The 56,112-nt window shown below is 68.5% G+C and carries 49 protein-coding genes, 2 tRNA genes and 2 pseudogenes (2 of these 53 running past the window's edge); 28 read left to right on the top strand and 25 right to left on the bottom strand.

The annotated features are described in order from the left end of the window. A protein-coding gene (paeA, locus tag BLR05_RS01985) for a polyamine export protein PaeA (protein WP_167361174.1) crosses the window boundary here: on the top strand, positions 1-1,277 show its 3' portion. It extends 55 nt beyond the left edge of the window; only the last 1,277 of its 1,332 coding nucleotides appear in the window; its start codon lies off the left edge, out of view; the stop codon is at positions 1,275-1,277. A gap of 19 nt (positions 1,278-1,296) precedes the next feature. Here paeA and BLR05_RS01980 read toward each other — a convergent pair whose 3' ends face one another. Both BLR05_RS01980 and BLR05_RS01975 read right to left on the bottom strand, forming a co-directional pair. After that, positions 1,297-1,977, bottom strand: coding sequence for a lytic transglycosylase domain-containing protein (locus tag BLR05_RS01980; protein ID WP_092832026.1), 681 nt, complete (start codon positions 1,975-1,977; stop codon positions 1,297-1,299). Beyond that, the gene (locus tag BLR05_RS01975) at positions 1,974-3,719 is read right to left on the bottom strand and encodes a proline--tRNA ligase (RefSeq protein ID WP_092832025.1); all 1,746 of its coding nucleotides are present in this window, start codon (positions 3,717-3,719) and stop codon (positions 1,974-1,976) included. The genes BLR05_RS01980 and BLR05_RS01975 overlap by 4 nt, the downstream gene beginning before the upstream one ends. Before the next feature lie 92 nt (positions 3,720-3,811). Between BLR05_RS01975 and BLR05_RS01970 the strand changes: the two genes are divergently transcribed. Then, positions 3,812-4,492: an RNA pyrophosphohydrolase gene (locus BLR05_RS01970; protein WP_092832024.1), complete on the top strand. Its 681-nt coding sequence runs from the start codon at positions 3,812-3,814 to the stop codon at positions 4,490-4,492. 61 nt (positions 4,493-4,553) lie between these two features. Here the strand turns inward: BLR05_RS01970 and proB are convergent, their stop codons facing one another. The 4 genes from proB to rplU all read right to left on the bottom strand — a co-directional run bounded on the left by proB (position 4,554) and on the right by rplU (position 7,558). Next, positions 4,554-5,693 (bottom strand): glutamate 5-kinase, encoded by a 1,140-nt coding sequence (proB, locus tag BLR05_RS01965; RefSeq protein WP_092832023.1) that lies wholly within the window; start codon positions 5,691-5,693, stop codon positions 4,554-4,556. Positions 5,694-5,775: 82 nt separating this feature from the next. After that, positions 5,776-6,849 (bottom strand): Obg family GTPase CgtA, encoded by a 1,074-nt coding sequence (gene cgtA, locus BLR05_RS01960; protein ID WP_092832022.1) that lies wholly within the window; start codon positions 6,847-6,849, stop codon positions 5,776-5,778. 127 nt (positions 6,850-6,976) lie between these two features. Beyond that, positions 6,977-7,234, bottom strand: a complete 258-nt coding sequence (rpmA, locus tag BLR05_RS01955) for a 50S ribosomal protein L27 (RefSeq protein WP_092832021.1) — start codon at positions 7,232-7,234, stop codon at positions 6,977-6,979. A 12-nt stretch (positions 7,235-7,246) separates the two neighbouring features. Beyond that, positions 7,247-7,558, bottom strand: a complete 312-nt coding sequence (gene rplU / locus BLR05_RS01950) for a 50S ribosomal protein L21 (RefSeq protein ID WP_092832020.1) — start codon at positions 7,556-7,558, stop codon at positions 7,247-7,249. Between the two features lie 185 nt (positions 7,559-7,743). On the opposite strand from rplU, the gene BLR05_RS01945 reads away from it, so the two are divergent. The 8 genes and pseudogenes from BLR05_RS01945 (at position 7,744) to BLR05_RS01910 (ending at position 14,729) form a co-directional block, all read left to right on the top strand. Further along, a complete protein-coding gene (locus BLR05_RS01945; protein ID WP_092832019.1) occupies positions 7,744-8,724 on the top strand; it encodes a polyprenyl synthetase family protein in 981 nt (326 codons plus the stop codon). A 28-nt stretch (positions 8,725-8,752) separates the two neighbouring features. After that, positions 8,753-8,829, top strand: a tRNA-Pro gene (locus tag BLR05_RS01940). Positions 8,830-9,131: 302 nt separating this feature from the next. Continuing rightward, a complete protein-coding gene (gene pilB / locus BLR05_RS01935) occupies positions 9,132-10,868 on the top strand; it encodes a type IV-A pilus assembly ATPase PilB (RefSeq protein WP_092832018.1) in 1,737 nt (578 codons plus the stop codon). Positions 10,869-10,899: 31 nt separating this feature from the next. Further along, complete coding sequence (locus tag BLR05_RS01930; protein ID WP_092832017.1) at positions 10,900-12,117, top strand: type II secretion system F family protein; 1,218 nt, start codon at positions 10,900-10,902, stop codon at positions 12,115-12,117. Next, on the top strand, positions 12,117-13,001 hold the full coding sequence (locus tag BLR05_RS01925; protein ID WP_092832016.1) for a prepilin peptidase: 885 nt from the start codon (positions 12,117-12,119) through the stop codon (positions 12,999-13,001). The genes BLR05_RS01930 and BLR05_RS01925 overlap by 1 nt, the downstream gene beginning before the upstream one ends. Next, positions 12,998-13,624, top strand: coding sequence for a dephospho-CoA kinase (gene coaE / locus BLR05_RS01920; protein WP_092832015.1), 627 nt, complete (start codon positions 12,998-13,000; stop codon positions 13,622-13,624). The genes BLR05_RS01925 and coaE overlap by 4 nt, the downstream gene beginning before the upstream one ends. 64 nt (positions 13,625-13,688) lie before the next feature. Continuing rightward, positions 13,689-14,445, top strand: a pseudogene (gene zapD, locus BLR05_RS01915) (cell division protein ZapD). A 26-nt stretch (positions 14,446-14,471) separates the two neighbouring features. Beyond that, entirely contained in the window at positions 14,472-14,729 is a 258-nt protein-coding gene (locus tag BLR05_RS01910) for a DNA gyrase inhibitor YacG (RefSeq protein ID WP_092832165.1), read from the top strand. A 70-nt stretch (positions 14,730-14,799) separates the two neighbouring features. On the opposite strand, the gene BLR05_RS01905 is transcribed toward BLR05_RS01910, so the two are convergent. The 5 genes from BLR05_RS01905 to BLR05_RS01885 all read right to left on the bottom strand — a co-directional run bounded on the left by BLR05_RS01905 (position 14,800) and on the right by BLR05_RS01885 (position 21,349). Further along, complete coding sequence (locus BLR05_RS01905) at positions 14,800-15,255, bottom strand: NUDIX domain-containing protein (protein WP_092832014.1); 456 nt, start codon at positions 15,253-15,255, stop codon at positions 14,800-14,802. Next, positions 15,248-16,120 (bottom strand): ATP-binding protein, encoded by an 873-nt coding sequence (locus tag BLR05_RS01900; RefSeq protein WP_092832013.1) that lies wholly within the window; start codon positions 16,118-16,120, stop codon positions 15,248-15,250. Before BLR05_RS01900 ends, BLR05_RS01905 begins: the two co-directional genes overlap by 8 nt. Positions 16,121-16,133: 13 nt before the next feature. Next, positions 16,134-17,363 carry a bifunctional glutamate N-acetyltransferase/amino-acid acetyltransferase ArgJ gene (gene argJ, locus BLR05_RS01895; protein WP_092832164.1) on the bottom strand — a complete coding sequence of 410 codons (1,230 nt, stop codon included), beginning with the start codon at positions 17,361-17,363 and terminating at the stop codon, positions 16,134-16,136. A 97-nt stretch (positions 17,364-17,460) separates the two neighbouring features. Next, complete coding sequence (secA, locus tag BLR05_RS01890; protein WP_092832012.1) at positions 17,461-20,229, bottom strand: preprotein translocase subunit SecA; 2,769 nt, start codon at positions 20,227-20,229, stop codon at positions 17,461-17,463. Positions 20,230-20,362: 133 nt separating this feature from the next. Beyond that, a complete protein-coding gene (locus tag BLR05_RS01885; protein ID WP_092832011.1) occupies positions 20,363-21,349 on the bottom strand; it encodes a M23 family metallopeptidase in 987 nt (328 codons plus the stop codon). A 6-nt stretch (positions 21,350-21,355) separates the two neighbouring features. On the opposite strand from BLR05_RS01885, the gene BLR05_RS01880 reads away from it, so the two are divergent. Beyond that, positions 21,356-21,655, top strand: coding sequence for a hypothetical protein (locus tag BLR05_RS01880; protein WP_092832010.1), 300 nt, complete (start codon positions 21,356-21,358; stop codon positions 21,653-21,655). 51 nt (positions 21,656-21,706) lie between these two features. Here the strand turns inward: BLR05_RS01880 and BLR05_RS01875 are convergent. From BLR05_RS01875 to petA, 6 genes are all read right to left on the bottom strand, one after another. Continuing rightward, a tRNA-Thr gene (locus tag BLR05_RS01875) sits at positions 21,707-21,782 on the bottom strand. Positions 21,783-21,853: 71 nt separating this feature from the next. Then, entirely contained in the window at positions 21,854-22,384 is a 531-nt protein-coding gene (locus tag BLR05_RS01870; RefSeq protein ID WP_208605970.1) for a ClpXP protease specificity-enhancing factor, read from the bottom strand. 68 nt (positions 22,385-22,452) lie between these two features. Next, entirely contained in the window at positions 22,453-23,064 is a 612-nt protein-coding gene (locus tag BLR05_RS01865) for a glutathione S-transferase N-terminal domain-containing protein (protein WP_011796735.1), read from the bottom strand. Between the two features lie 106 nt (positions 23,065-23,170). Next, the gene (locus BLR05_RS01860; protein ID WP_092832008.1) at positions 23,171-23,926 is read right to left on the bottom strand and encodes a cytochrome c1; all 756 of its coding nucleotides are present in this window, start codon (positions 23,924-23,926) and stop codon (positions 23,171-23,173) included. Between the two features lie 20 nt (positions 23,927-23,946). After that, complete coding sequence (locus tag BLR05_RS01855) at positions 23,947-25,365, bottom strand: cytochrome b (protein WP_092832007.1); 1,419 nt, start codon at positions 25,363-25,365, stop codon at positions 23,947-23,949. Between the two features lie 11 nt (positions 25,366-25,376). Then, on the bottom strand, positions 25,377-25,976 hold the full coding sequence (gene petA, locus BLR05_RS01850; RefSeq protein WP_092832006.1) for a ubiquinol-cytochrome c reductase iron-sulfur subunit: 600 nt from the start codon (positions 25,974-25,976) through the stop codon (positions 25,377-25,379). 135 nt (positions 25,977-26,111) lie between these two features. Between petA and mscL the strand changes: the two genes are divergently transcribed. Further along, entirely contained in the window at positions 26,112-26,543 is a 432-nt protein-coding gene (mscL, locus tag BLR05_RS01845) for a large conductance mechanosensitive channel protein MscL (protein ID WP_092832005.1), read from the top strand. On the opposite strand, the gene pdxA is transcribed toward mscL, so the two are convergent. From pdxA to BLR05_RS01830, 3 genes are read right to left on the bottom strand one after another with little or no spacing between them, the layout of a single operon-like run. Continuing rightward, the gene (gene pdxA, locus BLR05_RS01840) at positions 26,533-27,609 is read right to left on the bottom strand and encodes a 4-hydroxythreonine-4-phosphate dehydrogenase PdxA (RefSeq protein ID WP_092832163.1); all 1,077 of its coding nucleotides are present in this window, start codon (positions 27,607-27,609) and stop codon (positions 26,533-26,535) included. The two genes, mscL and pdxA, sit on opposite strands and share 11 nt — an antisense overlap. A 44-nt stretch (positions 27,610-27,653) precedes the next feature. Beyond that, a complete protein-coding gene (gene lolD / locus BLR05_RS01835) occupies positions 27,654-28,382 on the bottom strand; it encodes a lipoprotein-releasing ABC transporter ATP-binding protein LolD (RefSeq protein ID WP_092832004.1) in 729 nt (242 codons plus the stop codon). A gap of 1 nt (position 28,383) precedes the next feature. Beyond that, the gene (locus BLR05_RS01830) at positions 28,384-29,637 is read right to left on the bottom strand and encodes a lipoprotein-releasing ABC transporter permease subunit (RefSeq protein ID WP_092832003.1); all 1,254 of its coding nucleotides are present in this window, start codon (positions 29,635-29,637) and stop codon (positions 28,384-28,386) included. An 83-nt stretch (positions 29,638-29,720) separates the two neighbouring features. On the opposite strand from BLR05_RS01830, the gene BLR05_RS01825 reads away from it, so the two are divergent. The 7 genes from BLR05_RS01825 to BLR05_RS01795 all read left to right on the top strand — a co-directional run bounded on the left by BLR05_RS01825 (position 29,721) and on the right by BLR05_RS01795 (position 38,058). Further along, positions 29,721-30,677 (top strand): phosphoglycerate mutase, encoded by a 957-nt coding sequence (locus BLR05_RS01825; protein WP_092832002.1) that lies wholly within the window; start codon positions 29,721-29,723, stop codon positions 30,675-30,677. After that, positions 30,674-32,389 carry a single-stranded-DNA-specific exonuclease RecJ gene (recJ, locus tag BLR05_RS01820; RefSeq protein WP_092832001.1) on the top strand — a complete coding sequence of 572 codons (1,716 nt, stop codon included), beginning with the start codon at positions 30,674-30,676 and terminating at the stop codon, positions 32,387-32,389. Before BLR05_RS01825 ends, recJ begins: the two co-directional genes overlap by 4 nt. 471 nt (positions 32,390-32,860) lie before the next feature. After that, positions 32,861-33,919 carry a 2-ketoarginine methyltransferase gene (locus BLR05_RS01815; RefSeq protein WP_092832000.1) on the top strand — a complete coding sequence of 353 codons (1,059 nt, stop codon included), beginning with the start codon at positions 32,861-32,863 and terminating at the stop codon, positions 33,917-33,919. Next, positions 33,916-35,076 carry a beta-methylarginine biosynthesis bifunctional aminotransferase gene (locus BLR05_RS01810; RefSeq protein ID WP_353615655.1) on the top strand — a complete coding sequence of 387 codons (1,161 nt, stop codon included), beginning with the start codon at positions 33,916-33,918 and terminating at the stop codon, positions 35,074-35,076. The genes BLR05_RS01815 and BLR05_RS01810 overlap by 4 nt, the downstream gene beginning before the upstream one ends. A 213-nt stretch (positions 35,077-35,289) precedes the next feature. After that, a complete protein-coding gene (locus BLR05_RS01805) occupies positions 35,290-36,462 on the top strand; it encodes an MFS transporter (protein WP_092831999.1) in 1,173 nt (390 codons plus the stop codon). A gap of 88 nt (positions 36,463-36,550) precedes the next feature. Further along, on the top strand, positions 36,551-37,414 hold the full coding sequence (locus BLR05_RS01800; RefSeq protein ID WP_092831998.1) for a 3',5'-nucleoside bisphosphate phosphatase: 864 nt from the start codon (positions 36,551-36,553) through the stop codon (positions 37,412-37,414). A gap of 8 nt (positions 37,415-37,422) precedes the next feature. Beyond that, a complete protein-coding gene (locus tag BLR05_RS01795) occupies positions 37,423-38,058 on the top strand; it encodes an L-threonylcarbamoyladenylate synthase (RefSeq protein ID WP_092831997.1) in 636 nt (211 codons plus the stop codon). A gap of 8 nt (positions 38,059-38,066) precedes the next feature. Here the strand turns inward: BLR05_RS01795 and BLR05_RS01790 are convergent, their stop codons facing one another. After that, positions 38,067-39,269 (bottom strand): methyl-accepting chemotaxis protein, encoded by a 1,203-nt coding sequence (locus BLR05_RS01790; protein WP_092831996.1) that lies wholly within the window; start codon positions 39,267-39,269, stop codon positions 38,067-38,069. Positions 39,270-39,407: 138 nt separating this feature from the next. Between BLR05_RS01790 and BLR05_RS01785 the strand changes: the two genes are divergently transcribed. From BLR05_RS01785 to BLR05_RS26940, 5 genes and pseudogenes are all read left to right on the top strand, one after another. After that, positions 39,408-40,076 (top strand): site-2 protease family protein, encoded by a 669-nt coding sequence (locus tag BLR05_RS01785; RefSeq protein WP_092831995.1) that lies wholly within the window; start codon positions 39,408-39,410, stop codon positions 40,074-40,076. 92 nt (positions 40,077-40,168) lie between these two features. Next, positions 40,169-41,476, top strand: a complete 1,308-nt coding sequence (locus BLR05_RS01780) for a tryptophan--tRNA ligase (protein WP_092831994.1) — start codon at positions 40,169-40,171, stop codon at positions 41,474-41,476. A 416-nt stretch (positions 41,477-41,892) separates the two neighbouring features. After that, positions 41,893-42,717, top strand: coding sequence for a hypothetical protein (locus tag BLR05_RS01775; RefSeq protein ID WP_244160027.1), 825 nt, complete (start codon positions 41,893-41,895; stop codon positions 42,715-42,717). Positions 42,718-43,156: 439 nt separating this feature from the next. Then, positions 43,157-44,986, top strand: coding sequence for a methyl-accepting chemotaxis protein (locus tag BLR05_RS01770; protein ID WP_092831993.1), 1,830 nt, complete (start codon positions 43,157-43,159; stop codon positions 44,984-44,986). A gap of 174 nt (positions 44,987-45,160) precedes the next feature. Then, positions 45,161-45,355, top strand: a pseudogene (locus BLR05_RS26940) (CheW domain-containing protein); the annotation flags it as partial. A gap of 317 nt (positions 45,356-45,672) precedes the next feature. Here the strand turns inward: BLR05_RS26940 and BLR05_RS01760 are convergent. The 3 genes from BLR05_RS01760 to BLR05_RS01750 all read right to left on the bottom strand — a co-directional run bounded on the left by BLR05_RS01760 (position 45,673) and on the right by BLR05_RS01750 (position 49,599). Then, positions 45,673-46,404 (bottom strand): 4'-phosphopantetheinyl transferase family protein, encoded by a 732-nt coding sequence (locus BLR05_RS01760; protein ID WP_244160026.1) that lies wholly within the window; start codon positions 46,402-46,404, stop codon positions 45,673-45,675. Between the two features lie 75 nt (positions 46,405-46,479). Next, a complete protein-coding gene (locus BLR05_RS01755; RefSeq protein ID WP_092831991.1) occupies positions 46,480-47,838 on the bottom strand; it encodes a lysine N(6)-hydroxylase/L-ornithine N(5)-oxygenase family protein in 1,359 nt (452 codons plus the stop codon). Positions 47,839-47,904: 66 nt separating this feature from the next. Continuing rightward, positions 47,905-49,599 (bottom strand): cyclic peptide export ABC transporter, encoded by a 1,695-nt coding sequence (locus BLR05_RS01750; protein WP_092831990.1) that lies wholly within the window; start codon positions 49,597-49,599, stop codon positions 47,905-47,907. Between the two features lie 214 nt (positions 49,600-49,813). Between BLR05_RS01750 and fhuF the strand changes: the two genes are divergently transcribed. From fhuF to BLR05_RS01730, 4 genes are all read left to right on the top strand, one after another. Further along, positions 49,814-50,641 carry a siderophore-iron reductase FhuF gene (gene fhuF / locus BLR05_RS01745; RefSeq protein WP_092831989.1) on the top strand — a complete coding sequence of 276 codons (828 nt, stop codon included), beginning with the start codon at positions 49,814-49,816 and terminating at the stop codon, positions 50,639-50,641. An 83-nt stretch (positions 50,642-50,724) separates the two neighbouring features. Continuing rightward, positions 50,725-51,573 carry a formyltransferase family protein gene (locus BLR05_RS01740; protein WP_092831988.1) on the top strand — a complete coding sequence of 283 codons (849 nt, stop codon included), beginning with the start codon at positions 50,725-50,727 and terminating at the stop codon, positions 51,571-51,573. Between the two features lie 301 nt (positions 51,574-51,874). After that, a complete protein-coding gene (locus BLR05_RS01735) occupies positions 51,875-52,972 on the top strand; it encodes a GNAT family N-acetyltransferase (protein ID WP_208605967.1) in 1,098 nt (365 codons plus the stop codon). 111 nt (positions 52,973-53,083) lie between these two features. Continuing rightward, on the top strand, positions 53,084-55,285 hold the full coding sequence (locus tag BLR05_RS01730; protein ID WP_092831987.1) for a TonB-dependent siderophore receptor: 2,202 nt from the start codon (positions 53,084-53,086) through the stop codon (positions 55,283-55,285). A 92-nt stretch (positions 55,286-55,377) separates the two neighbouring features. On the opposite strand, the gene BLR05_RS01725 is transcribed toward BLR05_RS01730, so the two are convergent. Beyond that, positions 55,378-56,112, bottom strand: partial view of a non-ribosomal peptide synthetase gene (locus BLR05_RS01725; RefSeq protein WP_092831986.1) — the 3' end only. The gene runs 3,381 nt beyond the window's last position; only the last 735 of its 4,116 coding nucleotides appear in the window; its start codon lies beyond the right edge, outside the window; its stop codon occupies positions 55,378-55,380.

Raw genomic sequence — 56,112 nt, 5'->3', positions numbered from 1 at the left:
TCTTCTCCGTCGCCGAGATCTCCCTGGCCGCCTCGCGCAGGCTGCGCCTGCGCCAGCTCGCTGACGAGGGGGAAGCGCGCGCCGAGAGCGTCATGCGCATGCAGGAGCAGCCGGGCGACTACTTCACGGTGGTGCAGGTGGGCCAGAACGCCGTGGCCATCCTCGGCGGCATCGTCGGCGAAGGCGCGCTCAGCCCCCACTTCACCGCCCTGCTCCAGCTCTGGCTCGGCGACGCGCGTGCCGAAACCTTCGGCTTCCTGGCATCGTTCCTGACCATCACCTCGCTCTTCATCCTGTTCGCCGACCTGTTCCCCAAGCGCCTGGGCATGGTCAACTCCGAGCGCCTCGCCGTGGTCGTCGCGCGTCCCATGGCGATTCTCATGGCGGTGCTGCGGCCCGTCGTCTGGCTTTACAGCCGCTCCGCCGACCTGCTGTTCCGCGTGCTCGGCCTGTCGTCACTGCGCGACGACCGCATCACCTCCGACGACATCCTCGCCATGATGGAGGCCGGTACCCGGGCCGGCGTGCTGGCGGCCCGCGAGCAACAGGTGATCGAGAACGTGTTCGAACTCGATTCCCGCCCCGTGAGCAGCGCCATGTCGCCGCGCGACCGGATCGCCTTCTTCCTGCGCGACGATCCGGACCAGCTCATCCGCGCGCGCATCGCGGCGGAGCCCTTCTCCACCTACCCCGTGTGCGAGGGAGACATCGACCACGTCGTCGGCTACGTCGATGCCAAGGACCTGTTCCAGCGCGTGCTGAACAACCAGCCCATCTCCCTGAAGGACGAAGGCCTCGTGCACAAGGTGCTCATCGTGCCCGACCGCCTTTCGCTGGCCGAGGTGCTGGACCAGTTCCGCCAGGTGCACGAGGACTTCGCCGTGATCGTCAACGAGTACAGCCTCGTCGTGGGCGTGGTCACCTTGAACGACGTGATGAGCACGGTGATGGGCGACCTGATCGGGCCCGACGACGAAGAGCAGATCGTCCGGCGCGACGAGAACTCCTGGCTGATCGACGGCGTCACGCCCGTGGGCGACGTGCTGCGGGCCCTGCACCTCGACGAGCTGCCCCATGCGGGCGAATATGAAACCCTGGCGGGCTTCCTCATGGTGATGCTGCGCCGCGTGCCCCGCCGCACGGACAGCGTGAACTGGGGCGGCTACAAGTTCGAGGTGCTCGACGTGGACAGCTACCGCATCGATCAGATCATGGTCTCGCGCCTGCAGGAAGGCGGCGCCCATCCCGCGGGGCCCGGACCGGCACCGGCCGGCTAAATGCGGCGCATCGGCGCGCTCAGGCGGAGCGGATGCGGTCTTCGAACAGCCAGTTGCGCTGCGCCGCGAGCACCGCGTCCGGGTACGGCGAGCGTCCGCGGCTGCCGTTGTAGCGCCCGAGCGTCATGAACAGGTCGCCGCGCTCGCGGTCCAGGTAGTGGCGCAGAATCACGCAGCCGAACCGCAGGTTGGTCTGCATGTGGAACAGCTTGCTCGCGTCGCCGTCGCCGATGACCCGCGTCCAGAACGGCATCACCTGCATATAGCCGCGCGCCCCCACGGTGGAGACGGCGTACTTGCGGAATGCGCTCTCCACCTGCACCAGCCCCAGCACCAGCGATACATCGAGGCCCGCACGCTTGGATTCGTACCACACGGTCTGCAGGAAGTCGCGGCGCACTTCCCAGTCCGGCTTGCGGCGCCGCAGGCGGTCACTCATGGTGCCGAGCCAGCGCAGGTAGTGCAGGCGGGCTTCCGTGGTCGAGAAGTTCGGCTCGGGAGGCGCCTGGTTGGCGATCGCGGACGTGAGCGCGGTGCGCACCGAATCCATGAGCGGCTCTTCCAGCTGCCCGCCCGCATGGGCGGCCGCAGGCATGCCGAGCCACCCGGCCAGTCCTGAAGACGCACCGGCCAGCACGCACGCCCGCCGGGACAGGCCCCTGCCGGGCGTCCCGCCCCTCACCCCACCACCCCAGTTCATACCTTGATTCGATCCTTGATGAAGGCAAATATATCGGCCGACGCCACCTTGGTCGCCGCCGCGTCCCGGCGGTGCTGGTACTCGACCTGGCCTTCCTTGAGGCCCCGGTCGGACAGCACCACGCGGTGCGGCACGCCGATGAGTTCCCAGTCGGCGAACATCGCGCCCGGGCGCTCGCCGCGGTCGTCCAGGATCACGTCCACGCCGGCCGCGAGCAGGTCGGCATGCAGCTTCTCGGCCGCCGCGCGCACCTCGTCGCTGCGGTCCATGCCGATCGGGCACACCACCACGGTGAACGGCGCGATCGCGTCCGGCCAGATGATGCCACGCTCGTCGTGGTTCTGCTCGATGGCCGCCGCGGGCAGGCGGGTAATGCCGATGCCGTAGCAGCCCATCTCGAAGAAGGCCGGCTTGCCATCCTCGCCGAGGAAGGTCGCGTTCATGGCGCGGCTGTACTTGGTGCCCAGGTAGAACACGTGGCCCACCTCGATGCCGCGCTCGATCGCCAGCGTGCCCTTGCCGTCCGGGGAGGGATCGCCCGCCACCACGTTGCGCAGGTCGGCCACCAGGCTTGGCTCGGGCAGGTCGCGGCCCCAGTTCACGCCGGTCATGTGGAAATCCACCTCGTTGGCGCCGCAGATCCAGTCGGCCATGACCGCCACCTCGCGGTCCACCACGAGCTTCACGGGCTGGCGCAGGTTCAGCGGGCCCAGGTAGCCGGGCTTGCAGCCGAAATGGTCCTCGATCTCGCCCACGGTGGCGAAGCGGAAGCCGGCGTCCAGGCCGGGCACCTTGCCGACCTTGATCTCGTTCATGTCGTGGTCGCCGCGCAGCAGCAGCAGCCAGACCTGGCTGCGGACGATCTCGCCGGACTCGTTCGTTGCATCGGTGGCCAGTACCAGCGATTTCACGGTCGCCTGCAGCGGCACACCGAGCAATTGCGCGACGTCCGCGCAGGTGCTTTTGCCGGGCGTGGCGGTCTTGGCGAGCGCCTGCGACGCGGCGGGGCGCGCGCCCTGCGGGGCCAGCGCCTCGGCCTTCTCCATGTTCGCCGCGTAGTCGCTCTGCGGGCAATAGACGATGGCATCCTCGCCCGTGGCGGCGATCACCTGGAATTCCTCGCTCAGATCGCCGCCGATCGCGCCGCTGTCGGCGGCCACCGCACGGTAGGTCAGCCCGAAGCGGTCGAAGATGCGGCGGTAGGCCTGCGCCATCACCTGGTAGCTGGCCTTGGCCGCGGCCTGGTCGCGGTCGAAGGAATAGGCGTCCTTCATGATGAACTCGCGGCCGCGCATCAGCCCGAAGCGCGGGCGGCGCTCGTCGCGGAACTTGGTCTGGATCTGGTAGAGGTTCTTGGGCAGCTGCTTGTAGCTGCGCAACTCCTGGCGTGCGATGTCGGTGACCACTTCCTCGCTCGTCGGCTGCACGACGAAGTCACGGCCGTGGCGGTCCCGGATGCGCAGCAGCTCGGGCCCCATCTTGTCGAAACGGCCCGTTTCCTGCCAGAACTCCGCCGGCTGCACCACGGGCATCGTGACCTCGACGGCCCCGGCGCGGTTCATTTCCTCGCGCACGATGGCTTCCACCTTCCGGATCACGCGCAGTCCCATCGGCATGTAGTTGTAGATGCCGGCGCCCAGCTTCTTGATGAGCCCGGCGCGCGTCATGAGCTTGTGGCTCACCACCTCGGCGTCCGCCGGGGCTTCCTTGAGGGTGGAAACGAAAAATTGGGAAGCTTTCATTGCACGAGGGAATTCACCATCCGGGCCGGTACGCTTGCCGCGCACCCATGCCCGTGCATAATGGATACAGTTTTAAAAATTGGGGTTAGATTATGCTCGACCGGGACGGTTTTCGGCCCAACGTCGGCATCATCCTGCTCAACCAGAGGAACCAGGTGTTCTGGGGCAAGCGGATCCGCACCCACAGCTGGCAGTTCCCGCAAGGTGGCATTGATCGAGGGGAGACCCCCGAGCAGGCCATGTTTCGCGAACTGCACGAGGAGGTGGGGCTGCAGCCGTGCCACGTCCGCGTGGTGGCCCGCACACGGGACTGGTTGCGCTACGAGGTGCCAGACCGGTACATCCGCCGTGACGCACGCGGCCACTACAAGGGCCAGAAGCAGATCTGGTTCCTGCTCCAGCTGGTCGGCCACGACTGGGATCTGAACCTCCGGGCGACCAACCATCCCGAGTTTGATGCCTGGCGCTGGAACGACTACTGGGTTCCGCTGGACGTCGTCGTGGAGTTCAAGCGCGGCGTTTATGAAATGGCCCTGACCGAACTGGCACGCTTCCTGCCGCGCAATGACCAGCGCAACCGGTACCTGCGCAGCGGCATGCGCCAGCGCGAAGGCGCTCCGGAGGTCACGCTCAGCACCACGACGCAGTTGCGGACCACCTCCCTGCTGGTCCACCCGGGCATGGAACTGCCGCCAGGGGCCAGCTTCGACCCCGATCCCCGGACGGGGGACGGCGATCCGGGCATGCCCGGCGGCCACAAGCCGGCCGGCTGACACGGCCGCACAAAAAAGGACGCTCCCGGGAGCGCCCTTTTCTTTTGCCGATGGGGCCGGCTCAGCCGCCGGACAGCACGAGGTTGTCCCGGTGCACCATTTCCGGCTCGGCGCTGTAGCCCAGCAGCCGCTCGAACTCGGACGATGGCCTGCGGCAGAGCAGCCGCGCCTCGGCGCTGGCGTAGTTCGCGAGCCCCCGGGCGATCTCCGTGCCCGCCGCATCGCGCACGGCGATCACGTCGCCACGGGAAAACTCGCCCTCCACCGCGACCATGCCGATCGGCAGCAGGCTCTTGCCCTCCTGCCGCAGCTTGGCCGCTGCGCCCACGTCCACCGTCACGGCACCGCGCAACTGGAGGTGGTCGGCCATCCACTGCTTGCGGGCCTGCTTCTTGGCGGTCTGCGCCACCAGCAGGGTGCCGATGGCCTCGCCCTGCGTGAGCCGCAGCAGCACGTCCGGCTCGCGCCCCCAGGCGATCACCGTGGAAGCCCCCGAGCCGGCCGCGCGTTTGGCCGCGATGATCTTGGTGATCATGCCTCCGCGGCCGATGCTGGTGCCCACGCCGCCTGCCATCGCTTCCAGGGAAGGATCGCCGGCCGCCGCCTCGTGCACGAACTGCGCGTGCGGATCGCGCCGCGGATCCGCCGTGTAGAGGCCCTTCTGGTCCGTCAGGATGACCAGCGCATCGGCCTCCACGAGGTTCGCGACCAGGGCGCCCAGGGTGTCGTTGTCGCCGAACTTGATCTCGTCGGTGACCACCGTGTCGTTCTCGTTGATGACCGGCAGCACGCCGAGCCGCAGCAGCGTGAGCAGCGTGGAGCGCGCGTTCAGGTAGCGCTCGCGGTCCGCCAGATCGGCATGGGTCAGCAGCACCTGGGCGCTGCCCAGACCCTGTTCGCGCAGCTTGGTTTCATACATCTGCGCGAGCCCCATCTGGCCCACGGCGGCAGCGGCCTGGAGCTCATGGATCTCGTGCGGTCGCGTGGTCCAGCCCAGCCGCTTCATGCCTTCGGCGATCGCGCCGCTGGACACCATGATGACCTCGCACCGCGGGCCGCCGGACCCGTTCACCAGCGCGGCCATCTGCCGGCTCCATTCGGTGATGGCCGTCTCGTCCAGCCCCCGGCCCTCGTTCGTTACCAGGCTGGAACCCACCTTGATCACGATGCGGCGCGCATCTCGCAATATGCTCGAAACCATGTATCCCCGTCTTTTTTGTATCTAGCGCCGGCCGCGACGACGGCCTCCGCGCCGCCACCCATCGGGATGGCGGCCCTGTGCGTCACTCCGAAGCCGCGTCGTTCGCGAAGCGCGGATCGACCTCTTCCGGCACCTGCTCGGCCTGCTGCTGGGCGCGCACGTGCTGGTAGATCGCCTGGATCAGCGGCTCGCAGCCCTCGCGGGTGAGCGCCGAAATCTCGAACACCGGCCCCTTCCAGCGGAAGCGCTTCACGAAATCCTTGACGCGTGCAGCCCGCTCGTCGCCAGGCACCATGTCGAGCTTGTTGAGCACCAGCCACCGCGGCTTCTCATAGAGTTCGGCATCGTATTTGCGAAGCTCGCCCACGATCGCGGTGGCCTGTGCGACAGGATCCACCGCCTCGTCGAACGGCGCCAGATCGACGACGTGCAGCAGCAGCCGCGTGCGCTGCAGGTGGCGCAGGAACTGGTGTCCCAGGCCTGCGCCTTCCGACGCGCCCTCGATCAGCCCCGGGATGTCGGCCACGACGAAGCTCTGCTCGGGCCCGACGCGCACCACGCCCAGATTGGGATGCAGCGTGGTGAAGGGATAGTCGGCGATCTTGGGCCGCGCGTTGGAAACGGCGGCGATGAAAGTGGACTTGCCCGCGTTGGGCATGCCCAGCAGGCCCACGTCGGCCAGCACCTTGAGTTCCAGCTTGAGGTTGCGTCGCTCGCCCGGCCAGCCGGGCGTCTTCTGGCGCGGGGCACGGTTGATCGCGCTCTTGAAACGCATGTTGCCGAAACCGCCGTCGCCGCCCTTGGCGATGGTGATGGTTTCGCCGGGCTGGAGCAGCTCGAACAGCACCTCGCCGGTTTCCGCGTCGGAGATGATGGTGCCCACCGGCATCTTGAGGGTGATGTCTTCCCCTGCCGCACCGAACATGTCGGAGCCCATCCCGTGTTCGCCGCGCCTGGCCTCGTGCCGGCGGGAATAGCGGTAATCCACGAGCGTGTTCAGGCTCGGATCGGCCACGGCGAAGACATGCCCGCCGCGACCGCCATCCCCCCCGTTGGGTCCGCCGAATTCCTTGTACTTCTCGTGCCGGAACGATACACAGCCGTTGCCGCCATCTCCGGCGGCTACGTCAATAAAGGCTTCGTCGACGAACTTCATGAAGGGAGTTTACAAAAAACGGGGTTTCCGCCCCGGACGGGAGCCCCGCGGCCCGTGGCGCAAAGGCTCAAAAACGACGAAGCCCCGACAGGTCGGGGCTTCACTGCATCACCGGACTTTAAACCGCTCAGGCGGGCGTCACGCTGACGGTGTGCTTGGACATCGCACCCTTGGTGCCGAACGACACGTGGCCGTCCACCAGGGCGAACAGCGTGTGGTCCTTGCCCACGCCGACGTTCGTGCCGGGGTGGAACCTGGTGCCACGCTGGCGCACGATGATGGAACCGGCGCTGATCAGCTCACCGCCGAATGCCTTCACGCCGAGCATCTTGGGCTTGGAATCGCGCCCGTTTCGCGTAGAGCCGCCGCCTTTTTTCTGTGCCATGGTGTCTGCTCCTTAAGCGGCGATCGCGCCGATTTGCAGTTCGGTGAACTGCTGGCGATGGCCTTGGCGTTTCTGGTAGTGCTTGCGACGGCGCATCTTGAAGATGCGGACCTTGTCGTGCTTGCCGTGGGCCACGACCGTGACCGTGACCGTTGCGCCGGACACCAGGGGCGTGCCGACCTTGAGTTCAGCGCCGTTGCCGACTGCCAGAACCTGGTCGATCACGATTTCCTGGCCTACGTCCGCAGCAATCTGTTCTACTTTGATTTTTTCGCCGGAAGCAACGCGATACTGCTTGCCACCGGTTTTTATGACCGCGTACATGTAAACCTCTTGAGAAGTGATGATTCCGCAAAAACGCTTTTACGGAACCACGCACTGTAGCATGCAACGCCTTTTTTGTACATAGGCGCGGCCCGGAACCACGGCCGCAGGCGCCCGCCGGCGTCCTCCGCGCCCGGCATGGCCGTTCCTATAATGCTCCTTTCACCTCGCAGACCGCCCTCGCCTTGTCCGCCCAGCCCCCTACCTCGGCCATCCTCGCACTGATTGCAGACGACATGCATGAGGTGGACAGGGTCATCGGCCTCCGACTGCAGTCCTCCGTCCCCCTCATCGGCGAGATTGCCCGCTACATCATCTCCGCCGGCGGCAAGCGGCTGCGCCCGGCGCTGCTGCTGCTGATGTCCGGCGCGCTGGGCTACCAGGGGGCCCAGCGGTTCAACCTGGCGGCCGTGATCGAATTCATCCACACCGCCACGCTGCTGCACGACGACGTGGTGGACGAATCCACGATGCGGCGCGGGCGGCCCACCGCCAACGAGAATTTCGGCAACCCCGCGAGCGTGCTGGTCGGCGACTTCCTGCACTCGCGGGCCTTCCAGATGATGGTGGACGCGGACGACATGCGCGTCATGCAGATCCTTTCGGAGGCGACCAACATCATCGCGGAGGGCGAAGTCCAGCAGCTCATGAACACCCATGACGCGACGCTCGACGAACAAGGCTACCTGGAAGTCATCCGCTCCAAGACCGCCAAGCTGTTCGAGGCGAGCGCCCGCCTCGCGGCCGTGCTGGCCCGCGCGCGCGCGGAGGTCGAAGAGGCCTGCGCCGAATACGGCAAGGCCCTGGGCACGGCCTTCCAGGTGATCGACGACGTGCTGGACTACGACGGCAACAGCGCCGAGATGGGCAAGAACCTCGGCGACGACCTGCGCGAGGGCAAGGTCACCCTGCCCCTGATCATCGCGATGCAGCGCGGCGACGCGGCCCAGCGGCAGCTGGTCGAGACGGCCATCCAGCAGGGCTCGCTCGACGAACTGCCCGCCATCCTGTCCATCGTGAAGGCCACCGGCGCCCTGGAGGCCACGCGCACCGCCGCCGCCGCCCAGGCCCAGGAAGCCATTCGCGCACTATCCGCACTTCCTTCCAATAAGTACACCGAAGGTTTGCTACAATTGGCGTCTCAGCTATTAGACAGGCGCGTTTGAACAGGCGCAGCAGGTCTTCCAACACATACGGGGTGTAGCTTAGCCTGGTAGAGCGCTACGTTCGGGACGTAGAGGCCGGAGGTTCGAATCCTCTCACCCCGACCAGATTCACTGCAGCATCTGCAGCAGCAGGAATCCACGAAAGCCGCGGCAACGCGGCTTTGTCGTTTCTGCCAACTGGTGCGCCACCGCGCCGGTGACGCGAAAGCACGACACTCCCGGGATACTGCACCACAGAGCGCAAAAAACGTGAAGCGCCCATCGCCAGGGCATTTCCCTGCAAGCCATGCGCAGCGGTTGCGAAATACGCCGCAAGCCGCCCCGATTGTCGGGCACGCCATGCGCGGTCCTTCACGGCTGCGATGATAGGATGGTTCACTTTCCAACCTATCGACTCCTCTGGTTACATGGCTGACGCCGATTTTGCCCTCAAGGACGCTTCCAGTATCGCTCTGCCCGGTCTGGGGCGGGCGCTGATTTCGGCCGGGCAGCTGAGCCAGAAGGTGGCGGAGGACATCTACAGGAAGTCCCAGGCCAACCGCAGCAGCTTCATCGCGGAGCTGACCGGCTCGGGCTCGGTCTCCCCGATCAATCTCGCGCATACCGTGTCGTCGGTGTTCGGGGCGCCCCTGCTCGACATCGAGGCCATCGATCCGCTGCGCCTGCCGCGCGACGTGCTGGATCCGAAGATCTGCCTCGCCTACCGGGTCATCGTGCTGAGCAAGCGCAACAACCGGCTCATCGTCGCGACGGCGGACCCCACCGACCAGGAGGCTGCGGAGAAGATCAAGTTCACCACCCAGATGGGCGTGGACTGGATCATCGCCGAGTACGACAAGCTGGTGCGGCTGGTCGATGCGACCACCAAGTCCACGACCGAGACCATGGAAAGCATGGTGTCGGGGGGCGATTTCGAATTCGACGACCTGCCCGCTCAGGAGAGCACAGAAGCCCAGGACACGGCCGCGACGGAAGTCGAGGACGCGCCCATCGTCAAGTTCCTGCACAAGATGCTGCTGGACGCTTTCAACATGCGTGCGTCCGACCTGCACTTCGAGCCGTACGAGCACCAGTACCGGGTGCGCTTCCGGATCGACGGCGAGCTGCGCGAGATCGCGTCGCCGCCCATCGCGATCAAGGAGAAACTGGCCTCGCGCATCAAGGTGATCTCCCGTCTGGACATCTCGGAAAAGCGGGTGCCCCAGGACGGGCGAATGAAACTCAAGGTGGGACCGGACCGGGTGATCGACTTCCGCGTGAGCACGCTGCCCACGCTGTTCGGCGAGAAGATAGTGATCCGTATCCTCGACCCCAGCAGCGCCAAGCTGGGCATCGACGCGCTCGGCTACGAACCCGAGGAGAAGGAGCGCCTGCTCCATGCCATCGGCCGCCCCTACGGCATGATTCTGGTGACGGGGCCGACGGGCTCGGGCAAGACGGTGTCGCTCTACACCTGCCTGAACCTGCTGAACAAGCCGGGGGTCAACATCGCGACCGCGGAAGACCCGTCGGAAATCAACCTGCCCGGCGTCAACCAGGTCAACGTGAACGAAAAGGCGGGGCTGACCTTCGCCACGGCGCTCAAGTCGTTCCTGCGCCAGGATCCCGACATCATCATGGTGGGCGAAATCCGCGACCTGGAAACCGCGGACATCTCGATCAAGGCCGCCCAGACGGGCCACCTGGTGCTGTCCACGCTGCACACCAACGATGCCCCCACCACGCTGACGCGGATGCGGAACATGGGCATCGCGCCCTTCAACATCGCATCGAGCGTGATCCTGATCACGGCGCAGCGTCTCGCCAGGCGCCTGTGCCCTGCGTGCAAGGCGCCCGCCGACATCCCCCACGAGACGCTGCTCGAGGCGGGCTACAAGGAAGAGGACATCGACGGCACCTGGGTGACCTACCGCCCGGTAGGCTGCTCCGCCTGCAACAACGGCTACAAGGGCCGCGTCGGCATCTACCAGGTCATGCCGGTCTCCGAAGAGATCCAGCGCATCATCCTGCGCGACGGCAGCGCGCTGGAGATCGCGGAGCAGGCGAAGGCCGAGGGGGTGCGGTCGCTGCGCGAATCCGGGCTCCACAAGGCCCGGCTGGGCCTGACCTCGCTCGAAGAGGTGCTGGCCGTGACGAACGAATAACAACGCTGCAATCCATCTTCAAGAGGCCCGCATGGCAACCGCTGCATCGAGGGACATCAAGGACTTCGTCTTTGAATGGGAAGGCAAGGACCGCCACGGCAAGGTCGTGCGCGGCGAGGTCCGGGCCCTGGGCGAGAACCAGGTGCAGGCGACGCTGCGGCGGCAGGGGGTGCTGCCCACCAAGATCAGGAAGCGCCGCATGCGCGGCGGCAAGAAGATCAAGCCCAAGGACATCGCACTCTTCACGCGGCAGATGGCCACGATGATGAAGGCGGGGGTGCCCCTGCTGCAGTCCTTCGACATCGTGGGCCGCGGCAACACCAACGCCTCGGTCACCAAGCTGCTCAACGACATCCGCTCCGACGTGGAAACCGGCACCTCGCTGAATGCCGCATTCCGCAAGTACCCGATGTACTTCGACAGCCTGTACTGCAACCTGGTGGAAGCCGGTGAGGCGGCGGGTATCCTGGAAGCGCTGCTCGACCGGCTCGCGCTCTACATGGAGAAGACCGAAGCCATCAAGTCGAAGATCCGCTCGGCGCTGATGTACCCCTCGGCCGTGATCATCGTGGCCTTCGTCGTGGTCACCGTCATCATGATCTTCGTGATCCCCGCGTTCAAGGAGGTGTTCACCTCCTTCGGCGCGGACCTGCCGGCGCCCACCCTGTTCGTGATGGGGGTCAGCGAGATCTTCGTCAAGTGGTGGTGGCTGATCTTCGGCGTGCTGGGCGGCGGTGCCTATTTCTTCATGCAGGCGTGGCGGCGCAACGAGAAGATGCAGATGTTCATGGACCGGGTGCTGCTGCGCATTCCGGTCTTCGGCGCCCTGATCGACAAGTCCTGCGTGGCGCGCTGGACCCGTACCCTCTCCACGATGTTCGCCGCGGGCGTTCCGCTGGTCGAGGCGCTGGACTCGGTGGGCGGGGCCTCGGGCAACTCGGTCTATGCCATGGCGACCGAAAGGATCCAGCAGGAAGTCTCCACCGGCACCAGCCTGACGGCCGCGATGGGCAATGCGAACGTGTTCCCGTCCATGGTGATCCAGATGTGCGCGATCGGCGAGGAGTCGGGCTCGATCGATCACATGCTGGGCAAGGCGGCCGACTTCTACGAGGAGGAGGTCGATGAAATGGTCGCGGGGCTGTCGAGCCTCATGGAGCCCATCATCATCGTGTTCCTGGGCACCATCATCGGCGGCATCGTGGTGTCGATGTACCTGCCCATCTTCAAGCTGGGACAGGTGGTCTGATGGGGTTCGAACCCTGGCTGCAGGCCGCGTTGTTCGGCCTCGTCGGCCTGCTGATCGGCAGCTTCCTCAACGTCGTCATCCACCGCCTTCCGCGCATGATGGAGGCCGACTGGGCCGCCGAGTGCGAGGACTACCTGCGCTCGCAGCCGGGCGCCGCGGCGACCACGGCCGCGGCGAAGCCGGCGGCGGAGCCCTTCAACCTGATCACGCCGCGCTCGCGGTGCCCGGCCTGCGGGCATGCGGTGCGGTGGCACGAGAACATTCCGCTGCTGAGCTACCTCTGGCTGGGCGGCAAATGCTCGGCCTGCAAGACCCGCATCAGCCCGCGCTATCCGGCCGTCGAGCTCGCGACCGGGCTGCTGTTCTGGTTCTGCGCACGGCACTGGGGCGCGACGCCGACGGCGGCGGCCTGGTGCGCATTCTCCGCCGCGCTGGTCACGCTGGCCTGCATCGACTGGGACACCACCCTGCTGCCGGACGACATCACGCTGCCGCTGCTGTGGGGCGGGCTGCTGGCCTCGGCCTTCCAGTGGACCTCCGTGCCGCTCTTCGCATCGGTGGCCGGCGCCGCGGCGGGCTACCTGTCGCTCTGGGCGGTGTACTGGGCATTCAAGCTGGTCACGGGCAAGGAGGGCATGGGCTTCGGCGACTTCAAGCTGTTCGCGGCCCTGGGCGCCTGGTTCGGCTGGCAGGCCCTGGTGCCGATCATCCTGATGGCGTCGGTCATCGGGGCGCTGATCGGCATCGGCATGAAGTTCACCCGCGGGCTGCGCGAGGGCAACTACATTCCCTTCGGACCATTCCTCGCCGGAGCCGGGCTCGCCGCCATGCTGTTCGGCCCCGAGCGCATACTGCACGGCATCCTGGGATCCCTGGGCCTGTGACGGGCACGTCCCTCTCCCCTGCCCCGCTGCGGCTGGGCCTGACGGGCGGCATCGGCAGCGGCAAGACGACCGTCGGCCAGTGGCTGCAGGCATTCGGGGCCGCACTGGTGGATGCGGACCGGATCGCCCGTTCGGCGACGGCCGCCGGCGGCCTCGCCATTCCCGCCATCCGCAGCGCATTTGGCGACGGCATGATCGATGCGGACGGCGCCATGGACCGGGCCCGCATGCGGCAACTGGCCTTCCGGGATGCCGGAGCGCGGCAGCGGCTGGAGGCGATCGTCCATCCGCTGGTGGCCCAGGCCATCCATGCGGAGGCAGAGCAGGCCGCAGCCGGTGGCGCCCGGGTGGTGGTGTTCGACATCCCCCTGCTGGCCGAGTCACCGCGCTGGCCGCCGCAACTGGACCGCATCCTGGTGGTGGACTGTTCCGAGGCGACCCAGGTGGCGCGCGTGCAGGCCCGCAGCGGGCTGGCCGCGGACACCGTGCGGGCCATCATCGCGTCGCAGGCGCCGCGGGCCGCACGCCGCGCCGTCGCGGACATGGTGCTCCACAACGACCGAATACCTTTGGATACCCTGCGGGCGGAGGTCCGGCGAATCGCCAATGGCTTCGGGCTATGATGCGGGCGATATGGGACGCGCGATGCGGGCGGCGCCCGCCGTGCGCCCCCAGGAACCCTGCAGCGTGATTCTTTACGAATACCCCTTCAACGAGCGCCTCAGAACCTACCTGCGGCTGGAACAGCTCTTCCGGCGCCTGGGCGAGCTGATTCCCCGCCCGCACCCGCTGGACCACCATTTCGCGCTCGTGACCCTGTTCGAGATCATGGACGTGGCGGCCCGGGCCGACCTGAAGTCCGACGTGCTCAAGGACCTGGAAAAGCAGCGCCACCAGCTCGACAGCTACCGGGGGCAATCCCTCGATCTCGGAGGCCGTGCTCGACGGCGTCGTCGCCCAGCTCGACCACTGCTTCTCGACCCTGAACGCCCAGACCGGCAAGGCCGGCCAGCCCCTGACCGAGAACGAGTGGCTGATGAGCATCCGCAGCCGCGTGGGCATCCCCGGCGGCACCTGCGGCTTCGACCTGCCCGCCTATTACGCCTGGCAGCACCATTCGCCCGAAAAGCGCCAGCACGACCTCGAGGGCTGGGCGAATCATCTCGCGCCGCTGGCGGAGTCGCTCTACGTGCTGCTCAAGCTGCTGCGCGATTCGGGCATGCCGCAGAAGGTGGCGGCCGACCACGGGCAGTTCCAGCAGACCCTGCCACAGGGGCGCACCTTCCAACTGCTGCGGCTGCGGATCGACCCGGCATGGAACATGGTGCCGGAGATCAGCGGCAACCGGCTCATCGTGTCCGTGCGGCTCATGCGGCAGGATGCGGACGGCAAGCTGCAGCCCGTGCAGGAGGATGCAGCCTTCGAGCTCACGCTCTGCGCGTGACCGGCGGGCTGCACGAGAGTTTGACCATGACTTCGCGCCACGACAACGATTCCCGCCGGGCGGATGCGCCGCCTCCGGCCTCCCGCCAGCTCTGGGTGGACTGTCCTACCTGCGGCGGCAGAAGCCTGTATGCGCCCGAGAACCGGTTCCGCCCGTTCTGCAGCGAGCGCTGCCGGCAGATCGACCTGGGCGCCTGGGCCGCAGAGGATTTCCGCATGGCGGCCGATGCCCCGCCCGACGAGGACGCCTTCGGCGACCACCAGCAGCGTCCGCCGGAACACTGAAGGCCGCCCTGCCCGTGCCCCTGCCGATGTGATGGGGTGGCAGCACCGCACGCGCAGCGGTGTCTCGCGGCTATGCCTTGGGCAGCAGGTCCGGATCGAACGGCAGGCCGCGCTCCTCCGCCAGCCACTGCAGCACCGGGTAGGCGCCGGGCAGCACCGGCGATACGTGCAGCGGCCAATGCTGCCAGGCCATGGACTGGCCTTCGCGCATCTCGAACTCGCCCGTCCATGCATGCACCTTGCACCAGTGCAGCCGCACCAGCGCATGGGGATAGTCGTGCTCGGTCACTTTCCAGACGGACGCCGGGCCGATGGTGACGCCCAGTTCCTCGATGAGCTCGCGGCGCAGGGCCTGCTCGACGGTCTCGCCGGGTTCCAGCTTGCCGCCGGGAAATTCCCAGTAGCCCGCATAGGGCTTGCCGGCCGGCCGCGTGGACAGCAGCATGGCGCCGTCGGGACGGAAGAGGATGCCGACCGCCACCTCGGTGTGGGCGCGCTGGGCGCCGGATGCGGCGGGTTCAGCCATCGGCGCGCCCCGCGAAGTCCCGCGCGAACTGGTAGGCCACCCGGCCGCTGCGCGAGCCACGTTCCAGCGCCCAGACCAGCGCGGCAGGGCGGGCCGCCCCGATGGCCTCGGCCGGCACGCCGAGCGCGGACAGCCACTGCGCGACGATGGCGAGGTATTCGTCCTGGCTGAAGGGGTAGAAGCTCACCCAGAGGCCGAAGCGCTCGGACAGCGAGATCTTCTCTTCCACCACCTCGCCCGGATGCACCTCGCCGTCCGCCGTATGCGTGTAACTGAGGTTTTCCTTCATGTATTCCGGCAACAGGTGCCGGCGGTTGCTGGTCGCATAGACCAGCACGTTGGGTGCCGAGGCGGCCACGGAGCCGTCCAGGATGGACTTCAGCGCCTTGTAGCCGGATTCCCCCTCCTCGAAGCTCAGGTCATCGCAGTAGATGATGAATTTCTCGGGGCGGCCAGCCACCACCTCGACGATGTCGGGCAGGTCGATCAGGTCGGACTTGTCCACCTCGATGAGCCGCAGCCCCTGTCCGGAGTAAGTCTGCAGGCAGGCCTTGATGAGGGAGGACTTGCCGGTGCCGCGCGCGCCCGTGAGCAGCACGTTGTTGGCCGGGCGACCTTCGACGAACTGCCGGGTGTTGCGCTCGATCTTTTCTTTCTGCGCGTCGATTTCCTTCAGGTCTTCGAGCGCGATGCCCGCGACATGGCGCACGGGCTCCAGCGCGCCGTGCCCGCCGCCGCGGCGGCGGTAGCGCCAGGCCACGGAGGCGTTCCAGTCGGGTGCGGAAAGCGGCCGGGGCAGCACCGACTCGATGCGGTCGATGAGCTGCTCGGCGCGCTGCAGGAGGTGGTCGAAGCGATCGTTCATGGGATGAACAGGGTCAGGAGCGGTAGTCGGCGTTGATGGTCACGTAGTCGTGGCTCAGGTCGCAGGTCCAGACGGTGTCGGCCGCATCGCCGCGGCCCAGCCCCACGCGTACCGTGATCTCGCTCTGCTTCATCACGCGCTGGCCGTCCTCTTCGCGGTAGTCCGGATGGCGGCCGCCCTGCACGGCCACGTGCACGTCGTCCAGGTGGAGGTCGATGGCGGTCTGGTCCAGATCGTCGATGCCGGCGTAGCCGACGGCCGCCAGGATGCGGCCCAGGTTCGGATCGCTGGCGAAGAAGGCGGTCTTCACGAGCGGCGAATGGGCGATGGCGTAGGCGACCTTGCGGCACTCCTCGGCGGTGCGCCCGCCCTCCACGCGGATGGCGATGAACTTGGTGGCGCCCTCGCCGTCGCGCACGATGGCCTGGGCCAGCTTCTGGGCGACCTCGCGCAGCGCGGCGCGCAGGGCCTGGCCCTCGGCGCCGTCCAGCGAGGTGATGGCCGGGTTGCCCGCACGGTGCGTGGCCATCAGCACGAACGAATCGTTGGTGGAGGTGTCGCCGTCGATGGTGATGCGGTTGAACGACGCGTCGGCCAGTTCGCGTACCAGCGGCTGCACCAGTTCGGGGGCGATGCAGGCGTCGGTGGCAAGGAAGCCCAGCATGGTGGCCATGTTGGGGCGGATCATGCCCGCGCCCTTGGAGATGCCGGTCACCGTGATGGTGGCGCCGCCGATCTCCACCTGCGTGCTGAAGGCCTTGGGCAGCGTGTCGGTGGTCATGATGCCTTCCGCGGCGCGCGCCCAGTGCGCGGGCTGCGCATCGGCGATCGCGGCGGGCAGGCCCGCGACGATGCGGTCCACGGGCAGCGGCTCCATGATGACGCCGGTCGAGAATGGCAGCACCTGGGCGGCCTGCACGCCCAGCTGGCCGGCGAGCGCCTCGCAGGTGGCGCGGGCGCGCGACAGGCCGTCGGCACCGGTGCCGGCATTGGCATTGCCGGTGTTGACCACGATGGCGCGCACGGAGCCGCCCTGCGCGAGGTGCTCGCGGCAGACCTGGACCGGCGCGGCGCAGAAGCGGTTCTGCGTGAAGACGCCGGCCACGGTGGCGCCTTCGTCCAGCAGGAACACGGTCACGTCCTTGCGTCCCGCCTTGCGGACGCCGGCTTCGGTGACGCCGATGCGGACGCCGGCGACCGGGTGCAGGTCGGCGGCAACGGGAGCGGAAAGGTTCACGGGCATGCGGAATTCCTCGGAAAGCAGCAAAAAGGCGAAGGAAGATGTGGCAGGGGCCGCCTGTGGCGGCCCCTGCGGCGAGAGCGAAAGGGTCAGCGCGGCATCATGCCAGCTTGCCGTGGCACTGCTTGTACTTCTTGCCGCTGCCGCATGGGCAGGGGTCGTTGCGCCCCACGCGAAGGCCTTCGGGCAGCGGAAGGTCTTCCGCGCCCGACGCCAGCGTGCGGGGGTCGGGAAGGGTCTCGGGCTCTCCGGTCTCGGTGGGCGCCGTGTAGGTCACGTTGGCGATCTGCTCGGCACGGCTTTCCAGCGCCTCGGCGGCCTCGTCGAGCTCCGAGGGCGACTGCACCTGCACGGTCAGCAGGATGCGGGTGACCTCGTTCTTGACCTGGTCGATCAGCTGGCGGAACAGCTCGAACGCCTCGCGCTTGTATTCCTGCTTGGGCTGCTTCTGCGCATAGCCGCGCAGGTGGATGCCCTGGCGCAGGTAGTCGAGCGCGGAGAGGTGGTCGCGCCAGTTGGAGTCGAAGCTCTGCAGCAGCACCGCACGCTGGAACTGGTGGAAGTTCTCCGCGCCCACCATGTCCACCTTGGCCTGGAACGCGGCGTTGCCCGCGGCGAGGACCTTCTCGAGGATCTCGCCGTCGGTGATCGCCTGGGCGCTCTCGACCTCCTGCTGCAGCGGCAGCCGGATCTGCCATTCGTCGGCCAGGACCTTCTCCAGGCTGGCGAGGTCCCACTGCTCCTCCACGGATTCCTCGGGCACATACTGGCGCACGATGTCGGTCAGGCAGGATTCGCGCATGCCGGCGATCACGCCGGACAGGTCGGCCGCGTCGAGGATCTCGTTGCGCTGCTGGTAGATGACCTTGCGCTGGTCGTTGGCCACGTCGTCGTATTCGAGCAGCTGCTTGCGGACGTCGAAGTTGCGGGCCTCGACCTTGCGCTGCGCGGATTCGATGCTGCGCGTGACGATGCCGGCCTCGATGGCCTCGCCGTCGGGCATCTTGAGGCGCTCCATGATGGCCCGCACGCGGTCGCCCGCGAAGATGCGCATGAGCGAGTCGTCCAGGCTCAGGTAGAAGCGCGAGGAGCCGGGATCGCCCTGGCGGCCGGAGCGGCCGCGCAGCTGGTTGTCGATGCGGCGGGACTCGTGGCGCTCGGTGGCGATGATGCGCAATCCGCCCAGCGCCTTGACCTTCTCGTTGTCGGCGGCCCACTGCTCGCGCAGCGCGGCGATGCGGGCCTGCTTCGCGGCCTCGTCCAGGGACTCGTCGTCCTCGATGGCCGCGACTTCCTTCTCGATGTTGCCGCCCAGCACGATGTCGGTGCCGCGGCCGGCCATGTTGGTGGCGATGGTGATCATGCCGGCGCGGCCGGCCTGGGCCACGATGTCGGCCTCGCGGGCGTGCTGCTTGGCGTTGAGCACTTGGTGGGGCAGGCCGGCCTTGTTCAGCAGGTCGTCGATGATCTCCGAGTTCTCGATGGACGTGGTGCCCACCAGCACGGGCTGGCCGCGCTCGTGGCACTCGCGGATGTCCTGGATGGCGGCGTCGTACTTCTCGCGCGTGGTCTTGTACACCCGGTCGAGCTGGTCGTCGCGCTTGCTGGGGCGGTTGGGCGGGATCACTACGGTTTCCAGGCCGTAGATCTCCTGGAACTCGTAGGCCTCGGTGTCGGCCGTGCCGGTCATGCCCGAGAGCTTGTTGTAGAGGCGGAAGTAGTTCTGGAAGGTGATGGAGGCCAGCGTCTGGTTCTCGGCCTGGATCTCCACGCCTTCCTTGGCTTCCACGGCCTGGTGCAGGCCCTCGCTCCAGCGGCGGCCGGACATGAGGCGGCCCGTGAACTCGTCCACGATGACGATCTCGCCGTTCTGCACGACGTAGTGCTGGTCGCGGTGGTAGAGGTGGTTGGCCCGCAGCGCCGCATACAGGTGGTGCATGAGCGTGATGTTGGACGGGTCGTAGAGCGACGCGCCTTCGGGGATCAGGCCCTGCGCGGCCAGCACGCGCTCGGCCGTCTCGTGGCCCTGCTCGGTGAGAAACACCTGGTGGGACTTCTCGTCGATGGTGAAGTCGCCCGGCTTGGTCACGCCCTCACCGGTGCGCGGATCGGCCTCGCCCTCCTGGCGCACCAGCAGCGGCACGACCTTGTTCATGGCGATGTACATCGCCGTGTGGTCTTCCGCCTGGCCGCTGATGATCAGCGGGGTGCGCGCCTCGTCGATGAGGATGGAGTCCACCTCGTCCACGATGGCGAAGTTGAGGGCGCGCTGCACGCGGTCGTGCGCCTCGTACACCATGTTGTCGCGCAGGTAGTCGAAGCCGTACTCGTTGTTCGTGCCGTAGGTGATGTCGGCGGCGTAGGCGGCCTGCTTCTCCTCGCGCGGCATCTGGGGCAGGTTGATGCCCACGGCGAGGCCGAGGAAGTTGTAGAGGCGGCCCATCCAGCGCGCATCGCGGCTGGCGAGATAGTCGTTCACGGTCACCACGTGCACGCCCTTGCCGCCGAGCGCGTTCAGGTACACCGGCAACGTCGCGGTCAGGGTCTTGCCCTCGCCGGTGCGCATTTCGGAGATCTTGCCGTGGTGCAGCGCCATGCCCCCCAGCAGCTGCACGTCGAAATGGCGCATCTTCATCACGCGCTTGGAAGCCTCGCGCACGACGGCGAAGGCTTCGGGCAGGAGGTCGTCGAGCGACTCGCCCCGGGCGACGCGCCCCTGGAACTCCCCCGTCTTGGCGCGCAGGGCGTCGTCGCTCAGCTTCTCGTACTCCGGCTCCATCGCGTTGATGCGTGCCACCGTCTTGCGGTATTGCTTGAGGAGCCGGTCATTGCGGCTGCCGAATAGTTTGGTGAGGAAGTTGGAGGCCATTCGAACAGGACCGCGGCCCGCATGCGCGGGCGGCGCGACCCGAATCCCTAGTGATGAAGTGGGTTCAGATGGGGGACGCTACCACTGCTTGCAAGTTCTGCAACCAGGGGCAGCGATTCCGGAGCAGGGGATTTTACCTGCGAGGCGCGGCGGCCTTCGCCGCCACCTGCGTGCCGGTTGCGGCGCCGGCCGCACCGGCATGCAGGAATTTCTGCGGGTCCTGCGGCACGCCCTGCACCAGCACCTCGAAATGCAGGTGCGGACCGGTGGACCGGCCGGTGGTGCCGACCTCGGCGATCTTCTGGCCCCGCCGCACGAGGTCGCCGCGCTTGACGAAGGTGCGGGAGGCATGGGCATAGCGGGTGACCAGCTGGTTGCCGTGGTCGATCTCCACCATGTTGCCGTAGGCCGGGTGGAATTCCTGCGCCACGACCACGCCGCCGGCCGCGGCCAGGATGGGGGTGCCGGTGTCCGCCTGGAAGTCCAGCCCCGTGTGCAGGGCCGACTGGCCGGTGAAGGGATCGATGCGCCAGCCGAAGGCCGAGCCGGCGGCCTTGCCGAGCACGGGCTCCTGCGTGGGCACCATGTTCTTGCGGATGTGCTGGTCGAACAGGCGCGACTCGACCACGGTGAGCAGGTCCACCCGGCGGTCGGTGAGTTCGGCGAGGGAGTCGAGCGTGCGCTGCAGCTCGTCCATTTCCATCGGCCGGCTGGAGACCAGCGCCCCGCCCTGCCCCGGCGGGCGGGAGAATTCGGCGGGCGACATGCCCGCCAGACCGGAGACGCGTTCGCCGAGGGACTCCAGCTGCAACATGCGCGCCTGCATCTCCCCGACCTTGCGGGCCATGGCGTCCAGGTTGGCCCGCATGAAGCGGTCGCGCTCGGCGGACTCGTCCCGCGTGGCGAGCCGCACCAGGGTGCCGACCACCGGCCAGCCCTCGCGGGCGCCCTTCAGGAACACCCAGTGGTAGAGCAGCGCCGCCATGAGCATCACCGCCAGCGACAGCAGCAGCCCGAAGGCGGCCAGGCGCAGGCCCGAGAGGTGGATGGCGCGGCTGCGCGCCAGCCAGGCGTCCGTGATAATCAACTGCACTTCGTTTCTCCGCGCCGCGCGGCGCATTGCCCCATGAACCGCCGTCACCACGCCGTCACGCTGCTGCAGGCCACCGAGGACTCCCCCACGCTGGCACGGCTGGCGAGCCTGACGCGCGACTCGAGCGAGCGGCTGCGGGCCGTCGAGTTGCTGATTCCCGCCACCCTGCGGCCGGCCATCCAGGCGGGGCCGATCGAGGGCGCGACCTGGTGCCTGCTGGTCCGCAACAATGCGGCGGCGGCGAAGCTGCGGCAGCTGCTGCCTGCCTTGCAGGCGCATCTGCGCAGCCGGGGGTGGGAGGTTAACGCCATTCGCCTGAAAATCCAAACCTGAAGGCCCGGCAGGCAGCGGGCCGGGGGTGGACGGCGAACGGCAGAAAAAAGATGGTGCCGATTGTCGGGATCGAACTGACGACCTACCGCTTACAAGGCGGTTGCTCTACCAACTGAGCTAAATCGGCGAAGCGCGCATTCTAGCGCGATGCCGCTCCCGGACGGGAACGGCGGCATGCCGGCCGGGGCCGGCTCCGGATCACTTGATCCGCTTGAGCGAAGGGCGGCCGCCGCCGGCAGGGGCCGGGCCGCGCGGCGGCTCGTCCGCCGGGCCCGTGCCGCCGTCGGTGGGTACCAGCTGCACCACCCGGTCTTCGCCGGCGGACGGTTCGGGCGCGGCGCCTTCCGGCACGGCGCCGGCATCCAGCAGCCCCGTGGACAGGCCGCCCGCGCCGGGTGCCAGCATGTCCACCGGAGGCGGGAAGGCCATGCCCTGCCCGTTCTCGCGCGCATAGATCGCGATCACCCGGCCCACGGGGACCATGATGTCGCGCGGCTTGCCGCCGAAGCGGGCCTTGAACTCGATGAAATCGTTGCCCAGCTGCAGGGCGCTCGTGGCGTCGTAGCTGATGTTGAGCACGATCTCGCCGTCCTTCACGTATTCGCGGGGCACCTGGACGGAATCGTCCACGCGCACCGCGATGTAGGGCGTGAAGCCGTTGTCGGTACACCACTCGTACAGGGCCCGTATCAGGTAGGGGCGCGTGGAAGTGGAGTCCTGGGCATTCATCATGTCGGCGTCTGGCAAAAAGGCTTTTCGGGAAGCGGAATGCGGCGCGCAGGCGCGGCCGCGCCGCATTACTTGCGCATGACCTTCTCGGAAGGCGTGAGCGCCTCGATGTAGGCCGGGCGCGAGAAGATGCGCTCGGCGTACTTCAGCAGCGGGGCGGCGTTCTTGGACAGCTCGATGCCGTAGTAGTCGAGGCGCCAGAGCAGCGGGGCGATCGCCACGTCGAGCATGGAGAAGTTCTCGCCCAGCATGTACTTGTTCTTGAGGAACACCGGGGCGAGCTGCGTGAGCCGGTCGCGGATGTGCGAGCGGGCCTTCTCCAGTGCCTTCTCGTTGCCCTTGGTGGCGCGCGACTCGAGCACGTTCACGTGGACGAAGAGTTCCTTCTCGAAGTTGAGCAGGAACAGGCGCACGCGGGCGCGGTCCACCGGGTCGCCGGGCATCAGCTGGGGATGCGGGAAGCGCTCGTCGATGTACTCGTTGATGATGTTGGACTCATACAGGATGAGGTCGCGCTCGACCAGGATCGGCACCTGGCCATACGGGTTCATCACGCTGATGTCTTCGGGCTTGTTGTACAGGTCCACATCGCGGATCTCGAAATCCATGCCTTTTTCGAACAGCACGAAGCGGCAGCGATGGGAGAAGGGACAGGTCGTACCCGAATAAAGCACCATCATGGTGGGAGGCTCCTAAAAATCAAAAAGAGTGGGCGCTCGCGCGTCCACTCCGGAAAGCGAAATGCGCCGCACGAAGGCGGCGCGATGCTGCAGGCGGCGGCCGAGCTTACTTGACGTCCTTCCAGAACGCCGCGTTGAGCCGCCAGGCGATCACCGTGAAAACACCGAGGAAGATCAGCACCCACACCCCGACGCGAACCCGCGTATTTTGCGCCGGCTCGCCCATCCACTGCAGGTAGTTGACGAGATCACCCACGGTCTCGTCGTACTGGAGGGGCGACATGGTACCCGGAGTCAGCTGTTCCCACCCCTTGAAGACCTGGGTTTTGTGTCCGTGGCTCTCCTGCTCCTCGAAGACGGGGCGGCGATCGCCCTGCAGTTGCCACAGCGCGTGGGGCATGCCGACGCTGGGGAATGCGAGGTTGTTCCAGCCCGTGGCCTTCGTGTCGTCGCGGTAGAACGTGCGCAGGAACGTGTAGAGGTAGTCCGCCCCGGTGCCGTTGTGGCCGGCGCGCGAGCGGGCGATCACGGTGAGGTCGGGCGGATTGGCGCCGAACCAGTCCTTGGCCTGCCGCGGGTCGATCGTGGCCTTCATGGTCTCGCCCACCTTGTCGGTGGTGAAGAGCAGGTTGTCCTTGATCTGCTGGTCGGTCAGGCCGATGTCCTTCAGGCGGTTGTAGCGCATGAAGGCGGCCGAATGGCAGCTCAGGCAGTAGTTGACGAAGATCTTGGCGCCGTTCTGCAGCGAGGCCGTGTCGTTCGTGCGCACCGGGGCCTTGTCCCAGGCGATGCCGCCTTCCGCGGCGTGCGCGCCCAGGGCGAAGCCGAGCGAGGCGATCAGCGTGAGGATGATTTTTTTCATGGTCGTCGTTCCGGCCCGCTTCAGTGCGCGGCGAAGGTCACGCGGTCGGGCACCGGCTTGGGCTCGCCCAGGCGGCTCCACCACGGCATGAGCAGGAAGAAGCCGAAGTAGAACAGCGTTCCCACCTGCGAGACACGCTCGCCGATCGGGGATGGCGGCTGCACGCCCAGGTAGGCCAGCACCACGAAGTTGACCACGAAGATGCCGTAGAGGTACTTGTGCCAGCCGGGGCGGTAGCGGATGGAGCGGGCCGGGCTGTGGTCGAGCCAGGGCAGGAAGAAGAGGATGATGACGGCGCCGCCCATCACCACCACGCCCCAGAACTTGGCGTCGATGGAGAGCATGAGCGCGACGGCCGCCACGGCCACGACCGCGATGGCGGCCTTGACGAAGCCGGGCAGCCGCCCCTTGACCACGCCGAAGCCCGCTGCCAGCACGACGCAGGCGATGAGGGCAACCATCATCTCGCTGGTGATGGCGCGCAGCATCGAGTAGAAGGGCGTGAAGTACCAGACAGGCGCGATGTGCGCGGGGGTCTTGAGCGGATCGGCCGGGATGAAGTTGTTGTACTCCAGGAAGTAGCCGCCGAACTCGGGGGCGAAGAACACCACCGCCGAGAAGATGAACAGGAACACGCTCACGCCGAAGATGTCGTGCACGGTGTAGTAGGGGTGGAACGGGATGCCGTCCAGCGGATGGCCGTGCTCGTCCTTCGGGGCGTTCGGGCCCTTGATCTCGATGCCGTCGGGGTTGTTGGAACCCACGTCGTGCAGCGCCAGCAGGTGGGCGACCACCAGGCCCAGCAGCACGAGCGGCACGGCGATCACATGGAAGCTGAAGAAGCGGTTGAGCGTAGCGTCGCCCACGACGTAGTCGCCGCGGATCAGCAGGGCGAGGTCGGGGCCGACGAAGGGGATGGCCGCGAACAGGTTCACGATCACCTGGGCGCCCCAGTAGGACATCTGGCCCCAGGGCAGCAGGTAGCCCATGAAGGCCTCGGCCATGAGCGCGAGGAAGATCGCGCAGCCGAAGATCCAGACCAGCTCGCGCGGCTTGCGGTAGGAGCCGTAGAGAAGGCCGCGGAACATGTGCAGGTACACCACGACGAAGAACGCGGAGGCGCCCGTGGAGTGCATGTAGCGGATCAGCCAGCCCCAGGGCACGTCGCGCATGATGTACTCGACGGACTCGAACGCCTTGGCGGCGTCGGGCTTGTAGTGCATCACCAGGAAGATGCCGGTGACGATCTGGATCACCAGCACCAGCAGCGCGAGCGAGCCGAAGATGTACCAGAAATTGAAGTTCTTCGGAGCGTAGTACTCCGACATGTGCACGCGGTAGGCGTCGAAGGCCGTGGGGAAGCGGTTCTCGAGCCAGTTCGTGACCTTGGCGCCCGTGGAGGCGTTGGGGGAGATGTCCTTGAATTCGCGGTAAGCCATGTGCGTCTCCCTCAGGCCTTCTTGTCTTCACCGATCAGGAGCCTGGTCTCCGACAGGTACATGTGGGGAGGCACCTCGAGGTTGTCCGGCGCGGGCTTGTTCTTGAAGACGCGGCCGGCCATGTCGAAGGTGGAGCCGTGGCAGGGGCAGAGGAAGCCGCCCTTCCAGTCGTCGGGCAGCGAGGGCTGTGCGCCGGGCATGAACTTGTCGCTCGGCGAGCAGCCGAGGTGCGTGCAGATGCCCACCGCGACGAGGATCTCGGGCTTGATGGAGCGGTTCTCATTGCGCGCGTATTCGGGGGTGAGCTCCGAGGGCTTGCGCTCGGACTTGGGATCGGCGAGCTGCGGATCGAGCCCCGGCAGCGCGGCCAGCTGCTCGGGCGAGCGCTTGATGATCCAGACCGGCTTGCCGCGCCACTCCACGGTCATCTTCTCGCCGGTCTTGAGGCCGGCGATGTCCACCTCCACCGCGGCCCCGGCGGCCTTGGCTTTCTCGGAGGGCTGGAAAGTGCTCACGAACGGCACGGCCGTCGCCACGCCGCCCACCGCACCAGCACAGCCCGACGCTATGAGCCACGTCCGCTTGCTGGAGTCGATTGGGGTTTCACTCATGGGGGTCCTCAATAGGTCGTCGCTGGGGGAGCAATCACAAATTGTAGCGGCGCAAGTAAGGTCAATTCCAGGGGTTATCACCCCTCCGGCTCGGCAATACTGCAAGGGTTTTCAGCTATATCAAGGAGAAGCGAAATGGGTATTGCAAAGGAGTTCCGGGAGTTCGCGGTGAAGGGAAATGTGATAGATCTCGCCGTGGGCGTGATCATCGGGGGCGCCTTCGGAAAGATCGTGGACTCGCTGGTGAACGACGTCATCATGCCCATCGTCGGGCTGGTATTCGGTCGCCTGGATTTCTCGAATCTCTTTCTCGTGCTCGGCAGTGTGCCGCCCGGCACCCCGGCCACGCTGGACGCCCTGCGCAAGGCGGGCGTGCCGGTGCTCGCCTACGGCAGTTTCATTACCGTCGCGGTGAATTTCCTGATTCTCGCGTTCATCATTTTCATGATGGTCAAGCAAATCAACCGGCTCAAGCGCGAGGCGCCGCCCGCGCCTCCTGCCGCCCCGACCCCGCCGCCGGAAGACGTCCTGCTGCTGCGCGAGATCCGCGACAGCCTCAGGCGCTGACGGCGCCCGGAGCCGGGCCCGCCAGACGGCGCGCCGCCAGCACGGCCTCGACGAGGCTCGATGCGTCGGCCACGCCGCGGCCGGCGATGTCGAAGGCCGTGCCGTGGTCCGGGCTGGTGCGCACCAGGGGCAGCCCGAGCGTGACGTTCACGCCCTTGTCCACGCCCAGGTACTTGACGGGAATCAGGCCCTGGTCGTGGTACATGGCCAGCACCACATCGAATTCGCCCGCGTGCTGCGGCGTGCTGCGCGCGCGCATGAAGACCGTGTCGGGCGCGAAGGGGCCGTGCGCGTCGATGCCGAGCGCGCGCGCCGCGGCGATGGCCGGGGCGATGGCCTCGATCTCCTCGCGGCCGAAGAGCCCGCCCTCGCCCGCGTGCGGGTTGAGGCCCGCGACGCCGATGCGCGGATCGCGCCCCAGGCTGCGCCGCAGCGCCGCATGCGTGATCTCCAGCGTGCGCAGCACGTTGCCCTGCGTGACCGCCGCGATGGCATCGCGCAGGGACACGTGGATGCTGACCAGCACGGTGCGCAGCTCTTCGCTGGCGAGCATCATGCGCACGGGCATGTCCGCGACGGGCACGCCGGCATGGCGCGCGGCCTCGGCCTGCAGCAACTCGGTGTGACCGGGATGGTGGACGCCGGCGGCGGACAGCGCTTCCTTGTGCAGCGGTGCCGTGACCAGGCCCGCGATCTCGCCGCGCAGCGCGGCACGGGCGGCCCAGGTGACACAATCCGCCGCCGCCCGTCCGGCCCCGGCATGCACGGCACCGAACGGCACCGGCCCGGGCAGGCCCGGCAGGGGCAGCACCGGCAGGCAGCGCGGCGGCGCGGCAAGCGCCTCCGCGGGCGACTCCAGCACCGCCAGCGGCAGGGACGGCTCGCCCGGCCGGGCGATGCAGCGCGCGGCTCGGCGCAGGGTCTCCACCTCGCCGACCACGAAGCAGCCCCGCATCGCATCGGGCGCGTCACGGAAGGCCCTGGCGACGATCTCCGGGCCGATGCCCGCCGGATCGCCCTGGGTGATCGCCAGCGAGGGGAATCCCTCTGCTGCAGCGCGGTCCATGTCCATCCTCCTTCGCGCGGTGCAGGAACTGTCCGCCGGCCGCGTCAGGCCACCGCCAGCGCGCCGGACACCAGCCGCACGACGCGGTCGCAGCGCGCGGCCAGGGCCTCGTCGTGGGTGACCATCACGAAGGCCGTGCCCTGTCCGCGGGCGAGCTGCAGCATGAGCTGGAACACGCCGTCGGCGGTGGCGCGGTCGAGGTTGCCGGTGGGCTCGTCGGCCAGCACGCAGGCGGGGCGGGTCACCAGGGCGCGCGCGATGGCCACGCGCTGGCGCTCGCCGCCGGACAGCTCCGCCGGCCGGTGGTGCACGCGGCCGGCCAGGCCCACCGCGGCGAGCATGGCGTCGGCCCGCTCCAGGCAGGCGGCATAGGGCTCGCGGCGGATGCGCAGGGGCATGGCGACGTTGTCGCGCGCGCTGAACTCGGGCAGCAGGTGGTGGAACTGGTAGATGAAGCCCAGGTGGGTATTGCGCAGGCGCCCCTGCTCCTGGGGCGAGAGCGTGTCGAAGGCCGCGCCCTGCAGCTGCACGCTGCCGGAGGTGGGCGCGTCCAGCCCGCCGAGCAGGTGCAGCAGCGTGCTCTTGCCCGAGCCCGAGGCGCCCACGATGGCCAGGGTCTCACCCCTGTGCACGGACAGGTCCACGCCCTTGAGCACGGTGACGTCGAGCCGGCCTTCGGTAAAGCGCTTGGTGAGGCCGCGGGCCTGCAGCACCAGCGGGGAGCCCGCAGCGCCTGCAGAGCCGGCCAACGGGCCGCCGATCGTGGGGGTCATGTCACTCATAACGCAGCGCCTCCGCGGGATTCACGCGGCTGGCGCGCCAGCTCGGGTACAGGGTGGCCGCGAAGGCCAGCACGAGGGAGATGACCGCGATGGGGGTGATGTCGCTGCTCTGGGGGTCGCTGGGCATCTTGCTGATCAGGTAGATGTCTTTGGGCAGGAAACTCGCGTGCAGCGCATGCTCGATGGCCGGCACGATGACGTCGATGTTGAAGGCCACGAGCAGGCCGAGGGCCAGCCCGCAGGCCGTGCCGATCACGCCCACGAGCGCGCCCTGCACCACGAAGACGGCCATGATGCTGTGCGGGCTGGCGCCCAGGGTGCGCAGGATGGCGATGTCGGCGCGCTTGTCGGTCACGGTCATGACCAGCGTGGAGACCAGGTTGAAGGCCGCCACCGCCACGATGAGCGTGAGGATGATGAACATCATGCGCTTTTCGAGCTGGACGGCGGCGAACCAGGTGCGGTTCTGCTGCGTCCAGTCGCGGATCAGCAGGTCGCCGGAGAGGGTGCGGGCGAGTTCCTGCGTCACTTCCGGGGCCTGGTGCAGGTCGCGCAGCTTCAGGCGGATGCCGGTGGGGCCCTCCAGGCGGAAGATGCGCTCGGCGTCGGCATGGTGCATGAGCACCAGGGCGGAGTCGTATTCGTAGTGGCCGGATTCGAAGAGGCCCGAGACCGTCATCTGCTTGAGGCGCGGCACGACGCCGGCCGGCGTGACCTGCCCGCCCGGCGCGATGAGGGTGACGGGCTCGCCCACGCGCACACCGAGCGCCCGCGCCAGTTCCAGGCCCAGCACCACATGGAAGCTGCCAGGGGCCAGCGTCTGCACGGCGTCGGCATTCTTTGCCGCCAGGTCGGTCACTTCGCCCTCGCGGGCCGGGTCGATGCCACGCACCAGGGCGCCCTTCATGTCCTCGCCCCGCGCGATGAGCGCCTGCGAGCCGACGAAGGGCGCGGCGCCCACGACCTCGGGATTCTTGCGGGCCTCGGCCATGGTGAGCGCGGGATCGGGCAGCGCGGCGCCCTGGGGCGCGAAGATCTCCACGTGGGACACCACGCTGAGCATGCGGTCGCGCACTTCCTTCTGGAAGCCGTTCATCACGCTGAGCACGATGATGAGGGCGGCCACGCCGAGCGCGATGCCCAGCATGGAGACGCCGGAGATGAACGAGATGAAGCCGTTGCGCCGCGTGGCGCGTCCGGCCCGGGTGTAGCGCCAGCCCAGGGCCAGTTCGTAGGGAAGTTGCATGGTGGGGAGAAAGCGCCCCGCGCCGCGACGGGATTGGCGGCACCGGGACGGCGCCGATTGTGGCATCCCGGACAATACCCGCCATGTCGGAGATCCACCATTTGCTCATTCCCCTGGCGGCCAGCACGGCGCCGGGGTGCCGGCAGGCCCTGCAGGGCCTGGGCCTGCCCCACCTGGACCGGCTGCTCGCGCGCCTGTCGGCCGCCGGCACGGATGCCGGCGAGGAATCCGACTTCACCCCGCCGCACGAGCGCGCGCTGGCGCGCCACCTGGGACTGCCGGCCAGCCGCGCCGGCACCACGCCCTGGGCGGCCTGGGAGCGCCATGCGGCGCAGCCGGGCCCGCCCGACGGGTCGGCCTGGGCCTGGGTGACGCCCTGCCAGTGGCAGGTGGGGGCCGACCAGGTGATGCTGGCGGACCCGGCCGCGCTGGGCCTGGACGAGGCCGCATCGCGCGCGCTGATGGACATCCTCGCGCCCTGGTTCGCGGAGGACGGCATCGAGCTGGCCTACCACGCGCCCACGCGCTGGCTGGCGCGCTCGGCGCTGTTCGACGGCCTGGCCACGGCTTCGCTGGACCGGGTGGTGCAGCGCGACGTGCGCGCATGGATGCCCGATGCGGCCCGGGCGCGGCTGCTGCACCGCCTGCACAGCGAGATGCAGATGCTGCTCTACACCCATCCCTTCAACGACGCGCGCGCCGAGCGCGGGCAGGCCCCCGTGAACGCCTTCTGGGTGCACGGCGCGGGCCGCCTGGCCGACCGGGTCCTGGCCGGGGCGGCACCGGCCGAGGTGCCGCAGGCCCTGCGCGATGCCGCGCTGCACGAGGACTGGCGCGCCTGGGCCGAGGGCTGGAAGGCGCTGGATGCCGGGCCGGCCGCCCGGCTGGCGGACCATGTGGAGCGCGGCGGCGCCGCGCGCCTGACGCTGTGCGGCGAGCGCAGCGCCATGGCCTGGGAGACGGCGCCCGCCAGTCTGCTGGAGCGGCTGCGGCGCAGGCTGCGGCCGGTGCGCTTTCAATCCGTGCAGGAGCAGCTATGAAGATCGTGGCCCGGGACATTCCGCCCCGCGCCGTGTGGGCGCTGGAGCAGGCGGGCGTGCATCCGCTGCTCGCACGGCTCTACGCCGCACGCGGCGTGACCGCCCACGACGAGCTCGACGACGCGCTGGCGCGGCTGCTGCCGCCGCCCGGGTTGCGGGGCACGCGCGAGGCCGCGGCGCTGCTGGCCGATGCGATCGCGCAGGACCTGCGCATCGTCGTGGTGGCCGACTACGACTGCGACGGGGCCACGGCCTGCGCCGTGGCCGTGCGCGGCCTGCGGCTGCTGGGCGCCCGCCAGGTGGACTATCTGGTGCCCGACCGCATCGCCGACGGCTACGGCCTGAGCCCGGCCATCGCGCGCCGCGTGCACGAACGCGGGGCCGACCTGCTGGTCACCGTGGACAACGGCATCGCCAGCATGGAAGGCGTGGCCGAGGCCAGGGCGCTGGGCCTCTCGGTGCTGGTGACGGACCACCACCTGCCCGGCCCGGAACTGCCGCAGGCCGATGCCATCGTGAACCCCAACCAGCCGGGCTGCACCTTCGAGAGCAAGTCCATCGCCGGCGTGGGCGTGATGTTCTACGTGCTGATGGCGCTGCGCGCGGAACTGCGCGAGCGCGGCGTGTTCGACAAGGCCGGCCAGCCGAAGCTGGAGCCGCTGCTGCCGCTGGTCGCGCTGGGCACGGTGGCCGACGTGGTGCGCCTGGACGCGAACAACCGGCGCCTGGTGGCACAGGGGCTCAAGCGCATCCGCGCGGGCCACATGCCGGCGGGCATCGCGGCACTCTTCGACGCGGCGGGCCGCAAGGCGGCCGTGGCCGCCACCTTCGATTTCGGGTTCGCGCTGGGCCCGCGCATCAACGCGGCCGGCCGTCTCGCGGACATGACGCTGGGCATCGAATGCCTGCTGACCGACGACCCGGGCCGGGCCGCGGAACTGGCACGCACGCTCGACGCGATCAACCGCGAGCGGCGCGAGATCGAAGGGGGCATGCGCGAGCAGGCCCTGCTGATGGCCGAGAGCCTGTTCGGCGAGAACGACGAGCCGCCGGCCGCAGTGAGCGTCTGGGACCCGGACTTCCACGAGGGCGTGGTGGGCATCGTGGCCTCGCGCATCAAGGACCGGCTGCACCGGCCGACCTTCGTGTTCGCCACCAGCAGCGCGCCGGGCAAGGAGGACGAGATCAAGGGCTCGGGCCGCTCCATTCCCGGCTTCCACCTGCGCGACGCGCTGGACCTGGTGGCCAAGCGCCATCCGGGCGTGATCCTGAAGTTCGGCGGCCATGCGATGGCGGCCGGCTGCACCGTGGCGAAGGACCGGTTCCTGGTGTTCGAGCGCGCGTTCGCCCAGGTAGCCCAGGAGTGGCTGGATGCCGCCACGCTGATGCGCCGGCTCGACACCGACGGGCCGCTTTCGCCGGAATACTGCCGCGCCGAGCTGGTGGACACGCTGCACCGCGAGGTCTGGGGCCAGGGCTTCGCGCCGCCGACCTTCAGCGAGGAAGTGGAGATCGTGAGCCAGCGCCTCGTGGGCGAAGGGAAGAACCACCTGTCGCTCAAGCTGCTGCACCAGGGCCGCCCGGTGGACGGCATCTGGTTCGGCCACACGGAGCCGCTGCCGGCGCGCGTGCTGCTGGCGTTCCGGCTCGACGTGAACGAGTGGAAGGGGGAGCGGCGGGTGCAGTTCCTGGTGGAAGGCGCGCAGCTCTAGCCTGCAAGGCCCTCCCCTGCACCCTGCACCCTGCACCGTGCCTGTGCCGGGGTGCGACAACACATCCGCGGTCCGCGCCGGACAGAGCGCCCCGGTGCCTGGATCGCGGCGCGGATGGCGCTGGTGCGACGCTCCGACAACCGCCCGGGAATTCATCGCCACGGGACAAAAAGACCATGGCGCCGATGGGCCGGCAGGCGCTCTCTGCCGGGAACGAATGCACAGGATTTCCCAACGCTGGCGCGAAATTCAGCGTCTTCATTGGTTTATGTATTGCATAAACTCATATTAATTCTCCGCCGGAAAAACCATTACCTCTCGCCGGTTCGCATGATAGGATGATTTTCCTGGCGCCTGCCATACGCCTCGGTCACTTCTTGAACGCAAAGAAACATACCGGAACATTCTCTCCCGTTTGAACGGAAGCCGATACCCAGCGGTGCCGCCCATCCTCCACCCGACCCATCACTCATGCATTCCCCAGCCATACGCCAGAATGATATCCACCAGAATTTCGAGGCCGATCTCATCGAGGGAATCGACCCCATCCGGAAATTCGCACTCGCCATCGCCATCTACCACTTATTCGACACCGGGCTGTTTTCTCTGCTCGAAGGAGAAACGCCTGTACCCGCAGACGATGCGTGCAGCACATTGGGCATGGATCGAGCCAGGCTGCTAGGACTGTTCCAATACCTGAAGAACGAAGCGATCCTGACAGAGTCCCCCGAAGGCCTGATGCTGTCGCAAAAAGGCCGGGCACTGCGGCCCCTGCAGGGCTGGTACGTGATGCTGATAGGTGGATATGCCACCACCTTCCTGCAGATGGGCGATCGCTTGAAGGCGGGCTCCGACTGGGCTACGCGCAATGCGACGCAGGTCGGGGTTGGCAGTTGCGGCATCAGCCATTTCGACGCGATTCCTCTCACCAAGTCGCTCATGGCGAAAGCGCCGACGGCCTGCACCAGGCTCCTGGACCTGGGCTGCGGCAACGGCCTCTATCTGGCCGAATTTTGCAAGGCCCTGCCTCACATCCAAGCATGGGGAGCAGAACCGGACCGAGGCGGTTACGAAGAAGCGGCGGCGCTCGTCGAGCGAGAGGGTCTTTCCGATCGCATTCGCATCAGCCACTCCGGCGCCGTTGAGTTCCTCGGTTCGGATTTCGATTTCACTCCCGATTTCATCGTTCTTGGCTTCGTGCTGCATGAAATACTCGGCCAGTCCGGCCGGCAGGCCGTCGTCGATTTCCTCAGGAAGATAGTACGCCGCTTTCCCGACATCAACATCATCATTATTGAAGTGGACAACCAGTTCCACGATCCACGTGCGATGCGCCATGGCCTTTCGCTGGCCTACTACAACCCCTATTACCTCCTGCACTGCTTCACCAACCAGAAACTGATCGAAGACGCCGAATGGCAGGAGATTTTCTCCGAGGCAGGCCTGTCTTTGCTCACCCGTGAAACAACTTCCGACCAGGTGGATTCCACCGGCCTGGAAATCGGTTATCTGCTGCGAAAGGGAAAATGATGCGGCTTCATGAAAGACACAGGATCGTACGCACCGACAGTTCTCTCAGCACACTTCAGCAACGGCTGAAATATGCCCGGTGGAAGTTGCAGGACCAGGCGTGCTACTTCGTCGAGAACGTGCCCGTGTGGCCATCCACTGAATTGCCCGCCCCCACTTCTGCCAGGGACGACATCTTTCAATATGCAGATTGCAATGGCAATCCAGGGCTTCTGGATGCCATCTGCATGCGTGACAACGCCACGTACGGCCTCGGGCTGGCCAAGGAGAACATCCTGATCACCAACGGCGCCATGCATGGCTTGTCGCTGGCCTTTCGCCATGCCAAAAGCCATGCGGCCGGTTCGTGCTCTGCGATATGCCTGGCGCCGGTCTTCGGCGCGGTGCCCGCGCTGCTGTCGGCGGAAGGTTACAAGATGGTTTACTACCACATGCAGCAGGAATACCCCTGCGCCGCAGAGCTTCTGGCCTTGTGCCGACCGGACACGAGGCTCATCTACCTCAATTTTCCCCACAATCCGCTCGGCGGCATCTACCCCGGCGCCTTCATGCAGGCCCTGGTACCCGCCCTGGCGGAGCGCGGCATCGCGCTGGTGCTTGATATGGTGTACGACGGATTCATCTTCGGCAGCGAGCAACTGCACTCTCCCTTCCATGAAGCCGAAGACTTCTCGTCGATCTACACCGTCAACTCGATGTCGAAGAACTACGGCGCGCCGGGCCTGCGGGTGGGATGGCTGACATCGTCCATCGAAAACATCGAGGCCATGGCCGGGCTCGTGGAAATCGAGTGCGTCGCCGTCTGTACCCCAGCGCAGACGAAGGCGGCTTCCCTGATCGTACGGGGCAACGAGCGGCTCAGAAGGCAGGTGCTCGGCAGTCGAACCGTCGTGCACGACTTCCTGCGCCGCACGCAGGCCGGGTACTCGGAACTGCCGCCGGCCGGCACCCAGGTGTTCGTGGACCTTCCCGTGGACGATGTCGAGGAGTTCGCCGATCAGGTGCTAGGCGATTTCGGCCTGGTGCTGGCCACCGCCAGCAATTACTCAGGCGTTTCCGGCCAGTACATCCGCATTCCGACGAGCTATCCGGAACACGTCACCCGCGAGGCGCTCGATCTGCTCAGCCAGGGGCTCGAACGCTACGCCGGCCATTGACTCCGGTCCCGTCCGACCCGAAACCACGCCGACCGGTCGCGGCAGGCGAAGCAGAGCACCCTGGCCTCCCGAGCCCTCGGCGCCCCGGTGGTGCACGTGCGCGGGGCAGCCGGAATCAAGGTTCGCCAGCGCCCCCGCACGTCGTCATCAGCCATGTCCAACGCAAACGCCGTTTCCCCTACCCGCTCCCGTGCTGCCTCCGGGCAGTCGCATATGACCAGCGACTCCCTTCGGGCTCGAACGTGGGCGCTCAATACCGCCTTTTTCATCCCCGGCGTGGGCCTGGCCAGCTGGGCGTCCCGCACACCGTCGATCCGTGACGGGCTGCACGCCTCCATTGAAGAGATGGGCTGGACCCTGTTCGGATTTTCCGCGGGCTCGATGCTGGGTATCCTGACCGCCGGAAAGCTGACCATGCGGATCGGCCCGCGCAGCACGGTGCAGGCCGGCCTGGCGACCCTGCTGCTGGGCATCGTGGGCATCGGCATCGCTGTGCAACTGAGTGCCGTCTGGCTGTGCTTCCTGGGTTTCGTGATGGTCGGCACGGGCATGGGATGGGTGGACATCGGCGCAAACATCGACGGCGTGGAGCTCGAACGGCTCGCGGCAAAACCGGTTTTGCCGGCATGCCATGGATTCTTCAGCCTGGGCACACTCATCGGCGCAGCCGTGGGCATGGGTCTGTCGGCCTACGGAACGTCCGTCCTGTGGCATCTGGGGGCCGTGGCGGTGATCGCCCTGGCGCTCACCTGGCACCAGATCCGCCATCTCGCAGACACGGTCCGGCAGCCGGACAGGACCGGAAAAACTTCGTTCTGGACGGAGATCTACGACGCTCGCCTGCTGATGATCGGGTTTCTCTGCATGGCCCTGGCGTTGGCCGAGGGAGCTGCGAACGACTGGCTGCCCATCCTGATGATCGACGGCCACGGCTTGACGAATACGGCGGGCGTCGCGGTGTACATGGTCTTCACCGCCAGCATGACCGTGGGCCGCTTCTGCGGCAACTGGGTCGTCAGGCGGATCGGCAGGGCCGCCGTGTTCCGGATCTGCACGCTCTCGGCCAGCCTGGCGCTCGCCCTGGTGATTTTTTCGCCGAGCCCCTGGCTCACCGTGTGCGCAATCGTACTCTGGGGCATCGGCGCATCCCTGGGCTTTCCGCTCGCCATGTCTGCCGCCGGAGAGGGAGAAGGCGACACCGCCACACGGGTCAGCATCACGGCGACGCTGGGATACATGGCGTTCCTGGTCGGGCCTCCGATGCTCGGCTTTCTGGGCGAGCGATTTGGCATACGTCAGGCGATGCTGCCGGTGCTCGCTGCCACGCTGCTGGCAGTCACCATGGCGAGTGCCGGGCGGGAGCTGGGCAAGAAGCGGGCATCCTAGAGGCAGGCGCCATCCACGGTCGCGCCGTTTCCGGCATTTTCAGGGGTATGCGTATCCAAACGCGAAACCGCGGTCCTACAATGATTCCGTGCCCACCGCTCTGAACGCCGACCTCCATTGCCACTCCGTGGTGTCCGACGGCACGCTCACGCCCGAGGTGCTGGCGCAGCGGGCGCGCGCCAACGGTGTCGAGCTCTGGGCGCTGACCGACCACGACGAAGTCGGCGGCCAGCACCGTGCCATGGCCGCTGCGGCCGCGCAGGGCATGGACTACCTCACCGGCGTGGAGATCTCGGTGACCTTCATCGGCACCACGGTGCACATCGTCGGGCTCGGCTTCGATCCGGACGATGCGCAGCTGGTGCAGGGCCTGGCCGACACGCGCGGCGGCCGCTGCCAGCGCGCGCAGGAGATGGCGCAGCAGCTCGCGCAGGTCGGCATCCGCAACGCCTACGAAGGCGCGCTGCGCTACGTGGGCAATCCCGAACTCATCTCCCGCACGCATTTCGCGCGCTTCCTCGTCGAGACGGGCGTATGCCGCGACACTTCCGAGGTGTTCCGCCGCTTCCTCACCGAGGGCAAGCCCGGCTACGTGCCGCACCGCTGGGCCGCGCTGGGCGACGCGGTGCGCTGGATCACGCAGGCCGGCGGCATGGCCGTGATCGCGCACCCGGCCCGCTACAAGTTCTCGGCCACGCAGGAATACGCGCTGTTTTCCGAATTCCGGCAGCATGGCGGCCAGGGCGTCGAGGTGGTCACGGGCAGCCACACCGCGGCCGAATACGTCACCTACGCGGCCATGGCGCAGGAATTCGGCCTGGCCGCCTCGCGCGGCAGCGACTTCCACAGCCCCGACGAATCGCACACCGACCTGGGCACGCTGCCGCCCCTGCCCGGCGCCCTCACGCCCGTGTGGGAGCTGCTGGCCGACCGCGTGCGGCGCGCCCACTGACACCCCCCATGGCCCAGTATTTCGAAGTCCACCCCGACAACCCGCAGCCCCGGCTGCTCAAGCAGGCCGCAGCGCTGCTGGCCCGAGGCGCGGTGCTCGCGGTGCCCACGGATTCCAGCTACGCGCTCGTCTGCCAGCTCGACGACAAGGACGCCGTGGACCGGCTGCGCCGCATCCGGCAGGTGGACGAAAAGCACCACCTGACGCTGCTGTGCCGCGACCTGTCGGAAGTGTCCAACTACGCCCGCGTGGACAACCGCCAGTACCGCCTCGTGAAGCAGGCCACGCCCGGCCCCTACACCTTCATCCTGGACGCGACCAGGGAAGTGCCGCGCCGCGTGAGCCATCCGCAGCGCAAGACCATCGGCCTGCGCGTGCCCGACCGCAAGGGGCTGCAGTTGCTGCTGGAACTGCACGGCGCGCCCCTGCTGGCCACCACGCTGATCCCGCCCGGCGAGACGGAGCCGATGAACGACCCCACCGAGATCCGCGCGCGCTTCGAACACCAGATCGATGCCGTGGTGGACGCGGGCGCCTGCCCGCTGGAGCCGACCACCGTGGTGGACCTGACCGACATGGCCACGGGCGGCGACCCGCGCGTGGTGCGCGAGGGCCGAGGGCCGCTGTCGGCGCTGGGGCTGTAGAGACCGGCTCAATCCAGCTTGAACGCGCCTACCGCGCGCTGAAGGTCCTGCGCGCGGTCGTTCAGCGCGGTGGCCGCGCGCGAGGCCTGCTGCACCAGCGCGGCGTTCTGCTGCGTGGTGCCTTCCATCTGCGCGACGGACTGGTTCACGTGGACGATGCCGTCGCTCTGCTCCTGCAGCGCGTGCGAGATTTCCGCCAGCAGGCCACTGACCTGCCCCACCGCACCGACGATGTCCTGCATGGTGCGCCCGGCCTCGTCCACCAGCCCCGCGCCGCTGCGCACCTGCTCCACCGATGCGTCGATCAGGCCCTTGATCTCGCGCGCGGCCACCGCGCTGCGCTGCGCCAGGCTGCGCACTTCGGAGGCGACCACGGCGAAGCCGCGCCCCTGCTCGCCCGCGCGGGCGGCCTCCACGGCCGCGTTGAGCGCCAGGATGTTGGTCTGGAAGGCGATGCCCTCGATCACCTGGATGATGTCCACGATCTTGTGCGAGCTGCCACTGATGGCCTGCATGGTCTGCACGACCTGGCCCACCACGGTGCCGCCGCGCTCGGCCGTGCCGGAGGCCTGCACGGCCAGGCCGCTGGCGGACCGCGCGCGGTCGGCGTTCTGGCGGACGGTGGCGGTGAGCTGCTCCATGCTCTGCGCGGTCTCGGCCAGGGAGGCGACCTGCTCGCCCGTGCGGCGCTCCAGGTCGCCATTGCCGGCGTCGATCTCCCCGGCACTGGCGCCGATGGCGTGCGTGGACTGCTGGATGCGCGAGACGAGCTCGGTCAGCGTGTCCTCCATGGTGCCCAGCGCCCCCAGCAGGCGCCCGAAATCGCCCTGCAGGTCGGAGCTGAACTCCTGGCTCAGGTCGCCGGCGGCGACGGTCTCGGCGATGAGGATCGCCTGGTCTAGCGGGGCTACGATGCCGCGGCGCAGCAGCACGAAGGCCGCGCCCGCCACCGCGAACACCGCGCAACCCAGGCCCAGCAACCAGGCGCGCATGCCGGACAGCTCGGCTTCCGCCGCGGTGACCGCGCGCTCGATCGGCGCGCGCTGGGCGGCGTCCGGCAAGGCCGACGCCGCCTCCAGCGCGGCGCGGTGGGCATCCTGCGCCCGGCCGATGTCGGACAGGCCGACGCCCATGAGCCCTGCCACCAGCAGCGCCACCGATCCGAAGGCCAGGACGAGCCGCGTCCCCGTTCTCCATCCATCCCAAGCCATCACTGGTGTCTCCTGTGGGTTTTGCGTGGTTGCATTTGGCAACAATTGGATATCCTACCGCCGGTACGGGCCGCCCGGTCCAAGGGGTTCCCCTGCCGCGTGCGGGGTGCGCAACGCGGCCTCTGAGACAATCGGCCGGTGGACTTCTCCAACCTCATCCAAACCATCCTCATCTACGCCCTGCCGGTGCTCTTCGCGATCACTGTGCACGAGGCGGCCCACGGCTATGCCGCGCGCCACTTCGGCGACAACACCGCGTTGATGATGGGGCGCATCACGCTCAATCCGCTCAAGCACATCGATCCGGTGGGCACGATCCTGATGCCGCTGCTGCTGTATTTCGCGACGTCGGGCACGTTCCTGTTCGGCTACGCCAAGCCGGTGCCGGTGAATTTCGGACACCTGCGCAACCCCAAGCGGGACATGATCTGGGTCGCGCTCGCGGGGCCGGCCTCCAATTTCGTGCAGGCGGTGCTGTGGGCCGTGCTGCTGGTGATGCTGGTGGGCTTCGGGGTGGACGAGCGCTTCTTCATGGAGATGGCACGCGCCGGCGTGCTGGTGAACCTCGTGATGTGGGCGTTCAACCTGTTCCCCCTGCCGCCGCTGGACGGCGGGCGCATCCTCGTGGGGCTGCTGCCCTGGCGGCAGGCCAGCTGGCTCTCGCGCATCGAGCCCTACGGCTTCTTCATCGTGCTGGCGCTGGTGGTGGCGGGCATCGTGGGAACGGTGTGGCTGCGGCCGCTGATGTCCCTGGGCTATTCGGCCATCAGCCTGCTGCTCACGCCGCTCACGGCCCTGCTGGGCTGAGCCGGCACAGCGCCCGCGGGCCGTGCGGCGGCCCGCGCCTTTCTTCCCGGTTCCGTTTTCCGTTCTCCTTTCGGCCCCGAGCCGCTTCGACCATGAGCACCACGCGCTTTCTCACCGGCATCACGACCACGGGCACGCCCCACCTGGGCAACTTCGTCGGCTCGATCCGCCCCTCGGTGGCGGCCAGCCAGCGGCCCGGCGTGCAGAGCTTCTACTTCCTGGCGAACTACCACGCGCTCATCAAGTGCGAGGATCCGGCGCGCATCCAGCGCTCCACGGTGGAGATCGCCGCGAGCTGGCTGGCCGCGGGCCTGGACCCGGAGCACGTCACGTTCTACCGGCAGTCCGACATTCCCGAGATCCCGGAGCTGAACTGGCTGCTGTCGTGCGTGACTGGCAAGGGTCTGCTCAACCGCGCCCATGCCTACAAGGCATCGCAGGACAAGAACGAGGCCGCGGGCCGGGAGCTGGACGACGGCGTGACGGCCGGCCTGTTCATGTACCCGGTGCTGATGGCCGCCGACATCCTGGCCTTCAAGGCGCACCAGGTGCCCGTGGGGCGCGACCAGGTGCAGCACATCGAGATGGCGCGCGACATCGCATCGAGCTTCAACCACCTCTACGGCGAGCATTTCGTGCTGCCCGAGGCGGCGATCGACGAGCACGTGGCCACCCTGCCCGGGCTGGACGGCCGCAAGATGAGCAAGAGCTACGACAACACGATCCCGCTCTTCTCGCCGCGCGAGCAGCTGCGCCGGCTGATCAACAGCATCCAGACCGATTCGCGCGCGCCCGGCGAACCCAAGGACACCGAGGGCTCCGCCCTGTTCCAGATCTACCGCGCATTCGCCACCGATGCGGAAACCGAGGCGCTGCGCCGGCAGTTCGCCGAGGGCATCGCCTGGGGCGAGGCCAAGCAGATCCTGTTCGAGCGCGTGGACGGCGTGGTCGGGCCGATGCGCGAGCGCTACGACGCGCTGATCGCCGACCCGGGCCGCATCGAGGACATCCTGCTCGCGGGCGCCGGGAAGGCCCGTGCGGAGGCCGGCCCCCTGCTGCGCGACCTGCGCCATGCCGTGGGCCTGCGCAGCCTGCGCGGCGGCGGTGCTGCCGCCAGCGCGCCGCGCGTGACCGCCAAGGCCACCGCCCTCCCCTCGTTCAAGCAGTACCGCGAGGCCGACGGCCGTTTCTACTTCAAGCTGGTCGCCGCGGACGGCCGCCTGCTGCTGCAGAGTACGGGCTTCACCGCGCCGCGCGACGCGGGCCAGGCGATCGCCCGGCTGCAGAAGGAGCCCGGCGCCCTGGCGGCACTGGCAGACCACCTCGCGCCCGTGGACGGCGTGGAGGCCGGCGATGTGGAAGCCGCCTTGCAGGCCCTGATGCAGGCTGCCGAAACCTGATCGCGGGAAGCGTCGTGCCGACAGGCGGTGCGGCGCGGAACGGCGGCCCCGGCCATAACGCTTCATTTACCCCTCGATAACCAAAGAACTCCGACACAAAACATATTTCCGGAAGCCCTACCCTCCCCGAAAGGCGCTTCCTATCATCGCGGCCGTTTTGAGCTCCACCGTTCGGCCGCCGCCGGCCGGGCCGCACCGCATGACCCAGGGCAAGCCAGCCGCACGCCAGACAGACCTCACGAAGAAAGGCGGGCCCATCGTGCAGGGCTCGCACACCGTGCTGATCGGCTCGGCCGGCGGCATCGCCTGCTCGGTGTGCCCAGCTCGTGCGCTGCGGCACGGAGCACCTGCCTGGCGCGCACCAGGGCGGCCATGCTGGGTGCCTCGCCCGCCTGTGGAGTGCCCTGCCAGAGTCCGTGCGCACCGATGCGCGCAGCACCGTAGCCACCGCATCGCCGCTGGGCCCCTGGTGGGTGTTCGCGCCGGGGCCGGTGCCCGCCGCGCCGGACGGCCCGACAACCGGCACGGACGACACGGGCAACACGGACGACCATGCGGCCCGGCACGGCGTGCTGCACGGCATTTGCGACCGCTTCGGCCGCGTGCAGCGCCACGAGCGCCATGCGGACGGGCCTTTCGCGGGCCACCTGCGCAGCATCACAGACGAGGCCGGCCGCCGCTACGGCTTCGAACTGGAGCACGTGGCCCCGGCCTCGCCGGCGGCGCACGGCTGGGGCGCGGACAGCGGCGTGCGCCTCGTGGCCGTGTGGCTGCAGGCCGATCCGCACCAGGCCCGGGAAACCCTGTCCGACCGGCCCGCGCCGCCCGCGCTCGTGCGGTACGCCTATACCGGCCGCGGGGAGCTGGCCCAGGTGACCGACCGCACGGGCTGCACCGTGCGCCGCTTCGAGTACGGAGACGCGGCCCACCCGGGCCGCATGACGGGCCATGCCCGCGCCGGCCGCCCGATGACGCGCTATGCCTACGACGCCCAAGGCCGCGTGGCCGCGCAGGCCACGCCGCACGGGCTGGACCTGCGCTTCGACTACACCCCGATCCCGGCGGACCCGACGGCCTCGCCACCGCAGCCGGTGCGCGCCAGCACGCTGGTCACCGACGGCCTGGGCCGCCAGCGCCGCTACGTGTTCTCGGGCGCGGGAGGCCTGGCCCGCGTGGCCGAGCGCATCGAGGCGGACGGCGCCCGCTCCACCTGGAAGCACGACGCCGCAACGTCGCTATGAACAATGCCGCACCCAAACCATTCGTCTGGATCAAAACAGCCGACGAGATTCTGCAATCCGTCGCTGAATTCTGCCTGCGGACTTCTGACTCACATAGCTAGCGTAGTCTTGATGGGGTCCAAGTCAGTGAGCAACTGCCTTGCGCCGGCAGCGGTCAAGGTTTCGCCCTGTGGCGCAAGAGCCTCAAGTGCTGCAGCTGCGATTCGCGAAAGCCCCAACTCCACGCAGGCAGTCCCAGCTTCAGTGGAGACGCCCTGTCCAAGGGCTAATGCGAACGGAGCCAGGCTCGTGCAGGACCGCCTGGTGCCGGCCGCGGCGTGGTTCTACGGCCTGACTCTGGCCTTCTTCTTCGTCAGCTCGTTGCTGATCATCAACCTGTCTGCCGTACCGCCCTGGCAACAGTCCCCGGGCTCGACAGTAATCCTGGCGCTATGGCAAGATGATTTCGATCGTCACCCCTCCCGCGCGGGGGTGGGGGGCCGCTGTCATTGCCGCGCGGATCGACCGGGGAGTTAAAACAATGTTCAAGAATCTGACGGTGGCCAAGCGAATGGCCCTGGGCTTTGGGCTCTTGCTGGCCATCATGACAGTCGTCGCTGGCATTGCGATCTGGAAGGTACGAGCGATAGATTCGGCCCTGTCGATCGTCAACGAGGAGCACGCAAAGGTCCAGCGCTACGCGATCAATTTCCGTGGTTCGGCCCATGACCGGGCCATCGCCATCCGCGACGTCGTCCTCGCTGGCGATGTCGATGTTCGGCGCAAGGAACTGACGCGCATCGACGAACTGGCTAGCTTCTATGCCAAGTCAGCCACACCGCTGGAGTCACTGATCGCGGCCTCGAAGCAGCGGGCCGAGCTCGAGCGCTTGTACGGCGCCATCCAGGACATCGAGCGGACGACAGTCGCGACGACGACGAAGATCGCTGCGCTGACCGACGCCGGCGACAAGGCTGCCGCGATGACCATGCTGTGGAACGAAGCCAAGCCCCAATACGTGCGTTGGCTGGCCTCCATCAACGCGCTGATCGATCATCAGGAGGCACTCATCCAACAAGAGACCAAGACAGCCATGGCGGAGGCTGCCACCTTCCTGTACGTGATGCTGGGCTCCATGGCGCTGGCCCTGGTGAGCGGCATCGTGGTCGCCTGGGTCGTCGCCCGCAGCGTGTCAGAGCCACTGGCCCGCGCCGTGCTGATTTCCAAGCGCATCGCCCAGGGCGATTTGAGCGAACAGATCGAGATCGACCGCCATGATGAGGTGGGCGAACTGCAACGTGCCCTGGCCGGCATGCAAGACAGTCTGGCCGCCGTAGTGAGCAACGTGCGCGGCAACGCGGAGAGCGTGGCCACGGCCAGCGCGGAAATCGCGCAAGGCAACCAGGACCTGTCCAGCAGGACAGAGCAGCAGGCGAGCAGGTTGCAGCAGACCGCGGCATCGATGGACCAGTTGGGCTCCACCGTCAAGCAGAATGCCGACAACGCCCGTCAGGCCAACCAGTTGGCGCAGGGCGCCAGCGAGGTCGCAGCCAAGGGCGGCGAGGTGGTCGGCCAGGTGGTCACCACGATGCAGGGCATCAGCGACAGCAGCCGCAAGATCGGCGACATCATCGGCGTGATCGATGGCATCGCTTTCCAGACCAACATCCTGGCGCTGAACGCGGCGGTGGAAGCCGCGCGCGCCGGTGAGCAAGGCCGCGGCTTCGCGGTGGTGGCCGGCGAAGTGCGCAGCCTGGCGCAGCGTAGTGCCGAGGCGGCCAAAGAAATCAAGAACCTGATCGGACGCAGTGTCGAGCAGGTGGAGCAAGGCACCGCGCTGGTCGACCAGGCCGGCAAGACCATGGGCGAGATCGTCGGCTCCATCAAGCGGGTGAGCGACATCGTGGCCGAGATCTCCTCGGCCAGCCAGGAGCAGAGCTCGGGCATCTCTCAGGTGGGCGACGCCGTCGGGCAGATGGACCAGGCGACGCAGCAGAACGCGGCGCTGGTTGAAGAGAGCGCTGCGGCTGCCGAAAGCCTGAAGGGCCAAGCGCAACAGTTGGTGCAGGCTGTGGCGGTGTTCAAGCTCTCGGGCCAGTTGGCCTACATCGCCGCGCCGGCAGTTGCCAATGCCTCGACCGGTGAGCGCCGCGGGCCGGACCGCGCCAAGAACGTTACCCGGCCCGCATTCAAGGCCAAGCCGCCTGCCGAACCGGCCAAGTCGCTGGAGGCTGCCACGACGGCCAGCGCTGGCACAAAGACGGGCACCGACGATTGGACTTCGTTCTGACGGCGACACGCCACACCCTGCGCGCTCGCCACTGCAACAGCCCAACAAGTAGACGCCCTATGACTGCCATTCTTGAAGAGCGGCCCGTGGCCGCTCGCGCTTCCGGCGCGTCCACCGCAGCGACAGCCGCCCGAACGGCCATCGCACTGCCCAGCGAATTCCTGAGTTTCCGCCTCCGAGTACAACGACTTCACGGTCGTCATCGTTCTCAACGTGCGCGGCCGGGTGATCGGTGCGGGGGTGGACTCGGTCTCCGACGGCATCGGCTGCGTCAAGACTGGTGACCAGGAGCGCATGCTCATCCTCGGCGACATATTGGCGTTGATGAGCAGCCCAGAAATGGGCCTGCTGGACGCTGTCGTTCACTGATCGACCTCGGGCGCCGCTGCGCGCGCCACTCGAACCACGCAAGGCCGGCCTGTGCCACCACTCACCCGTGGAGTTCGAGCGCCGCGTCGTCGCACAGGCGTGTCAGGCAACAGAGATCAACGAGAAAGACCAAATCCCGGCTTGAGAATCAAGCCGATAACCGTCCTTGGAAGCGGGGCAGCTTCAGGTGAGGGATGGGCGTCGGCCGTCGGGAAAGTCCAGGGGGTGCGGGAATTCGTGGCGGGCATGGTCGCTCCTTGCTGCAAATTTGCCGATGCGCCTCCCCTCCCCCGGCATGCGGCAAACGGCGTGCCCGGTCAGCGGGGAGTGCCGGCTTCCGCCTCGGCCCAGGCCAGGGCGGCGGCGTAGCCGGGTGGCGCGGCGAGCACGCAGGCCTGTAAGGCCGAGTCCTGCAGCGGGCCCTCCAATACCACGCCTACCCCACCGGCCGCCCGCCGCGCCACGCAGACGTGCGGCAGGTGCTCGGCCACGCCGAGCCCCAGGCATTTGAGGACCGCTTCCTTCACGGTCCATGAGGTGGGGAAATCCGGGCGTGCGGCAGGCGATGCGGCCCGCTCGCGGGCGGACAGGACCAGGGATTCGAGCGCGGCAAGGTCCGCCAGGCCGTGCGCGCCAAAGGCGTCGCAGCGCTCCACGTCCACACCCACGGACCAGGGGCTTTCCGCCAGGGCGATGAGCGCGTATGCGCCGGAGTGCGAGACGTTGAAATCCAGCCGCTCCCGTCCCACCAGCCCCGCAAGTGCCGGCCGGCCATGGGCGCCGGCGGCCAGGGGCACGTCCTGCGGGGGCAGGCCCATGCGCTCACCCAGCAGGCGGCGCAGCGCGGCCCGGGTGCAGGCGGAGCGCACGCGGTCGGCGGGCTGGCGCAGGCGCGCCGCGCGGTCGGCTTCGGCGGGGGAAAGCACGGCCCAGTCATCCGCGGGGATGGGTGCCTCCAGATGGAGCGGGACACGCCAGGCACGGAGGGCGGGCGGCACCTCCGGCGGCAGGGGCCACGGAACGGGCAGGGTCATGGGCGATGGCGGCATGGCCCGGATTGTCCGCATGGCGGGGGCATGCGCCGCGGCCCCGCTCTGCCGGTGCCGGGCACGGCCCCGGCGCCCTCAGGCCACATGCAGGTGCTGCGTCTCCCGCTCGGCATCCCCCGCGCTGCCGCGCGCCGGGGCATCCGGGCCGCGCGTGCGCAGCGGCTCCCGGGCCGGCGGCAGCGCGGCGGCGAGTACCTGGCCGATTTCCCCGGTGCGGACGGCGGTGACGGACAGCAGCGTGTCGCTCAGGCCGTGGCTGGATTCGCAGGCGCCCTGCAGGAAGATCGCGGGCCGGAAGCCCGGGGCCGTCTGCACGCGGTAGTGGCGGTCCACGGTGAAATCGCCCAGGTATGGGGCCAGCGGCGCGAGCACGTCGCGGTGGGCGGCGCGTTCGTAGCCCGTGGCCAGCACGGCGGCGTCGTAGCGCACCGTGCTTTCCTCGCCGGATTCGCGGTCATGGAAGGTGAAATAGACGCCGGAGGCATCGGCGCGGGCGGCGCGCACTTCGTGCTGGCGCAGCATGCGCAGGCGCCGGCCGCCGGTCACGCGCTGTTCGTAGAAGGTCTTGAAGACCTGCTGGATCAGTTCCAGGTCGGCCACGGCGTAGTTGGTGTGGGCGTATTCGCGCAGCAGCGATTCGCGCTCCGGGCCGGAGCGGCCGAACATGTAGTCGGTGAAGTCGGCGTTGAAGATCTCGTTGACGAAGGGGCTGTCGTCGGAGGGGCGGATGGCGCGCGCACGCATCGCCCAGTCCACTTCGGGCGCATGGGCGCGGCCCTGCAGGTCCATGAAGATTTCCGCGGCGCTCTGCCCGGCCCCGATCAGGGCGATGCTGCGCGCCGCGCCCTGGCGGGCGATGTCGCGCAGGTAGGTGCTGGAATGGAACACGCGCGGGTCGCCGTGCAGGCCGCGGAACACTTCGGGGATGCGCGCGGTGCCGCCCACGCCCACGATGAGGTTGCGCGCCAGGCGCTCCTGCACGCGGCCGGCCGCGTTGCGCGATCGCACGCGCAGCTGTTCGACCACGCCGTCCGGGCCGGGCTCCGGCAGGACCTCGAACACCTCTTCGCCGTAGGCGCACTGGCCCTCGAACTGGCGCGCGGCCCAGCCCAGGTAGTCGTTGAACTCGTGGCGGCTGGGATAGAAGCTCTTGAGGTTGATGAAGTCCTGCAGCCGGCCCTGCTCGTGCAGGTAGTTGAGGAAGGTGAAGCGGCTTTGCGGATTGCGCAGCGTGGCGAGGTCCTTGAGGAAGGAGATCTGCATGTGCGCATGGTCCAGCAGCATGTGCGGATGCCACGCGAAGGATGGCTGGCGCTCGATGAAGAAGGCCTGCGGCGCGCGGCCGTGGGCGCCGCGGTGTTCTTCGAGCGCGATGGCCAGCCCCACGTTGGAGGGGCCGAAGCCGATACCGATCAGGTCATGGATGTGCTGCATGGGATGACAACTCCTTTGAAAAAGGGACTGGCCGGCCGGCTCGCGGCCGCACCGGGATTCGGACGGTCAGGCGGCCAGGGTTTCGCGGCCGGCGCGCACGCGGTTGTCGGCGATGCGGCCCGCGCTCATGTGGACGACGCGGTCGGCCAGGTGGAAGTAGCGGTCGTCGTGGGAGATCACGACCAGCAGGTGGCCCTTGGCGCGCAGCTCGGGCAGCAGTTCGGTGTAGAAGAGATGGCGGAAGGCCGGGTCCTGGTCCGCGGCCCATTCGTCGAACACCATGACCGGGCGGCCCTCGAGGTAGGCGTGCACCAGCGCGAGGCGCTTGCGCTGGCCGGTGGACAGGTCCACGGTGCTGAAGGCGCCGTCCTGGATGCTGACCTTGTGCGCGATCTCCAGGCGCTCCAGGTAGGGGCGCGCGGCCTCGGGCAGGGCCGCCATGCCCGCCCCGCCCTCGCCTGCACCGGCCAGGTCCTCGAAGAGGTAGAAGTCCGAGAGCACGGTGGTGAAGAGCTGCCGGTAGTCGTCGCGCGACTGCGGGGTGACGGCCACGCCGTCGATCAGCACCTCGCCCTCCTGCGGCGCATACAGGCCCAGCAGCAGCTTGATGAGGGTGGTCTTGCCCGAGCCGTTGTCGCCGACGATGAAGACCATCTCGCCGCGGCGCAGCTCCAGATCCACGGGGCCGAGCGAGAATGGCTCGCCGCCATCGGCGGGCGCCTCGAAGGCATAGCGCACGCCCTGCAGCGAGATGCCTTCGTGCAGCACGGGGGCGGGGGCCGGGCGGTCCTGGTGCAGGTGGGGTTCAGGCGTGGCGAAGCGCGCCGACAGGTCGGCGATGCGTAGGAAGGCCACCTTGGCGCGGCCCATGTGGGGCAGCGTGGCGGCGATCTGGTCGATGGGGCCCTTGAGGAAGAGCAGCACCAGCGCGAAGCCGCTGAGCACCGCCGGCTCGGTGGGCTGGAAGGCGGCCCAGCCGAGGATCATGGCGATGAGCAGGAAGAACAGCGCGGAGCCGAAGGCGGTGGCGGTGACGTAGGTGTTGATGGCGCGGCCATTGACCTGGCGGATCTGGGCCACGATGCGCTCCACCTGCCCGTCCAGCATGCGGGCGCGGCGCTCGCGGTGCATGCGCAGCTCCTTCGCGCCTTCGCTGATGGCACGGTAGGCTTTGTGCAGGTTGTCTTCGTGCTCGCGGGCCTTCCAGAAGCCTTTTTCGGCCCGCGTCTGCGCCACCACCTGGAGGCTGGCGCCGATGGCCAGCGCCAGCACCACCAGCCCGAAGAGCGGCAGGGACAGCCAGGCCATGTACACGAGGCAGCCCAGCATTACGGCCGAGGCGATGAGCGCGGACGACAGCACGAAGGCGGCGTCGCTGATCATGTCCACGTCCTGCGACAGCACGGGCATCAGGCGGTGGGTGCGGTAGCGCTCCAGCGCGTCGATGGGGGCCGACAGGATTTTCTGCGCCAGGCCGACGCGCACCTGCGCCACCAGTTTCTGGCCGACATAGTTGGTGGAAACGTCGGCCACCAGGCGCCCGAAGAGGGCGGCGGCGCACAAGGCCACGAAGGTCCACAGCATGCCGCCGGACATGCCGCCGTTGCGGTGCAGCACGTCGTTGACCGTGCGCAGCAGCAGCACGGTGGCGATGCCGGCGGCGAGGCCGCACGCCGTGGAGAGGGCGATCCACTGGAGGAAGGGCCGTAGAAGCCGCGCCACCTCGGAAGCCGGGGCACGCGGAGCGGGGGCTGCAGTCATGCGCAAGATCTCTTTCCGCCCGTCGAGGGCTGGTTGCAAGGCGGGACGCCTGCTCCAAAGACGCTGCGGGCGCGGGGATGTTCATGCGCAGGGGTGTCCAACGCCGACGCACGCAGAGCGGATGAACAAGCGCCGCGCTGGATCGTCACCTTGGAATGCACTGCGCCTTCGCGCCCTCTTCCATCCCCGCCCGGCGTGCCGGGGTTCGCGCGCCATGATCGAATTGCTGCGGCCGCTTTTTCCGGGCGCGCTCGCCCCGCTCGCGCAGCGGCTGCATGCCGGGCCTGCGCCCGAGGGCGCGTGGCCCGGTGCGCGGCTGCTCGAGCCGGCGCAATTGGAGGGCCTGCTGCGCCGGTACGCCGCCGCGGTGTGGGGGCTGCAGGGGCCGGCGGCGAAGGACCTGCGCGCGGCCGCCTCGGCCTGGGTGCTGGACACCCTGGGCGTGCTGGCGCCGCCGGTGGCCGCGGCCGCGAGCGTGCTGGGGCATGTGTTTCCCGTGGGACTGCAGGGGCTGCACCTGGACCTGGCCGCGGACGGGCGGGTGCGCGGCGTCCACCTGGCCGGCATCGGCACCGCACTGCCGGGCGCCCCCGCCGCGCAGCGCTATGCGCTGCTGGTCTGGCAGCACTGGGCGCCCCTGTTCACGGCCCTGGAGCAGGTGGCGCGCGTGCCGCAGAAGGTGCTGTGGAGCAATGCGGCGCGGCACCTGGAAGCGGTGCTGGAGCAGGCGGTGCGGCTCGCGCCGCACCAGCCCGCGATCGCGCAGGATGCCGCCGACCTGCTGCAGGCGCCCGCATGGCCCGCCGCCGGCGGACCGCGCGCCAATCCACTGTGCCGCCCGCGCCGCGTGGTGGCGATGGCCACCGCGCAGGGCACCGAATCCGTGGCGCTGCACCGCGAGTGCTGCCTGTACTACCGCCTGCCCGGCGAAGGCTACTGCGGCCGCTGCCCGCTGGACCCGCGGCACCGCGCACCGCCGGCCGGGCGCAGCCCGGGTGCCTGCGCCGGCACACCGGACGCGCAGCCGGCCGGCCCGGCCTGAAGCGGCCCGAAGGCACACCACCGCGACGCTGCGCGATCCACTCATTTTTTCAGAACGTTCCGACCTCCAACCCCTGCCCTTCCATGCCACAGGCCAAGCTCGTTTACATACTGTCCCTGCGCAACGCGGCCGCCGACCAGGCCGGCCAGTTCATCGACTACCGCGGCGGGCGGCGCTACATGCCCTCCCCGCTCGAATACCTGGCGCACGCGCTCGACACCACGCCGCTCGGGGAAGCCTACTCCCTGGAGGGCATCGTGTTCGACGACGACCCGCAATCGCCGCGGGACCGCGCGGCGCTGGACGGCTACGGCTTCGCATGCACGCCGGGCGAGCGCTGGATCTTCCCGCACGAACTCGCCACCCAGGACCGCAAGCTGCGCGACCTGCTGCGGCCGGTGCCGTCCGAGTACCGCCGCCTGCCCCTGGCCGATCCGGGCCGCGCGGCCGGCAAGCAGGCTTTCGAGGCCGCGCTGCAGCGCACGCTCGAATCGCTGCAGGCCGACATCGTGGTGCTCGACGGCCTGCTGGTCATCCTGGATGCGCTGGTGCAGCCCGGTGCGCCGTTCCAGCGCCGCATCGTGAACATCCATCCGGGCATCACCCGGCTGGAGTCGCCCTACCGGCGCCGCGGCGCGCACGCCACGCTGGACGCCCTGCACGGGGCCCGCGGCGAGCGCGTGACCGACTGGCAGCGCATGGCCACGGAGCCGGTCACGCCCATCCTGCGGACCGGTGCGTCGCTGCACTACGTGGACGACGGGATCGACTCGGGTGAAGTCATCCACGACGTGCTGGGCACGCCAATCGACCCGGCCGACACGATCCTGGAGCTGCGCTGGAACAACTTCCACCGCAGCCTGTTCCCCGCGCTCCACCAGGGCCTGCAGCTGCTGGCCCCCCACCTGTCGGGCGCGCCCCGCCCCGCCTAGGGCCTGTTAACGCTATGCAAGGGGTCGCGAAGCTCATCACAGCCCGCCCATCAAGGCGCGCGACGCCGTGCGTGTGGCCACACGTGCAAGGCGCGCAACGCCGGGGGGCGGGCTGTGATGAGCTTCCCTTCGGGTTGCTCCGCGAAGGGGCCGTTTGCAGCGTTGCCCGTGCTTGCAAGGCCCCGGCCTTGCTACGCCCAGTCGCCTTGCACCCAGCCCCTTCGCGAAGCAACGCGATCCCCTTGCATAGCGTTAACAGGCCCTAACCATTCCTCCCTTGAGGACGACCAGGAGACAGACCGTGAAATTCGCCACGCCCCATTCCCCGACTTCTTCCCCCTCCTCCGATCCTGCGGACGCTCCGGCCGGGCCAGCCGCCGGCCGGCCTTTCCTGTCCTATGCGGGCGGGCAGGCGCACGCGGTGCGCATCGACGGCCCTTCGCTGCAGTTGGCGGGCGGGCCGGCGGAGCCGCCCTCGCACTGGACGCTGTCCGGGCACGACGGCGGCGACCTCGTACTCGGGCCTGCCGCAGAGGGCGCCCGGCCCGCGCCGGCAACGCAACTGCTCGCGGCGCTGGACGCTGCTTTTGCCGCCCATCCGGAGCGGCGCGACATCGCGATGCAGCATGTGGACCCCCAGGCCCTGGCCGCGCTGGCGGAGGCCGGCGTGGTGCTGCCTGCGGCGGACGGCAGCTGGCGCGCCTGCCGGGACACGCTGTGGCAGCAGCCCGGGCTCTGGCGGCCCGGGGTGCCGCCGCCGATGGCCCAGCGCTTCGCGCTGACGGACGGCCGCTACCACCCCCGCCGCGCGCCCAAGCCGCGCGGGCTGCTCTACCAGCGCTACATCCCGTGGCTGGAGCGCACGTTCACCTTCCGCAGCCTGGACATCGACGAAGACCTGCCACGCTTCAACCGCTGGATGAACGACCCCGACGTGGCGGTGATCTGGGAGGAGGAAGGCGACCTGCAGAAGCACCGCGCCTACCTGGAAGGCATCGACCGCGATCCGCACATGCATTCGATGATCGCCAGCCTGGGCGGCGAGCCCTTCGCCTACTTCGAGGCGTACTGGACCAAGGAGAGCCGCATCGCGCCCTTCTACGACGCGCACGACTACGACCGGGGGTGGCATGTGCTGGTCGGGGAGCCCGCCTTCCGGGGCAAGGCCTTCGCCACCGCCTGGCTCACCTCGATCTCGCACTACCTGTTCTTGTGCGATGCGCGCACGCAGCGCATCCTGGGCGAGCCGCGCATCGACCACCACCAGCAGATACGCAACCTCGACAAGTCCGGCTACGCGAAAGTCAAGGAGTTCGACCTGCCGCACAAGCGAGCGCAATTGGTGATGCTGCTGCGCGAACACTACTTCTACGACGGCCTGTGGATGCCGCGGACCTGAGCAGTCACGGGAAAAACGTAACTGCGATCTGGTTAACAAGAAACATTCTCATTACAATTCGTATGCATTCCGCACTTGTGCACTTATTCCATATTTGAAGGGGGTTTTCCGATGCGCCATGTTTACGCCGCGAGGCCTGCGCGGCAGCGCCTGCTGCACGCTTCCATCACCGCAGCCTTCGGCACCGCGGCCGTGCTGTCCACCCCGCTGGCCGGGGCGCAGGAAGCCTCCGCCGGCTCCACCACACTGCCCACGGTCACGGTGACCGGCGGCGCCGAGGAAAGCGCCACGGGCCGGGTGAACGGCTACACGGCACGCCGAAGTGCGACCGCCACCAAGACGGACACCCCCCTGATCGAGACGCCGCAGTCCATCTCGGTGATCCCGGCGGACCTGATGGAAGCCCAGGGCGCGCGCACGGTGAAGGACGCGCTCAGCTACTCGCCGGGCGTGATCCCGACGCGCTACGGAGCGGACTCGCGCTACGACTGGATCTCGCTGCGCGGCTTCGACGCCTATTCGCCGGGCTTCTACCTGGACGGCATGCCGCTGCGCAACAACGGCAACTGGGGCATCTGGCCGGTGGAGAGCTACGGCGCCGAGCGGATCGAGCTGCTGCGCGGCCCGGCGTCGGTGCTGTACGGCATGAGCGGGCCGGGCGGGCTGGTGAACGCCGTGAGCAAGCGCCCGACGGCCGAACCGCTGCGCGAGGTGCAGGTGCAGATCGGCGACCACGGGCGCCGCCAGATCGCGGCCGATGTCTCCGGCCCGCTGGGCGAGGACGGCAAGCTGCTCTACCGCCTGACCGCGCTCACGCGCGATGCCGACCTGCCGGCGGGCGACATGAAGGACGACCGCACCTTCATCGCCCCGGCCTTCACCTGGAAGCCCTCCAGCGACACCAGCCTGACCGTGCTGTCGCAGTTCGGCCGCACCCGCGCGGGGGTGTACTCGCGCACCCGGCCGGCCGTGGGCTCGCTCGTGCCGACGGCCATCGGCACCACCATCCCGAGCGACCTGTTCGCCGGGGAGCCCGGGTACAACCGGTTCGACATGGACACGTCGATGATCGGCTACCTGTTCGAACACCGCATCAACGATGCCTTCACCGTGCGGCAGAACGCGCGCTACGGCCAGCTGGACGTGGACTACACCGCGGTCCAGGGCCGCAACTTCATCACCGTGAACCCGGCGAACCCGCGCGATCCGGCGAATTTCTCCACGCTGCGGCGCACGGTGTCGGGCAGCAACGAGCGCATCCACGCGCTGAACCTCGACAACCAGCTGGAAGCTCGCCTGCGCTCGGGCGACGTGCAGCACACCGTGCTGGCCGGGCTGGAATACCAGCGCACCCGCATCGACCAGGTCAGCTACAGCGGCGGCTCCGCGAGCCCGCTCAACATCTACAACCCCGTCTATGGCGGCGCGGTGCAGCTGCCCGCGCCGTGGTACGACGGCGTCGCCACGCTCGCGCAGACCGGCCTCTATCTGCAGGACCAGATCAAGTGGCGCGACCGCTGGGTGCTCACCCTGGGCGCCCGCTACGACCGCGCCACCAGCGATGTGGACAGCCGGCTGGACGGCAGCCAGACCAAGGTGTCGGAACACAAGGCGACCAAGCGCGCCGGCCTGACCTACCTGGCCGAAGGCGGGTGGGCGCCGTACGTGAGCTACACCGAATCGTTCGTGCCCACGGCCATGCGCAACCCGGCCACGGGCCAGCCGTTCAAGCCCGAGACCGGCCGCCAGTACGAGGCCGGGGTGCGCTACCAGCCCGAGGGCGGCAAGCAGCGCTACAGTGCCGCCATCTTCGATCTGCGCCGCAAGAACTACCTGACCGCGGACGACAACTTCGTGCCGCGCCAGACCGGCGAGATCCAGGTGCGCGGCCTGGAACTGGAAGCCTCGGCCGAGCTGATGCCGCGCCTGAACGTGGTGGGCTCCTACAGCTACACGCCCACGGCGGAGATAACGGCCAGCAGCACGGCCCGCGAGATCGGCAAGCCGCTCACGGCGGTGTCGCGCAACGCCGCGGCGCTCTGGGTGGACTACCGGTTCGCAAACCGCATCAAGGTGGGCCTGGGCGCGCGCTACACCGGCTCCAATCGCGGCGACCTGGACGCCGCACCGGCGAAGGTGCCGTCCTTCACCGTGTTCGACGCGATGATCGGCTACGACATCGACCGCTGGAGCTTCGCGCTGAACGTGCGCAACCTGGGCGACAAGACCTACATCGGCAACTGCGACCAGTACGGCAACTGCTATTACGGCGACCCGCGCCGGGTGGTGGCCACGGCCACGTACCGCTGGTAAGGCCCGCGGCCTGCCGGAAACGCGAAGGGGAGCGGCAGTGCGCCGCTCCCCTTTTTGCGTTCAGGCAGGCGCTTTCAGGCGCCTGCCTGCTTTCATGCGCGCGGGAGGCGGTCGGCCGCGCGCAGCGCCTCGCGCAGGGCCCCGATGAAGGCCGTCTGGCGGATGATGTCCAGGTGCCCTGCGCCTTCCACGACCTGCACGCCGCGCACGTCCGCGAGCGCGGACCAGTCGCGCAGCGCCCCGCCCTCTTCCACCGAGCGGCCCGCCTGGAAGAGGTGGACCGGCAGCCCGTCGCTGGCGGGCGTGTGCCGGCAGGCCTGCACGCGCTTGTCGAGCGTGGTCCAGAGCAGGTATTCGTGGCTGTCCTCGCCCTCGCCGTCCAGCGGCAGGGGTTGGGGGGTATCGATCAGCTGTTGCAGCACGCCGTCGCGTTCGTCGGGCTGCATGCGCTCCAGCAGTTCGCGCCACCGGTCGGCCATGGTGGAGGCGGACAGCCAGGCGTCCAGCCGGGCCTGCGCCTGCGCGCGCTCCGCCGCGGACAGCGGCCGGTCGGAGCGCAGGGGCTCCGTGCGGTGCACGTCCACCAGCGCGGTGAAGGCGACCTCCACGCGGCCCTGCAGGCGCCGTGCGGTTTCGACGGCCAGGTCGCCGCCGGAGGACCAGCCCAGCAGCGCGCACCGGCCGCCCACGGCGGTGGCCGCGATGAAGTCGGCGTACTCGGCCGCGAGGGATTCCACCGCGAATCCGCGCCAGCGCTGCCGCGTGTACACATGGCTCACGAAGGCGTGCACGGTGCGCTCGCCGCGCAGCGCTTCGGCCAGCGGCAG

The organism is Paracidovorax cattleyae (genome assembly GCF_900104515.1).
GTDB classification, from domain to species: Bacteria; Pseudomonadota; Gammaproteobacteria; order Burkholderiales; family Burkholderiaceae_C; genus Paracidovorax; species Paracidovorax cattleyae.
This window is presented reverse-complemented; position numbering and strand designations above follow the sequence as displayed.

Excerpts from the sequence above, each read along its gene's own strand:
- BLR05_RS01860 (WP_092832008.1), bottom strand. The coding sequence starts at position 23,926 with ATGAAAAAAATCATCCTCACGCTGATCGCCTCGCTCGGCTTCGCCCTG.
- BLR05_RS01755 (WP_092831991.1), bottom strand. The coding sequence starts at position 47,838 with ATGCAGCACATCCATGACCTGATCGGTATCGGCTTCGGCCCCTCCAAC.
- argJ (WP_092832164.1), bottom strand. The coding sequence starts at position 17,363 with ATGCCCGTGAACCTTTCCGCTCCCGTTGCCGCCGACCTGCACCCGGTC.
- fhuF (WP_092831989.1), top strand. The coding sequence starts at position 49,814 with ATGATCGAATTGCTGCGGCCGCTTTTTCCGGGCGCGCTCGCCCCGCTC.
- BLR05_RS01805 (WP_092831999.1), top strand. The coding sequence starts at position 35,290 with ATGACCAGCGACTCCCTTCGGGCTCGAACGTGGGCGCTCAATACCGCC.
- BLR05_RS01930 (WP_092832017.1), top strand. The coding sequence starts at position 10,900 with ATGGCAACCGCTGCATCGAGGGACATCAAGGACTTCGTCTTTGAATGG.
- BLR05_RS01770 (WP_092831993.1), top strand. The coding sequence starts at position 43,157 with ATGATTTCGATCGTCACCCCTCCCGCGCGGGGGTGGGGGGCCGCTGTC.
- BLR05_RS01740 (WP_092831988.1), top strand. The coding sequence starts at position 50,725 with ATGCCACAGGCCAAGCTCGTTTACATACTGTCCCTGCGCAACGCGGCC.
- BLR05_RS01795 (WP_092831997.1), top strand. The coding sequence starts at position 37,423 with ATGGCCCAGTATTTCGAAGTCCACCCCGACAACCCGCAGCCCCGGCTG.
- petA (WP_092832006.1), bottom strand. The coding sequence starts at position 25,976 with ATGAGTGAAACCCCAATCGACTCCAGCAAGCGGACGTGGCTCATAGCG.
- BLR05_RS01880 (WP_092832010.1), top strand. The coding sequence starts at position 21,356 with ATGAACCGCCGTCACCACGCCGTCACGCTGCTGCAGGCCACCGAGGAC.
- BLR05_RS01870 (WP_208605970.1), bottom strand. The coding sequence starts at position 22,384 with ATGAATGCCCAGGACTCCACTTCCACGCGCCCCTACCTGATACGGGCC.
- BLR05_RS01910 (WP_092832165.1), top strand. The coding sequence starts at position 14,472 with ATGACTTCGCGCCACGACAACGATTCCCGCCGGGCGGATGCGCCGCCT.
- cgtA (WP_092832022.1), bottom strand. The coding sequence starts at position 6,849 with ATGAAGTTCGTCGACGAAGCCTTTATTGACGTAGCCGCCGGAGATGGC.
- BLR05_RS01925 (WP_092832016.1), top strand. The coding sequence starts at position 12,117 with ATGGGGTTCGAACCCTGGCTGCAGGCCGCGTTGTTCGGCCTCGTCGGC.
- BLR05_RS01865 (WP_011796735.1), bottom strand. The coding sequence starts at position 23,064 with ATGATGGTGCTTTATTCGGGTACGACCTGTCCCTTCTCCCATCGCTGC.
- pilB (WP_092832018.1), top strand. The coding sequence starts at position 9,132 with ATGGCTGACGCCGATTTTGCCCTCAAGGACGCTTCCAGTATCGCTCTG.
- BLR05_RS01980 (WP_092832026.1), bottom strand. The coding sequence starts at position 1,977 with ATGAACTGGGGTGGTGGGGTGAGGGGCGGGACGCCCGGCAGGGGCCTG.
- recJ (WP_092832001.1), top strand. The coding sequence starts at position 30,674 with ATGAAGATCGTGGCCCGGGACATTCCGCCCCGCGCCGTGTGGGCGCTG.
- BLR05_RS01730 (WP_092831987.1), top strand. The coding sequence starts at position 53,084 with ATGCGCCATGTTTACGCCGCGAGGCCTGCGCGGCAGCGCCTGCTGCAC.
- BLR05_RS01810 (WP_353615655.1), top strand. The coding sequence starts at position 33,916 with ATGATGCGGCTTCATGAAAGACACAGGATCGTACGCACCGACAGTTCT.
- BLR05_RS01900 (WP_092832013.1), bottom strand. The coding sequence starts at position 16,120 with ATGAACGATCGCTTCGACCACCTCCTGCAGCGCGCCGAGCAGCTCATC.
- BLR05_RS01780 (WP_092831994.1), top strand. The coding sequence starts at position 40,169 with ATGAGCACCACGCGCTTTCTCACCGGCATCACGACCACGGGCACGCCC.
- secA (WP_092832012.1), bottom strand. The coding sequence starts at position 20,229 with ATGGCCTCCAACTTCCTCACCAAACTATTCGGCAGCCGCAATGACCGG.
- BLR05_RS01855 (WP_092832007.1), bottom strand. The coding sequence starts at position 25,365 with ATGGCTTACCGCGAATTCAAGGACATCTCCCCCAACGCCTCCACGGGC.
- BLR05_RS01970 (WP_092832024.1), top strand. The coding sequence starts at position 3,812 with ATGCTCGACCGGGACGGTTTTCGGCCCAACGTCGGCATCATCCTGCTC.
- BLR05_RS01830 (WP_092832003.1), bottom strand. The coding sequence starts at position 29,637 with ATGCAACTTCCCTACGAACTGGCCCTGGGCTGGCGCTACACCCGGGCC.
- BLR05_RS01975 (WP_092832025.1), bottom strand. The coding sequence starts at position 3,719 with ATGAAAGCTTCCCAATTTTTCGTTTCCACCCTCAAGGAAGCCCCGGCG.
- rpmA (WP_092832021.1), bottom strand. The coding sequence starts at position 7,234 with ATGGCACAGAAAAAAGGCGGCGGCTCTACGCGAAACGGGCGCGATTCC.
- mscL (WP_092832005.1), top strand. The coding sequence starts at position 26,112 with ATGGGTATTGCAAAGGAGTTCCGGGAGTTCGCGGTGAAGGGAAATGTG.
- pdxA (WP_092832163.1), bottom strand. The coding sequence starts at position 27,609 with ATGGACCGCGCTGCAGCAGAGGGATTCCCCTCGCTGGCGATCACCCAG.
- lolD (WP_092832004.1), bottom strand. The coding sequence starts at position 28,382 with ATGACCCCCACGATCGGCGGCCCGTTGGCCGGCTCTGCAGGCGCTGCG.
- BLR05_RS01885 (WP_092832011.1), bottom strand. The coding sequence starts at position 21,349 with ATGCGCCGCGCGGCGCGGAGAAACGAAGTGCAGTTGATTATCACGGAC.
- BLR05_RS01790 (WP_092831996.1), bottom strand. The coding sequence starts at position 39,269 with ATGGCTTGGGATGGATGGAGAACGGGGACGCGGCTCGTCCTGGCCTTC.
- BLR05_RS01760 (WP_244160026.1), bottom strand. The coding sequence starts at position 46,404 with ATGCCGCCATCGCCCATGACCCTGCCCGTTCCGTGGCCCCTGCCGCCG.
- BLR05_RS01905 (WP_092832014.1), bottom strand. The coding sequence starts at position 15,255 with ATGGCTGAACCCGCCGCATCCGGCGCCCAGCGCGCCCACACCGAGGTG.
- rplU (WP_092832020.1), bottom strand. The coding sequence starts at position 7,558 with ATGTACGCGGTCATAAAAACCGGTGGCAAGCAGTATCGCGTTGCTTCC.
- BLR05_RS01825 (WP_092832002.1), top strand. The coding sequence starts at position 29,721 with ATGTCGGAGATCCACCATTTGCTCATTCCCCTGGCGGCCAGCACGGCG.
- proB (WP_092832023.1), bottom strand. The coding sequence starts at position 5,693 with ATGGTTTCGAGCATATTGCGAGATGCGCGCCGCATCGTGATCAAGGTG.
- BLR05_RS01750 (WP_092831990.1), bottom strand. The coding sequence starts at position 49,599 with ATGACTGCAGCCCCCGCTCCGCGTGCCCCGGCTTCCGAGGTGGCGCGG.
- BLR05_RS01815 (WP_092832000.1), top strand. The coding sequence starts at position 32,861 with ATGCATTCCCCAGCCATACGCCAGAATGATATCCACCAGAATTTCGAG.